This window comes from Pseudomonas sp. SWRI77 (assembly GCF_014269105.1).
Taxonomy (GTDB): domain Bacteria; phylum Pseudomonadota; class Gammaproteobacteria; order Pseudomonadales; family Pseudomonadaceae; genus Aquipseudomonas; species Aquipseudomonas capeferrum.
The window spans coordinates 57,149-114,435 of record NZ_JABWRV010000019.1 but is presented as its reverse complement, the minus strand read 5'-3'; the positions used below and the strand labels follow the sequence as shown (position 1 = coordinate 114,435).

Genomic DNA, 57,287 nt, shown 5'->3' with positions numbered 1-57,287 from the left:
CAGGTCCAGCGCCGTCAGGTGAGCGACGCCGAGGCCACTCAATAGGTCGCCCTCCCGCCGCTGAGGTCGAACACGAAGCCGGTGGTGAAACTGCACTCGGGCCCGGCGATCCAGCTCACCATGTTGGCGATTTCCTCTACCTTCAGGAACCGCCCCATGGGGATCTTGGCCTTGCTCGCGGCAATGTGCTCCGGGGTCATCTCGGCCATCAGCGGTGTTTCGACCATGGCCGGCGCCACGCAGTTGAGCAACACGCCATCCTGCGCCAGCTCCTTGGCCGCGGCCTTGGTGAAGGCGATCACCCCTGCCTTGGCTGCCGAGTAGGCCGAGATGTATTGCACGCCATCCTTGCCGGCCATCGAGGCGACATTGACGATGCGCCCGTAGCCGCGCTCACGCATGTGCGGGATGGCGGTGCGGCAGCAATAGAACACGCCGTTCAGGTCAATGGCGATGACCTTGTCCCAGGCCGCTGGCGGGTATTCCCAGGCGGGCACCACCGGGCCATTGATACCGGCGTTGTTGACCAGGATCTCGACCTGCCCGACCTGCGCCAGCACATGGGCGAAGGCCGCCTCTACCGAAGCCAGGGACGACACATCGACCGACTGACGCAGCACAGGCTCGAAACCCTGCTCGGCCGCGTCCCAGCCATCGACCGCGAGGTCCCAGATCACCACCTGGGCGCCGGCAGCGTGCAACCGCTGCGCAATGCCCAGGCCGATGCCACGCATGCCGCCGGTGACGATTGCAGTCTGCCCTTGCAGGTATTGGCTCATTGCTTTGCTCCATTATCGAGAGAGGGAACGTCTGGCAGGCGACGCAGGTCGCTCACCATGAACAGGTAACACAGCGCACCCAGGACGGTGATCGACGACACGAAGACCAGGGCCCAGACAAACGAGCCGGTCATTGACACGATGATGCCGATGGTCAATGGGGTGACGATGCCCGCCGCGTTGGCGAACAGGTTGAACAGGCCGCCACTCAAACCCAGCAGGCCTTTAGGCGCGATATCGGAGACGATCATCCAGGCCAGCGCCGACATGCCCTGGGCAAAGTAGGCGATGCAGAGAATGGCGATCACCAGCGCGTCGGATTCGACATAGTTGGCCAACACAATGACCGAGGCCGTGAGCAGGCCGGCAATCACCGGCAGCTTGCGCGCCACGTTCAGCGAGTAGCCACGGCGCAGCAAGGCGTCGGACAACCAGCCGCCGACCAGGGTCCCCAGCGACGCGGCGATGAAAGGCAGGACTGCGACCCAGCCGACCTTCAGCCACGGCATGTGCCGCTCGGTCACCAGGTACGTCGGAAACCAGGTCAGGAAGAACACGTTGGTCGAGTTGCAGGCAAACTGCCCCAGGCAGATACCCAGCATGTTGCGGTGCTTGAGCAACGCCGGGATCTGCGACCAGCGGAACACCGTGGCTTTCTGGCCACCGTCGACCACGCCGCCGCCGGCGGCGATGTAGTCGAGTTCGGCCTGGTTAGCCGTGGTGGACTGGTGCGGTTCATGGTATTTGCGCCACCAGACCAGGCCATACAGGATGCCCATCAGCCCGACCGCCATCAGCAGAAAACGCCAGCCGTAGGCATGCAGCACCCAGAACAGCAGCGGCGTTAAAAAGGCCAGCCCGGTGTACTCGGCGAAGGTGTAGATACCGGTCGCCCTGGCCCGTTCACTCTGCGGGAACCAGGTCGCCACTACGCGACTGTTGGTGGGGAAGCACGGTGCTTCGGTCACCCCCACCAGAAAACGCATGCCCAACAGCGACAGAAAGCCCTGGGCCAACCCCTGCAAGCCGGTGAACAGCGACCACAGCGTCAAGGCCAGCCAGTAGGTAAACTTGGTACCCAGCCGGTCGATGAGGATCCCGCCCGGGATCTGCGCCGCCGCGTAGGTCCAGGAAAACGCCGAAAAAATCACCCCCATCATCGCCGCATTCAGGCCCAGGTCGGCACTGATACTGGGCGCCGCTATGCCCATCACGCTGCGGTCGAGGTAGTTGATCATGGTGCCGCCAGATATCAGCGCCAGGATCATGAAGCGCGTGCGGGTGCGTTGTTGCAGGCGTGCTGGGGTGTCGAACACCCCCAAGCCGATGTTCTGCTCAGTGTTCATGACGGTTGCTCTCTTGTTATTGGAATGGCAAAGGGCGCTGCGTCAGGCGAACCCGAACAGACGTCGCGGCGTGCCCCACATGACCTTGCGGCGCAGTTGCGCGTCCGGCATCAGGCGCTCGGCCAGTTTCAGCAAGGGCCCGTAGTCCACCCGCGCGCGCTGGCGAATGAACGGCCAGTCGGAGCCCCACACACAAGCATCCGGGCCAAAGGCCTCGATCAGGGCATGGACGTAGGCACTGCTCTGCGCCAGCAGTGCATCGGCCGCGGCAAACTTCTGCATACCGGACAGCTTGACGCTGGCCCGGCCGCTGCCAGCCAACTGCAGCAAGGCCTGGAAGCCCGGCTGCTGGACGCCGGCGCATACGTCTGGACGGCCGCAGTGGTCGATCAACAGGCGTGCCGAGGTACGCTGCAGCAGCCCGCGCAACGCCAGCAACTGGTCTTCGCAGACCTGCACCTGGGCAAACAGGTCGAGTTCGGCGAGCTTGCCGAACAGCCCGTCGACCGCGTCGAGGCTCGCCACACCGTACAGCGCCGGGTTGAAAGCCACCCCGACCACCCCTTGGGCCCGCAGCGCGGCCAGCGCATCGAGGGTGATGCCAGGGTCGACCACCGCCACGCCCTTGAAACGCCCCTGCCCCACGGCCAGGGCGTGCAACAGGCAACGGTTGTCGGTGTGGTAGCCGCTGTTGGGGCCTACCAGCAAGGCATGCTGCACACCGTAGGCTTCCATCACCCGGTTGAACTGCTCGAGGGTGGCGACCTCCTGCCCGGAAGGTGCATAGGGCGCGTCGGGGTGATAGGCAAAGCGGGCGGGGTCAAACAGATGGTTATGGCAATCGATCTTGGGTTCGTCAAAGATGTTCACGCAGCACTCCCCTCAAGCGCCGCTGCGCTTGCCTGCAGATCTTGTTATGGTGCGCCGCAAAGGCGGCTCGACTCGGTTCAAGATACTGCGAGCCCAGCGGAAGCGCTCATACCCAGATGGCGAATACCATAACCAAAGGTAATGCTCATGCCCCTCGACAACGAAGGCCCGGAAACCCGCGCGCTGGTGTTCAAACTGCGGCACATGGAAGTGTTTCGTGCGGTGATGCTGACCGGGTCGATCAGCGCGGCGGCGAAAATGCTTTATGTGTCGCAGCCGGCGGTGAGCAAGTTGATCCAGTACATCGAGGGGCGCCTGGCGTACCGGTTGTTCGAGCGCATCAACAACCGCCTGGTGCCTACCCACGAGGCGCAGATTCTCTTTCGCGAAGTCGAGCGGGTGTATCAGGCGGCGCTGGAGGTCAATGAATGTGCGTTGTCACTGGCCAGTGGCGGCCATCGCAACCTGCGCATCTCGTGCAGCGCATCACTGTCGACCGTGGTCATCCCGATTGCGCTGGCCCAGCTCAAGCGCGAGTCGCCCTCGCTGAACATCGAGTGGCAAACCTCGCTGATGGGTGAAATGCCGAACCAGATCCTGTCGAAGAAGGTCGACCTGTCGATTGCCGCCTTGCCGGTGATCCACGATCACCTGCATTCACGGGCGTTCATGCGTGGCCGCATGGTGGTGGTGATGCCACCGGAGCACGCCCTGGCGCGGCAGGCATCCCTGACCCTGGAGCAACTGCAAGGCCATGACTTGCTGTTGTTCAGGCCCGACATGCCGTTTGGCAAACTGCTGGCCGAACACATCCACCAGCGCGGCCTGCAGCTGCAATCATTGTTGTCGTTCACCAATGCCAACGAAGCCGTGGCCCTGGTCAAGCAAGGCATGGGGCTTACCCTGATCGACGAGTTCGTGGCGCAGGACAGCGGCTTGGCGGTGGTGCCACTGGCCGAAGAAATCCACTTCGACATCAGCTTTGTCTATTCGCGCTTCGAACCGCCCTCGCACTCGGCGCTGCACCTGATGCAGGTGCTGCATGCGCAGGCGTTGAAGCTTGGGCGTGGGGTTGCCGGGTTCGAGCTGCCTACCGCCTGAGGCAGAGAAGCGGCCCAGCAAGGCCGCCTCTGCAGGGAATCAGGCGATGGCGGCGTCCACCAACACCTGCGCTTCCTGCACCAGGCGCTGCAGGTGCGCCTCGTCGATGAAGCTCTCGGCGTAGATCTTGTAGATGTCCTCGGTGCCCGACGGCCGCGCGGCAAACCAGCCGTTGGCGGTCATCACCTTCAACCCGCCAATCGCCTGGCCGTTGCCTGGCGCATGGCTGAGGATCTGCACGATCGGCTCACCGGCCAGTTCGGTCGACTTGACCTGTTCGGGTGCCAGCTTGCTCAGCAACGCCTTCTGCCGTACATCGGCCTTGGCCTCGACACGCGTAGCAAACGGCTTGCCCAGTGCCGCCGTCAGGTCCGCATAGGCCTGGCTCGGATTGCGCCCGGTTCGTGCGGTCATCTCTGCGGCCAGCAAGGCCGGAATCAACCCGTCCTTGTCAGTGGCCCAGACCGAGCCATCGCGGCGCAGGAACGACGCCCCCGCGCTTTCCTCGCCACCAAAACCCAACGAACCATCGAACAGGCCCTGGGCAAAGAACTTGAAGCCCACCGGCACCTCATACAGTTCGCGGCCCAGGCGCTCGGTGACGCGGTCGATCAGGCCGCTGGACACAACGGTCTTGCCCACTGCCGCGTCGCTGCGCCACTGCGGGCGGTGACGGAACAGGTAGTCGATGGCCACAGCCAGGTAGTTGTTCGGCTGCAACAGGCCATCCGGGGTGACGATGCCATGGCGGTCGTGGTCCGGGTCGCAGGCAAACGCCACGTCGAAGCGCTCGCGCAGGCCAATCAGGCCCTGCATGGCGTGGGGCGAGGATGGGTCCATGCGGATCTGGCCGTCCCAGTCGACGGTCATGAAGCGGAAGGTCGGGTCGACCTCGGTGTTGACCACTTCCAGGTTGAGCTTGTAGTGCTCGGCGATCGCCGCCCAGTAATGCACCCCGGCCCCACCCAACGGGTCAACACCCAGGCGCAGGTTGGCGCTGCGAATCACATCGAAGTCGATGACATTGCCCAGGTCTGCCACGTAGTGGCTCACGTAGTCGTGGCGATGGGTGGTGGCCGCTTGCAAGGCCTGGGCATGGTCCATGCGCTTGACGCCCGCCAGGTTCGCCGCCAGCAGTTCGTTGGCCTTGGCCTCGACCCACTTGGTCACGTCGCTGTCGGCCGGGCCTCCATTGGGCGGGTTGTACTTGAAGCCCCCGCTTTGCGGCGGGTTGTGCGACGGCGTGATGACGATGCCGTCGGCAAGGCCTTGTTCGCGGCCACGGTTGTAGCAAAGGATGGCGTGGGACACCGCCGGGGTCGGCGTGTACTCGTCGTCTTTGGACAACATCACCTGCACGCCGTTGGCCGCCAGCACTTCCAGCGCACTGGCCGAGGCCGGTGCCGACAGCGCGTGGGTGTCGGCGCCGATGAACAGCGGGCCGTCGATGCCCTTCTCCTGGCGGTACAGGCAGATGGCCTGGGTGATGGCCAGCACGTGGTACTCGTTGAAACTCAACTCGAAGGAAGTACCTCGGTGCCCCGAGGTGCCGAAGGCCACCCGCTGGGCCGCCACCGCCGCGTCGGGGCGGCCGGTGTAGTAAGCGGTGAGCAGTCGGGGAATATCGACCAGCACGCTGGCCGGAGCCAGCTTGCCTGCCAAAGGACTGAGCGTCATGCAGAAACCTCGAGTTCAACGGATGTTGGTGTTGGAGCCTGCAGTGTACTGAGAGTTGCAATGCCGCGCGATGGTCTAGAGTATTTGCCATCACTCCCCGGCAACGAGGCCCCATGGCTGTCCACCGCCTGACCCGCACTCACCCCCGCCTCACGCTCGCCGCCCTGGTCGGCATCATCGGCGCCTGGCTGGTCCCGGCAGGTGACACCGTCCAGCACATCCTCGTCGGCTGGAACCTCGGTGTCTGGCTTTACCTGCTGCTGGTGCTGTGGCTGACCTGGAACGCCAACCCGGATAAAGTCCGCAAGGTCGCCCAGATCGAGGACGAAAACGCCGGGCTGGTTCTGTTTACCGTGTGCATCGCCGCCATCGCCAGCCTGGCCGCGATCACCCTGCAACTGGTCTCCAGCCGCGGCCTGCAAGGCAATGCGCTGACCCTGCACTACCTCTACACCGGCTTGACCGTGGCCGGCTCCTGGCTGCTGATCGGCTGCATTTTCAGCCTGCACTACGCCCGGCTGTTCTATAACGGGCAAAACCACGAACCCCCACTGCGCTTCGCCGATGGTGAACGCAACCCCGATTACTGGGACTTCCATTACTTCTCGTTCACCATCAGCGTGGCGGTGCAAACGTCCGATGTCGGCGTCGCCGGGCGTGGGCTGCGGCGGGTGGTGCTGGCGCACTCCGTGGTCGGCTTCGTGTTCAACACGGCGATTCTGGGGTTCACCATCAATATTGCGGCGGGCCTGCTGGGTTAATTACCCTGACAGTTCTGCCAGTAGACGGCCCGTCAACAGGCAGAAAGAATAAGGAATTCGTTATCCGCTGCAGGTCGAAACCATGACTATTTTTGCCCAACCTCCAACGTCTACGCGATTCTTCTACGAGGCAAATCGCTTATGCAGTATCAAGGGTGCCTCATCCGAGCGTATCCTGCGGGCTCAGGGAATCGGGATCGGGCAAAAATCTGATACCACGAATGTGCAGCTTTACCAGTTAGACGACGCACGCTCCATTATAGGAAGCGCTTCAACACGCTCGGCATTTCCCTACACACCTTATGGTGGCGGGAGCTCGGATGAACCCTTGCTTTCGTCATCTTTCGTCGGCCAACGCTTCGACACTGCTTCTGGCGGTTATCCGTTGGGCAATGGACTGCGTCTCTATAAACCCGGCATTTTCCGGTTCGCCTCATCGGACGCGCTGTCTCCCTTTGGAAAAGGGGGATTTAATTCATACAGCTATTGCCAAGGCGATCCAGTCAATCGACATGATCCAAGCGGTCAGTTTTGGATAGTTCGATACCTACTCCGTGCTACCCGCGGGTTAATTCGCACTGCCACTCATGTCATTAAGGAGACTTGGGGCCATCTGGCTGACCAGCTAGCGCCAGGCTTTAGGGTACTCGGCGACGTGGCAATGGCTGCCGCGTCTGTCCCAACCGAGCAGTCGATGAGGGCCAGGACATTGATTCTACGGGAACAGCCCACCCTTCAGCCGCCATTAGAAATTGCATCTCAATTCAACCGTCCACGCGTATCAGATGCCATCGGCGGACTGCCCCATATTCAATCGAGCGTCAGAAATGGCACGCCGCACCATTCGTCTGAAATTACTACGTACTGATTGTGCAGAATAACGTTGTATCCGCGCGCTGTTGCCCAAGGAAAACGTTTGCCAAGACGTCATTAGCCCAGTGCGGTCCATGAAAAGGATGTGACCACGGTCATGCATTGGCACATTAACCCTATCTGCAGCCGGGAATTCCCCATGGCAGGTGCTATGGTTACATTCCCGGCGGCCGTGCCTGCGGCCACCCGCTCACCGCGTCCAGGTAAGGACAAGGAGGCTGGCATGAACAAGATGACGTTCCCAAACGCCTGCCAGGTGATGCGCTGGCATTTCCACCCGTTGGGCTTCGAGGCCAGCATGGATGCGCCGCGCAGCATGATCGCGCGCCTGTTCGACCGCGCCACCGGGGAAACCCTGCTGGCCATCGCCGGCATCCCTTGCGCCGCCATCATGGCCGCAGCGGATGTCGAGCGCATCATCGAAGCGGTCGAGGCCGAAATGGACGCCTTCGTACCGGTCTTCGCCTTGCGCGACGCAGGCTAAACCGGCACCTCGGGTTCCTGGCGCAGCGACTGCAAATTGCCCATGAACTGCTCTGCCGGCACCGGCTGGCCCAGCAGATAACCTTGCAGCGAATCGCACCCCAGGCGGGTGAGGAAGTCTTGCTGTTTGTCGGTCTCTACCCCTTCGGCAACGATGCGCAAACCCAGTGCCTGGCCCAGGGCAACGATTGCAGAGACAATCGCGGCGTCATCGCTGTCCTGCTCCAGGTCACGCACGAAACCGCGGTCGATCTTCAGTTCGTTAGCCGGCAGGCGCTTGAGGTACATGAGGCTGGAGTAACCAGTGCCAAAGTCATCGATTGACAAGTCCACGCCCATGTCGGACAGGCGTTGCAGCACCGTCAGGCTGGCATCGGCGTCGTGCATGGCGGTGGTTTCGGTGATTTCCAGGGTCAGGCAGTTGGCCGGCAGGCCATTCTCGCTCAAAGCCCGGGCCACGCTTTCGACCAGCCCAGCGTGGCAGAACTGGATGGCCGAAAGGTTGACCGCCATGCGCCAGCCCAGGTGCCCTTGGTCCAGCCACTGGCGCATCTGCCGGCAGGCTTCGTCGAGCACCCATTCGCCAATGGGGATGATCAGGCCGGTCTTTTCCGCCAGGCCGATGAACCGATCAGGCAGCAACAACCCCTGCTGCGGGTGCTCCCAGCGCAGCAGGGCTTCGGCACCGATCGGCTGGCAGGCCTGGGCATCGAACTTGGGCTGGTAATGCAGGCGGAACTGGCCCTGCTCCAGCGCCTGGCGCAGGTCCTGCAGCAACTGCAGTTGCTGCCGGGCGTTGCTGTTCATCGACACGTCGAAGAAGCTGTAGCCATTCTTGCCTGCGCTTTTGGCGTGGTACATCGCGGCATCGGCATTGCGCAGCAACTCGTGCTGGTCCAGGCCATTGCCGGGGTACAAGACGATGCCCAGGCTGGCCGTGAGTTGCAGATCATGCTCGGCGACACGGAACGGCCGCGACACCAGGTTGACCTGTTTGACCGCCACGTCCATGGCATCGTTTGGCTCCTGCAATTCCACCAGCAGCACGAACTCGTCGCCGCCAATGCGCGCCAAGGTGTCCTGGCTGTGCAAGTGGCCACGCAAACGTGCGGCCACGGCCTTGAGCAACAAGTCGCCGACATGATGACCAAAGGCATCGTTGACCGGTTTGAAGCCATCCAGGTCGATGAACATCAAGGCAAAGCACCCGCCCTGCTCCGCCACCTTGCCGATGGCCTGCTCGATGCGGTCGGCCAGCAGGGTACGGTTGGGCAGGTCGGTGAGCGTGTCGTGCAGGGCCAGCTGGGTCAGCTCCTGGTTGGCCAGGGTCAGCGAGCGGGCAAGTTCAGCGGTGCGCGCTTCCAGGCGCGCGTCCAGCACCGAGGTCAGCAACGCCACCGCCAATACCGCCAGGGTGGTGATCAGCACCAGGTAGACCAGCCCGTCGCCTTGCAGCCCGCCGCCCAGCGCACCACAGAAGCTACCCGTAGGGAAATTGGCCGCCGCCATGCCGGTGTAGTGCATGCCCACTATGGCAACCCCCATGATCACGGCCGCCAGGCCCCGGATCTGGCGCACGTAAGGGGTGTGCCTGCGCAAGCGAAACGCGATCCACAGCGCCGCCGCCGAGGCGCCAACGGCGATCAACAGCGAAGCGCCGAACAGCGTTGGGTCATAGTCGATGCCCGGTAGCATGCGCAGCGCGGCCATACCGGTGTAGTGCATGCAACTGATGCCTGCCCCCATGATCAACGCACCGAAGCCCAGTTGCAGCCAGGGCAGGCTTGGCTGGCTCACCAGCCACAAGGCAAAGCCTGACGACAGCACAGCGATCAACAGCGAAAACGCCGTGAGCCCTAGGTCGTAGCCCAGGTCGATGGGCAGGCTGAACGCGAGCATACCGATGAAGTGCATCGACCACACGCCGATGCCCATGGCCAGCGCGCCGCCCCCCATCCACAGGTGCACAGCCCTGCCTTTGGCCGTGGCAATACGGCCGGTCAGGTCAAGGGCGGTATAGGACGCCAGGATCGCCACGCACAGCGAAATCAACACCAACGAAGAGGAGTAGCTGCCTGTGAGCATTGGGAGTTCCAGCGACAGGCCAGGGGGCCCGGAAAAAGCTGACGATTGTACTCAAGCTTTGGCGAAACGCACGGGGTTTTTGCGAATGGGAATGGATCCAACATCCCCTTCTTAGGCCCTGCCCAGGCGCGGCCTGTGGGTGCGGGCTTGCCCCGCGAAGCACGCACCGCAGAGAATGGCACGGGCTTCGCCCGTATTCGCGGGGGCAAGCCCGCTCCTACTGGGTCATGCGTGTTTTCTGAGTTTCGAGCAAGACAGGTGCTCACACAGCCCTAGGGCTGGGCGAGTTCCTACTCGGCAAACGCCTGCTCGGCATCCCAACCGCCGCCCAGCGCGGCAATCAGTTGCACACTCGCCACCAACCGCCCTTGCAGCAGGTTCAGCACACTGCGCTCGTTACTCAACGCCGTGGTCTGCACGTTCACCACATCCAGGTAGCCGATCAGCCCCGCGCGGTACTGGTTCTCCGTCAGGCGAAGCGACTCACGCGCCGCGTCCAACGCCTCCTGGCGTACCACCGCTTCATCGCCGTATACCTTCAGCTGCACCAGGTAGTTTTCCACTTCCTTGAAGCCATCGAGCACGGTCTGGCGATACTGCGCTACGGTCTGGTCATACACCGCCACGGTACGGTCCACCTCGGCGCTGCGCTTGCCCGCATCGAACAGGGTCATGGCCAGCGAAGGCCCTACCGACCAGTACCGGTTCGGCAGTTCGATCCAATTGCTGAAGCTGCTGCTGGAATAGCCCCCACTCAGGCTCAGGCTCAGGTCGGGGAAGTAGGCAGCCCGCGATACGCCGATATTGGCGTTGGCGGCCATCACGTTGCGCTCGGCCGAGGCAATGTCCGGGCGGCGCTCGAGCAATTGCGAGGGCAATGTCACGGGGATGTCCGGCAGCGCCGGGATGCTCTTGCTGTCGGCCAATGCAAAGTTAGCCGGGGCCTTGCCCAGCAACACGGCAATGGCATTCTCGAACTGCGCACGCTGCCAGATCAGGTCGATCAGGTCCGCCTGGGTGCTTTTCAGCTGGGTCCGCGCCTGCGCCACCGCATCTGGCCCGGACACACCGGCGCGGTACTGGTTTTCGGTCATGCGCAGCGAGCGCTCGTAGGTGGCCACGGTCGCTTCCAGCAGGCGCTTCTGCTCATCGATCACACGCAACTGCAGGTAGTTCTGCACCAGCTCCGACTGCTGGCTCAGGCGGATCGAGGCAAGGTCGGCAAAGCTGGCTTCGGCACTGGCTTCGTTGGCGTTCAAGGTTTCACGCAGCTTGCCCCACAGGTCGATCTCCCAGCTCACGCCGAGCTGCGTGTTGTAGGTGTTGCGAATGCCGCTGCTGTTGTTCGACAGGCTGGAGCTGGAGCTGCCAGTGCCTTGAGCCGAACGGTTCTTGCTGGCGCTCAGGTCCAGGCTCGGGAACAGCGCGGCGCGGCTGCTGCGCACCAGCGCCTGGGCCTGGCGGTACTGGGCTTCGGACTGCGCGACGGTCTGGTTGCTGCGGTTGAGCTCTTCGACCAAGGCATTGAGCCCGGCATCGCCATAGACCTCCCACCAGGCGCCACGGGCAATCGCGTCCGACGGCTTGGCCTGGCTCCAGCCCTCGGCCTGCTTGTACTGCGCCGGGGTGCTCAGCTCGGGGCGGTGGTAGTCCGGGCTCAGGGTACAGGCACTGAGCAGCGCCACACACAAGCTGGCGCCGAGCAGGCGCGAGCCACGCCCCAGGGTCAACGACTGCAGGGTACGGTGAAGGGGTGTCTGGGCAAAGTTCATAGCGGGGTATCCAGAGCGGCGTCGGTGCGCACGCCGCGCCAATGGTTGAAACGGTGACGCAGGCGGTCGAGGTACAGATAGACCACCGGTGTCGTATAAAGGGTGAGGATCTGGCTGAAGACCAGGCCGCCGATGATGGTCAAACCCAGCGGCTGGCGCATTTCCGCGCCTTCGGCACGGCTGACCAGCAGCGGCAAGGCGCCAAGGATGGCCGCCAGGGTGGTCATCAGAATCGGCCGCAAGCGCAACAGGCAAGCGCGGCGGATGGACTCTTCCGGCGACAGGCCCTGGTGGCGCTCCAGTTGCAGCGCCAGGTCGATCATCAGGATCGCGTTCTTCTTCACCACGCCAATCAGCAGGAACAGGCCCAGCAGCGAGATGAGGCTGAACTCGCCGCCGGTGACATACAGCGCCAGCAAGGCACCGACGCCCGCCGAGGGCAGTGTCGAGAGAATGGTCAGCGGGTGAATGTAGCTTTCATAAAGAATGCCCAGCACCAGGTACACCAGCACCAGCGCGCCGAGGATCATGAAGGGCTGGCCTTCCTGGGTCTTGGCGAAAGCGTCGGCGGTGCCGCCGAGCTTGGCGATGACTTCTTCGGGCAGGCCCAGCTTGGCCACCGCCCGCTCCACTGCAGCCATGGCCTGGTCGGGGCTGTAGCCTTCGGCAACGTCGAAGGCAATGTCTTCGGAGGCAAACTGGCCCTCGTGGCTGACCCGGTCATTGGCCAGGCTGTTCTCGTAGTGGGCAATGGTCGACAACGGCACCCGGGCGCCATCATTGGTGATCACCTGCACCTGCTCCAGGGTACTCGGGTCCCAGGCGTATTTCGGGTTGATCTCCAGCACTACCTGGTACTGGTTGAGGCTGTCGTAGATGGTCGAGATCTGCCGCTGGCTGTAGGCGTTGTTGAGCACCGTGGTGACCATGTCCATGTCGATGCCCAGGCGCTTGGCCTGGTCACGATCGACCACCAGGGTTACCTGCTGGGTGCCGGCGCCGTCACGGGCGTCGATGGCGGTCAATTCGGGCAAGGCACGCACCGCCGCGACCACTTTCGGGAACCACTCGCGCAGGGCTGCCAGGTCGCCGCTCTGCAGGGTATAGAGGTACTGCGACGAAGTCTGGTCACGCCCGCCGCCACCCAGTTGCAAGTCCTGGTCGGCCATCAGGAACAGGCGCCCGCCGGGCACCTTGGGCATCTCTTTACGCAAGCGCTCGATAACCTTCTGGGCATCGATCTTGCGCTCGTTGATCGGTTTCAGGCGCACCAGCACCATGGCATTGTTGGTACCACTGTTGCCGCCGATAAAGCCCGCCACGCTCTGCACCGCAGGGTCGGCGAGCAAGGCGCGGCGGTAGATTTCCATCTTCGGCTGCATCACGCTGAACGACAGGCCATCGTCACCTCGGATAAAGCCCATCAACTGGCCGGTGTCCTGCTGCGGCATCAGTGTCTTGGGCACCACCACGTACAGGGCAATGTTGATGCCGATAGTGGCCAACAGGCTGAGCAGGGTCAGGCGCTTGTGGCGCAGCGCCCAGCCAAGGCTGCGGTCATAGCCATTGACCATGCGCTGGTGCAGCTTGTCGCTCCAGCGCTGCACGCGCGTCTGCTGCGCCTGGTGCGGCTTGAGCCAGCGCGCGCAGAGCATCGGTGTCAGGGTCAGCGAGACCACCAGCGAGACGATGATCGCCGCCGCCAACGTGATCGAAAACTCCTGGAACAGGCTGCGCACGATGCCGCCCATGAACAGGATCGAGACGAATACCGCCACCAGCGACACGTTCATCGACAACAACGTGAAGCCCACTTCCTTGGCACCCAGGAACGCCGCACGCATCGGCGGCTGGCCATCCTCGATGTGCCGGGAGATGTTCTCCAGCACCACGATGGCATCGTCCACCACCAGGCCGGTGGCCAAAATCAGCGCCATCAGCGACAGGTTGTTGAGGGAGAAACCGCACAGGTACATGACGGCAAAGGTGCCCACCAGCGACACCGGTACCGCCAGGCTCGGGATCAACGAGGCACGCAGGCTGCCAAGGAACAGGTAGACCACCAGAATCACCAGGCCTACCGCGATCAACAGGGTGTGCTCGGCCTCCTTGAGGGTCGCCTTGATCACCGGCGAGCGGTCCATGGCCACGTTCAGCTGGACGCTGGCCGGCAGTAGCGACTGCAACGCTGGCAACTGCGCCTTGATCTGGTCGACCGTTTCGATGATGTTGGCCCCGGTCTGGCGGTTGACCACCAGCAGCACCGCGCTCTGGTCGTTGAAGAAGCCGCTGTTGTAGCGGTTCTCGACGCTGTCGGTGATGGTCGCCACGTCGGACAGACGCAGAATGGTGCCGTTCTGCTGGCGGATCACCACCGGCTCGTAGTCCTTGGCCGTTTCCAGCTGGTCGTTGGCCCGCACCTCCCAGCTACGCTCGGCATCCTCGACGAAGCCCATGGGCCGGCGCTGGTTGGCGTTGGCCACGGCGGTGCGCACCTCGTCCAGCGACACGCCGTACTGGTTGAGCAACTGCGGCTCCACCGAAATGCGCACGGCCGGCAGCGAACTGCCGCCGATCTGCACCTCCCCTACCCCGGATACCTGGGCCAGGCTCTGCGACAGGATGGTGTCTGCCAAATCGTACAGCTGGCCCTTCTGCAGCACATCGGAGGTCAGCGACAGCACCATGATCGGTGCCTGCGACGGGTTGATCTTCTTGTACGTGGGCATGCTGCGCATGCCGCTGGGCAGCAGGTTGCGGGTGGCATTGATGGCCGCCTGCACCTCACGCGCCGCGCCGTCGATGTCACGGCCCATTTCAAAGCCGATGATCACCCGCGTCGAGCCCTGGTTGGAGCTGCTGGTCAGCGTGGTAACGCCGGCGATACTGCCCAGCTTGCGTTCCAGCGGCGTGGCCACGGTGGCGGCCATGACTTCAGGGCTGGCACCGGACAGGTTGGCCTGCACCACGATCACCGGGAAGTCCATCTGCGGCAGCGGCGCAACCGGCAGCAGGCCGAAGCTGACCCCACCCAGCAGCATGATCGCCAGGCTCAGCAGCATGGTCGCTACCGGGCGCCGGATGAAAGGACCGGACAGGTTCATTTGTAGCTCCAAGCTGCAAGTTGCAAGCTACAAGTGGGCGTGCGAGCAGGCTCGGAACTCCGGCTCACGCCAATCAGCTTGCAGCTTGCGGCTTGATGCTTGAGGCCGCTCATGCCGGCTCCTCCGCAACGTCCTGCCGACCAAAACGATGCGCAAGCCGATCAAAATAAAGGTAGATGACCGGCGTGGTGAACAGTGTCAGCACCTGGCTGACCAGCAGCCCGCCCACCATCACCAGGCCCAGCGGCTGGCGCAGTTCGGCACCGGAGCCGGTTGCGAGCATCAGCGGCACCGCACCGAACAACGCGGCCAGGGTGGTCATCAGGATCGGCCGGAAGCGCAGCAACGCGGCCTGGTAGATGGCGTCCTGCGGGGTCATGCCCTGATGGCGTTCGGCTTCAAGGGCAAAGTCGATCATCATGATCGCGTTCTTCTTGACGATGCCGATCAGCAGGATGATGCCGATGATGGCGATCATGCCCAGGTCGTTGCCACTGATGAGCAATGCCAGCAACGCGCCGACCGCCGCCGAGGGCAAGGTCGAAAGGATGGTGACCGGGTGGACGTAGCTCTCGTAGAGCACACCCAGCACGATGTACATGGTCACCACGGCGGCGAGAATCAGCAGCAAGGTGCTCGACAGCGAGGCCTGGAAGGCTTCTGCGGCGCCCTGGAAGCGGGTTTGCACGCCAATCGGCATGCCGATCTCCTGCTGCACCTGCTCGATGACCTTCACCGCCTCGCCCAGCGACGCGCCATGTGCCAGGTTGAACGACATCATCACCGCCGGGAACTGGCCGATGTGCGAAATCGCCAACTGCGCCTGGCGCTGCTCGATACGCGCCAGCGCCGACAACCGCACCTGGCCGCCATCGGTGGCCTTGACGTGGATCGACTCCAGCGCCTGCTGGCCGATGCTGGCGGCGGCTTGCGACTGCAGCACCACGCGGTACTGGCTGGCCTGGGTGTAGATGGTCGAGATCTGCCGCTGGCCGAAGGCGTCGTACAAGGCGTTGGTGATCTGCGCAACCGTGATGCCAAGGCGGCTGGCCATGTCGCGGTCGATCACCAGGTACACCTGCAGGCCCTTGTCCTGCAAGTCGCTGGCCACGTCGGCAAGCTCCGGGCGCTGTTGCAGCGCCTGCACCAGCTTGCCGCTCCACTGCGCCAGCAGGTCGGCGTCAGGCGAGGACAGGCTGAACTGGTACTGGGTGCGGCTGACCCGATCCTCGATGCTCAAGTCCTGCACCGGCTGCATGAACAGGCGGATGCCCACCAGCTTGTCGAGCTGCGGCTGCAGGCGGCTGATGACCTCGCCGGCGGTGACGTCACGTTCACCGTGCGGCTTGAGGTTGATCAGCAAACGCCCACTGTTGAGCGTGGCGTTGTCGCCATCCACGCCAATGTAGGACGACAGGCTCTGCACGGCCGGGTCCTGCAGGATTACCTTGCTCAGCGACTGCTGGCGCTCGCTCATGGCGGCGAACGAGGTCGATTGCGGCGCTTCGGAAATACCCTGGATCACGCCGGTGTCCTGCACCGGGAAGAAGCCCTTGGGCACCGCCATGTAGAGCACCACGGTCAGCGCAAGGCTGGCCACCGCCACCAGCAGGGTCAGCGGCTGATGCCTGAGCACCCACTGCAGGCCGCGGCCGTAGTGCTCGATGAGCCAGTCGATCCAGGCGCCACTGGCGCGGTAGAAACGGCCCTGCTCTTCTTCCTTGGGCTCGCGCTTGAGCAAGCGCGCGCACATCATCGGCGTGAGGGTCAGCGACACGACCAGGGAAATCAGGATCGCCACCGCCAGGGTGATCGCGAACTCGCGGAACAGCCGGCCGACCACATCGGCCATGAACAGCAGCGGGATCAGTACCGCGATCAGCGAGAAGGTCAGCGATATCAGGGTGAAGCCGATCTGCCGGGCGCCCTTGAGCGCGGCCTGCATGGGGGTTTCGCCCTCCTCGATGTGCCGGGAGATGTTCTCCAGCATGACGATGGCATCGTCCACCACGAAACCAGTGGCGATGGTCAGGGCCATGAGGGTCAGGTTGTTCACCGAAAAACCGGCCAGGTACATCACGCCAAAGGTGCCGATCAACGACAGCGGGACGGCAATCGACGGGATCAGGGTGGCACTGAAACGGCGCAGGAACACGAAGGTGACCATGACCACCAGGACGATGGCGATCAGCAATTCGTGCTGCACGTCCTTGACCGCGGCGCGGATGGTCTGGGTACGGTCGGTGAGCACCGACACGTCGAGGCCGGCCGGCAGGTTGTCGGTGATCGAAGGCAGCAGTTCCTTGATCCGGTCGACCACTTCGATGACGTTGGCCCCCGGCTGGCGCTGAATGTTCAGCAACACGGCCTGGTTTTCGTTGGCCCAGGCGGCGAGCCGCTCGTTTTCGGCACCGTCGACGATCTCGGCCACATCCTTCAGGCGCAGCGGCGCACCGTTGTTGTAGGCCAGGATCAGGTTGGCGTATTCCGCCGGGGAACGCAGCTGGTCGTTGGCATCGAGCATCGACACCCGGGTCGGGCCGTCGAAGTTGCCTTTGGGCTGGTTGACGTTGGAGGCGCCGATCAACGTACGCACGTCATCGAGGTTGAGGCCATTGGCTGCCAGGGCATCGACGTTGACCTTGATGCGCACCGCCTGGCGTTGGCCACCGGCGATACTGACCATGCCCACGCCACTGATCTGGGCGAGCTTTTGCGCCACCCGGGTATCGACCAGGTCGTTGAGCTTGGGCAGCGGCATGGTCTTGGAGGAAATGGCCAAGGTCAGCACCGGGGTGTCGGCCGGGTTGACCTTGTTGTACACCGGCGGTGCGGGCAAGTCGCTGGGCAGCAGGTTGCTGGCCGCATTGATCGCTGCCTGCACCTGTTGCTCCGCGACATCCATGTTCATGTCGAGGCTGAAGCGCAGGGTCAGCACCGAAGCACCGCCGGAGCTGGTCGAGGCCATCTGGGTCAGGCCCGGCATCTGCCCGAACTGGCGTTCAAGCGGCGCGGTGACCGCACTGGTCATGACTTGCGGGCTGGCGCCGGGGTACAGGGTCATGACCCGGATGGTCGGGTAATCGACCTGAGGCAGGGCCGAAACCGGCAACAACGTGTAGGCAATCAGGCCGGCCAGGACGATGGCCAGCATGCTCAGCGTGGTGGCGACCGGCCGCAGGATGAACAGGCGCGAGAGGTTCATGCGCCCGCCTTGCCTGCTTCAGCAGCCTGGGCGGCGCCCTTGGCGTCCTGGCCTTGCAGGTGCTGACCGGGGGCGGTCGGCACTTGCGAGCTGTCTTCGACCACGTCCACCTTGGTGCCCTCTCGCAGCCGGTCGGTGCCTTCCAGCACCAGGCGGTCGCCGGCAGCCAGGCCTTCGAGAATCACACTGTTTTCACCATCGCTGGCACCGACCTTGAGCTTGCGCACGTTGACGGTGTTCTCGGCGTTGATCACATAGGCGAAGGTGCCGTCGTTACCGAACTGGATGGCCGCCGCAGGGGCCATTACCACCTGTTTGAGGGTGTCGGCCAGCAGGCGCACGTTGACGAACTGGTTGGGGAACAGGGCCAGGTCCTTGTTTTCGAACCGGCCCTTGAACTTGAGGGTGCCGGTGGTGGTGTCGATCTGGTTATCGATACTGCCCAGTACACCGCTGGACTGCAGCTTGCTGTCGCTGCGGTCCCAAGCTTCGACCGGCAGGCTGGCGCCGCTGCGATAACGTTCCAGTACGGTGCTCAGCTCGGTTTCCGGCAGGGTGAACACGACGTTGATCGGCTCGGTCTGGGTGATGACGACCAGCGCCGTGGTGTCGTTGGCGGCTACCAGGTTGCCCAGGTCGAGCTGACGCAGCCCTACACGGCCATTGATCGGCGCACGGATCTGGGTGAAATCGAGGTTCAGGCGCGCGTCGTTGACCTGCGCCTGGTTGGTCTTGACCAGGCCCTGGAACTGCGCGACCTGGGCTTCGGCGGTGTCGAGGGTCTGTTTGGCGATGCTGTCTTCGGCATACAGGCCTCGGTAGCGCGCGACGTCTACCTGGGCGTTCTTCAACTGAGCCTGGTTCTGCGCCAGGGTGCCTTCGGCCTGCTGCAAGGCGATGCGGTAGCTGCGCGGGTCGATCTCGGCGAGCAGGTCGCCGGCCTTGACCTGCTGGCCTTCCTTGAAGTGGATCTTGACCAGCTCACCGCCCACCCGGCTGCGCACGTTGACGGTGTTGGTCGCGGTGACCGTGCCCAAGGCTTTGTAATAGAGCGGGAAGTCGCCAACCCGTGCCGGCTCGACGCGTACCGGCACCGGGTCGCTGGATGCGCCGAACCCTGGGCGCCCGCCCTTGCCCATGCGCCCGCTGCCGGCCTCTGTGTGGGCCGGCGTTGCGGGCCACAGCCACCAGGCCAGCAAGGCCACCAGCAGCAGGATCAGCAGGCCGACGAGCCAGCGACGGGAGGAACGGGATTTGGACGCTTGCATGGGTTGAACGAACCTTGTTCGGAATAACGATGTGGGGAGGGTGAACGATAAGCACTGGCATCGTTTTAGCAAAGGCCCTTTACCAGAGGTTTACCTTTGGCTGACGTTGCCAAAACGCTGAACTTTAAACGAAAACGGCCCGGAAATCGTTCCGGGCCGTTACAGGGTGTTGCTTGGAGCGGTGGGCGTGGCAGGAGTTCCGTTACCGGTACCGGCCCCGCCAGAAGCCCTTACTTCAGGACAGCCAGCGCTGCCTCGTAGTTAGGCTCTTCAGCGATTTCAGCTACCAGCTCGCTGTGCAGCACCTTGTCGTTCTCGTCCAGTACCACTACCGCACGCGCAGCCAGGCCGGCCAGCGGGCCGTCAGCAATCGCCACACCGTAGTTCTCGAGGAACTCGGCGCCGCGCAGGGTCGACAGGTTTTTCACGTTCTCCAGGCCTTCGGCACCGCAGAAGCGCGCCTGGGCGAACGGCAGGTCGGCGGAAATGCACAGCACCACGGTGTTGGCCACGTCATTGGCCTGGGCATTGAACTTGCGCACAGAGGTGGCGCAGGTTGGGGTATCGACGCTCGGGAAGATGTTCAGCACCTTGCGCTTGCCGGCGTAGTTCTGCAGCGACTGGTCGGCCAGGCCTTCACCCACCAGCGAGAAGGCTGGGGCCTGAGCACCGGCCTGCGGCAGGTTGCCCTTGACCTGAACCGGGTTGCCTTTGAGAGTCACTTGAGCCATGAACGAAATCCTTATGCGGGGTTTGAAAAGGACACTGAGTTAAGCATGAAGGCGGCCGGGTGCCTATGGGTGAAGTTAAAATTGTTCTATTGCCAGACAATTATTGTGGACAAAAAAATGCCCAGATCGCGACAAGCGACCTGGGCACTGCTTGCAGCGGTGGTGAATCAGCTCAGCAAGCCGTAAACCACCGAAGTCAGCGCAACCACGCCGATTGTCACGACGAACACATTGGACATCGCGCCGCTGTACTTGCGCATCGACGGTACACGGCGAATGGCGTACATCGGCATCAGGAACAGCAACACCGCGATGATCGGGCCGCCCAGCGATTCGATCATGCCCAGAATGCTCGGGTTGAGGGTGGCGACAATCCAGCAGACCACCAGCATCAGCGCAGCGACCACGCGGTCCAGGGTTTTTGCACCCGGGCGCGCACCGGCCTTGACGATGATGCCCTTGAGGCCTTCGCTGGCGCCGATGTAGTGGCCCAGGAACGACTTGGCGATGGCAATGAAGGCGATCAGTGGTGCGGCAAAGGCGATGGTCGGGTTGCTGAAGTGGTTGGCCAGGTACGACAGGATCGACAGGTTCTGCGCCTTGGCCTCAGCCAGTTGGGCACTGCTGAGGGTCAGCACGCAACTGAAGACGAAGAACAGCACCATGGCCACCATCAGCAGGTGGGCGCGGGCGAGGATCTGGCCGCTGCGCTCATCGGCATGCTCGCCGTAGCGGCGCTTCTGGTCGACGGCGAAGGCCGAGATGATCGGTGAGTGGTTGAACGAGAACACCATCACCGGAATCGCCAGCCACACGGTGTGCAGGAAGGCGGAGCCCGAGGGCAGTTGCGTGGCGCTGTCGAGGATACCCCCGGTCCAGTGCGGGACCAGGTACAGGCCCAGCAACGCCAAGGCAACGATGAACGGGTAGACCAGCAGGCTCATGACCTTGACCGTAGCCTGCTCACCGCAACGCACAATGGCCAGCAGGCCGAGGATCAGCACGAACGACAGCAGCGCCCGTGGCGGCGGCGTCATGTGCAACTGGTGCTCCATGAAGCTGGTAACGGTGTTGGTCAGCGCCACGCTATAGATAAGCAGGATCGGGAAGATGGCGAAGAAGTACAGCACGGTGATCAGCGCACCGGCCTTGATGCCGAAATGTTCCTCGACCACTTGCGTGATATCGCCGCCCGTGCGCCCGGAAAGGACAAAACGGGTCAGCCCGCGGTGGGCGAAGTAGGTCATCGGGAAGGCCAGTACGGCCAGGATCAGCAACGGCCAGAAGCCGCCCAAGCCGGCGTTGATGGGCAGGAACAAGGTGCCTGCACCGATGGCGGTGCCAAACAGGCCCAGCATCCAGGTGGTGTCTTGACGTGCCCAGCTGCCCAAGGCTGCCGGGGTCGATTCTTCATAGCGCCGTTCGACGCTTGGGGCCTGCTCATTCATTCCGGGTGTAGCTCCACTCGCAAGACTGCAACAGGCTGAGAGTGGCGAAACAGACGTATCGCCCCCCTCAACCGAAAAAGAGGGCGCGATTGTGCACTGAAAGGTTGCACTTGCGAAGCCCCGTCCGAGGGACGGTTGCACTTGTCATGACAACAAGGTGAAACCAAGGGGGCCGCTTTGCGGCCCCCCTGTCACATTACTGCTGAACGGCGGCGAACGCCTCGGCCACCCGTTGCAGGTTGGCCGGTCGCAGGCCAGACATGCACACCCGGCCACTGTCGATCAGGTACACGCCGAACTCGTCACGCAGGCGACGCACCTGCTCGACGCTGAAACCGGTGTAGCTGAACATGCCGCGCTGGCGCAGGAAGAACTGGAAGTCCTGCCCCGGCAGCAGCGTGCCCAGGGCATCGACCAGTGCCTGACGCATGTCGAGGATACGCTTGCGCATCACTTCGACCTCCGCCGCCCACTGGGCATTGAGCGCAGCATCGCCGAGCACACCGGCAACCAGCTGAGCACCGAAGTTGGGTGGGCTGGAGTAGTTGCGGCGCACGGTAGCCTTCAACTGGCCGAGTACGCTCTGGGCAGTGGCGTCGTCGTCGCAGACCACCGACAGGCCCCCTACTCGCTCGCCGTACAGCGAGAAGATTTTCGAGAACGAGTTGCTGACCAGGCACGGCACGCCGGCACGGGCCATTTCGCGGATGGCGAAGGCATCTTCGACCAGCCCCTCACCGAAGCCCTGGTAGGCGATATCGAGGAACGGGATCAGCTGACGCGCCTTGACCACTTCCACCACTTGCTGCCACTGGTTCTGGTCCAGGTCGGCACCAGTCGGGTTGTGGCAGCACGGGTGCAGCAGCACGACGCTGTTGGCCGGCAAGGTCTGCAGCGCTTGCAGCATGCCAGCGAAGTCGACGCCACGGCTGGTCTGGTCGAAGTACGGGTAGCTATTCACCTTGAAACCGGCGCCTTCGAAGATGGCGCGGTGGTTATCCCAGGTCGGGTTGCTGACCCAGACTTCGGACTGCGGGAAATAACGCTTGAGGAAGTCGGCACCGACTTTCAGTGCGCCAGAACCGCCCACGGTCTGCACGGTGGCCACTCGGCCGCCGGTCACCGCCGGGTGATCGGCACCGAACAGCAGGGCCTGAATGGCCTGGCGGTAGCTGGCCAGGCCTTCCATCGGCAGGTAGAGCGAGGCTTCGTGAGCCTGGCCGGCGATGCGTTTCTCGACCGCATCCACCGCTGCCAACTGCGGCACCACGCCGGCTTCATCGTAGTACAGGCCGATACTCAGGTTGACCTTGTCGGCACGGGGATCGGCCTTGAAGGTTTCCATCAGCGAGAGGATCGGGTCGCCGGCATAGGCATCGACATGTTTGAACACAGCGTGCAGCTCCTTGGATCAGGACAGTTCGGAAAGGCTGCCCTGAGGATACCCGGAGTCGCTGCTGAGTAACATCACCTATTGTGCAGGTTGTCTATGCAAGATTGCACAGCCGCCGATCTGCGCCGACAGCCTGGCTCAGCCCAGCAGCGCCTTGAGGCCATGCAGCTCCTGCTCGGTCAGCGCCACGCCCTCCTCCTCGGCCACTTCACGCTCGCGGTAGCGGCGCTCGCCCGGCATGCGCGTCAACCCCACCGCCTGCATCTGCTCCACCAGTTCGCGGCTGCGCTGGGCAAAACGCTCGCCTTCGGCCTTGCTCGGGTCGATGACGATGATCAACTGCCCGGTCCATGGCGTTTTCGCCCCTGGGTGCCCGGACCAGTCGAACTCCCAGGAAAAGTGCCCGCCGGTCAGCGCTGCGGCCAACAACTCGACCATCATCGACAGCGCCGAACCCTTGTGCTCGCCAAACGGCAACAAGGCGCCGCCTTCGAGAATGGCCTTGGGGTCGGTGGTCGGCTGGCCATTGGCGTCCACGCCCATGCCCTCGGGCAACTGCTGGCCAGCCCTGGCGGCGATCTGCACATCACCGTGGGCCATGGCGCTGGTGGCCATGTCGAAGACGATCGGGTCGTGTTCGGCACAGGGCGCGGCAAAAGCGATGGGGTTGGTGCCGAACAGCGGCTTGCGGGCGCCATGCGGCACCACGCAGGTCATGCTGTTGACCACGCTGAGCGCCACCAGGCCCTCGTCGGCGAACGGCTCGACATCCGGCCACAGTGCGGCGAAATGGTGCGAGTTGTGGATGGCCAGCACGGCGATACCGGCGCTGCGGGCCTTTTCCAGTAACAGCGCACGGGCCGCTGCCAGTGCCGGCTGGGCGAAGCCGCCGGCGGCATCGACACGCACATAACCGGAGGCCACGTCGGTCACCTTCGGGGTGGCACGGCCATTGACCCAGCCGCTGGCCAGGGTCGAAACATAGCCCGGAATACGGAACACCCCGTGGCTGTGGGCGCCATCGCGCTGGGCGCTGGCGCAGTTGTGGGCAAGCACCTGGGCCACTGTCTCGCTGCAGCCATGACGCTGAAAAATCGCCTGCAAGAGGGTCTGCAGCTCGGTAAAAGGCACGCGTACGACAGTGCCGGTGGAAGGTGCGGACATCTGAAGCTCCTTGTTGGAATTGGAATGGCTACAGCGTTGCAACGACAAAAACTTTCCTGCATGTGACAGCTATCTGTCAAATGTTGACTTGATGACAGAAAACATTCATTTTCTATCGCAAGCCTCACCCCGGAGATGCAGCATGAGCCAACCGATCAAGCAACGCCTGGAAAACAGCCTGCAAGGGGCCGCCGCCTCAGGCCGCACGATCGCCAGCTACATGCTCGCCAACCTGCACGAACTGCCGTTCCAGACCTCGGCAAGCATTGCTGCCAAGCTCGGCGTCAGCGAATCCAGTGTCGGCCGTTTCTGCCGCTCGTTAGGTTATGCCCACCTCAAGGCGCTCAAGCAAGACCTGCAGAACGACCTGGGCGATGGCCCATGGCTGGTGGGTGACCGCCTGCAAGACTACCGCCAGAACCACGATGCCAGCGACACCGCCGGCAGCCTGGAGCTGGAAATCGCCGCCCTGGTCCGAGTGCACGAGTACCGCCAGAGCGAGCCCTGGCACCGCGCCGCGCAACGTCTGGCGAGCAAGCAGCGGGTATTCGTCGCGGGCTTTCAGACCGAGCGCGGCGTCGCCATGTGCATGAGCCACCTGCTGCAGTACCTGCGCGATGGCGTGCAACTGGTCGACCTCAGCGCCGGGCATTTCGGCGACGTGCTGCTGGGCCGCGCCGAAGACAGCGCACTGGTGGTGTTCGAGGCCCGCCGCTATTCACGTCACGCCCTGCAGCTGTGCCAGAAGGCGCGCGCAGCCGGCATTGCGGTCACCCTGGTGACCGACACCTTCTGTGACTGGGCCGATGCCAACGCCGACGAGGTGTTCCGCATCCCCACCGAGTTCAATCTGTTCTGGGAATCCACCGCGACCATGCTGTCGTGGGTGCACCTGATGGTCAACGAGGTCTGCAAGAAGCTCGGGCCGGATGTTGAAAAACGCTTGGAAGCGACTGCCGCTCTACATAACGAATTCGTCGGCTACACCTCGTGGCCGTCGGCAAAACAACAATAGCAAGAGTGCAAGAGGTGCGAGATGAACAAGACCATGGCTATGGTGGGTGCGTGTGCCCTGCTGCTGACGGGCGCCGCCAGTGCCGAAACCCTGCGCTTCGCCACCGAGGGCGCGTACCCGCCCTTCAACTATGTCGACGCCGATAACCAACTGCACGGCTTCGACATCGACATCACCCACGCCCTGTGCGAACAGATGAAAGTCGAGTGCACGCTGGTGGCCCAGGATTGGGAAGGCATCATCCCGGCCCTGATGGCACGTAAGTACGACGCCGTGGTCGCGTCGATGATCGACACCGAAGAGCGCCGCAAGAAAATCGCCTTCACCGATCATTACTACCGCACCCCGCTGACCGTGGCCGTGGCCAAGGACAGCGAGATCAGCGACGCTCAGAACAAATTTGTCGGCTACACCGTCGGCGCGCAATCCTCTTCGACCCAGGCCATCTATGCCGAAGACGTCTATGGCAAGGCCGGTGCCGATGTGAAGCTGTACCCGACCATGGACGAAGCCAACGCCGACCTGGCCGCGGGCCGCCTGGACGGGGTGATCGCCGACAAGTTCCCCCTGCACGAGTGGATGAACAAGAACGGCCAGGACTGCTGCAAGATCCTCGGCGACGTAGCCGACACCAAGGCCGACGCCGCCATTGCCGTGCGCAAGGATGACGAGGCGCTGCGCCAGCGCCTGAACACCGCGCTGCAACAGATCGTGGCCAACGGCACCTACCAGAAGATCGCCAGCAAGTACTTCGCTTTCGATATCTACAACTGATCTGTAGGAGCGGCCTTGCGTCGCGAAAGGGCTGCGTAGCGGCCCCGGGATTTATGCAACGGCACAGATTGCCGGGGCCGCTACGCGGCCCTTTCGCGACGCAAGGCCGCTCCTACAGCGACCGCATTACCCGTCCAAGGGGTTTGTCATGCTCGATCAATTGTCCTTGCTGTCTTTCGCCAGCGGAGGCTGGGGCCAGGCGTTGCTGGCCGGTGCCCTGGTAACCGTCTCGCTGGCCCTCGCCTGCCTGCCCATCGGCCTGCCCCTGGGGCTGGCCGTGGCCCTCGCGGCGCGCTCGCGCAAGCGCCTGCCCCGGGCCTGGGCCACGACCTTCTCGACCGTGTTCCGCGGCCTGCCCGAACTGCTGACCTTGCTGATCATCTATTACGGCTGCCAGATCGCAGCGCAAAAGCTGCTGGCCGCCATGGGCTACCAGGGCGAGTTCCAAATCAACACCTTCCTGGCCGCGATGATCGCGTTCAGCCTGGTGTTTGCCGCGTTCTCCAGCGAGATCTGGCTGGCCGCCTTCAAGACCCTGCCCAAAGGGCAGCTTGAGGCCTGCTCGGCATTGGGCCTGAGCAAACGCACAGGCTTCTTCAAGGTGGTGCTGCCGCAACTGACACGCATCGCCCTGCCCGGCCTGTCCAACAACTGGCTGTCGTTGCTCAAGGACACCTCGCTGGTGTCGACCATCTCGCTGGTCGACCTGATGCGCCAGACCAACCTGGCGGTGAGCGTGACCAAGGAACCGATGTTCTTCTATGGCGTTGCCTGCCTGGGCTACCTGCTGTTTTCGGCAGTCTCGGGCCGGGTCTTTGCCTTCATCGAGCGGCGTAGCAGCCGCCACCTGCAAGGAGCCCGGGCATGAACGTCGAACAATGGCTGGCGGTAGTCCTCGACCCCGACCTGCTAGAACGCTACGGCCCCCGCTTCGTCGATGGCCTGCTGGTAACGGCCAAGCTGGTGGCGATTTCGTTCACCCTGGGTGCTGTGCTCGGCCTGTTGCTGGCACTGGCACGCCTGTCGCGCAGCCAACTGCTGCAACGCATGGCCGCCGGTTACGTGTACTTCTTCCGCGGCTCGCCGCTGCTGGCTCAGTTGTTCCTGCTTTATTACGGCCTCGGTTCGCTCAAGGGGTTCTGGCAAGACGTCGGCCTGTGGTGGTTCTTCCGCGAGGCCTGGTTCTGCACCTTGCTGGCGTTCACCCTGAACACCGCCGCCTACCAGGCCGAAATCTTCCGCGGCAGCCTGATGGCCGTCGCCCCTGGGCAGTACGAAGCTGCGCGGGCGCTGAACCTGAAACGCTCGACCACCTTCTTCAAGGTGATCCTGCCGCAGTCGTTGCTGGTGGCCATCGGCCCACTGGGCAATGAATTGATACTGATGATCAAGGCCAGCGCCATTGCCTCGCTGGTAACCATCTACGACCTGATGGGCGTGACCAAACTGGCGTTCTCGCGCAGCTTCGACTTCCAGATCTACCTGTGGGCTGCTGTGCTCTACCTGGTGATCGTCGAGCTGGTGCGGCGCCTCCTGAAACACCTGGAAGCCCGCCTGGGCCGCCACCTGAACTGACCGAAGGATACCTACCATGCATTGCCAGACCCTCGTCCTCGGCGCCGGCATTGTCGGCGTCAGCACCGCGCTGCACCTGCAGGCGCGTGGGCGCCAGGTGATTCTGATCGACCGTGACGAACCCGGCAGCGGTACCAGCCATGGCAACGCCGGGCTGATCGAGCGCTCCAGCGTCATCCCGTATGCCTTCCCGCGCCAAGCCGGTGCGCTGCTGCGCTACGGCCTGAACCGCCAGCCTGACGTGCGCTACAGCCTCCTGCACTTGCCCAAGGCCGCGCCCTGGCTGTGGCGCTACTGGCGCCAATCGGCGCCGGGGCGCCTGGCGGGCGCCGCTGCCGACATGCTGCCGCTGGTGCAACGCTGCGTCGAGGAGCATGACGCCCTGATCAAAGCCGCCGGCCTTGAAGGGCTGGTACAGGCCAAAGGCTGGATCGAAGTGTTCCGTGACCCGGCCCTGTTCGAGCAGGCCAAGGCCGAGGTCAAAGGCCTGAGCCGCTACGGCCTGCAGTATGAAATCCTCGAATGCGGGCAGCTCCAGGCCCGCGAGCACCAACTGGACAGCACCGTGGTCGGTGGCATTCACTGGCTCGACCCGAAGACGGTGAACAATCCCGGTGGCCTCACCCGGGGCTATGCCGCGTTGTTCGTGCAGCGTGGTGGGCAGTTCCTGCATGGTGATGCGCGCAGCCTGCGCCAAGTGGAAGGGCAATGGCAGGTCGACAGCCGTCGTGGCCCTGTCACCGCAAACGAAGTGGTGGTCTGCCTCGGTCCACAGTCGGCAGACTTGTACGAAGGCCTGGGCTACAAGATCCCGTTGGCGATCAAACGCGGTTACCACATGCACTACAGCACCCGCGACGGTGCGCAACTCGAACACTCGGTCTGCGATACCCAAGGCGGCTACGTGCTGGCGCCCATGGCCCGGGGCGTGCGCCTGACCACCGGCATCGAGTTTGCTGCCAGTAATGCGCCCGGCAACGAGATCCAACTGCGCCGCTGCGAGGCCTTGGCCAGGCGCTTGTTCCCGGCGCTCGGCGAGCGCCTCGACGACACCCCTTGGCTGGGCCGTCGCCCGTGCCTGCCAGACATGCGCCCGGTAATTGGCCCTGCCCCTCGGCACCAAGGCCTGTGGTTCAACTTCGGCCATGCCCACCATGGCCTCACCCTTGGCCCGGTCAGTGGCCGGCTGCTGGCAGAGCTTCTGACCGGCGAGCGCCCCTTTACCGACCCTGCGCCCTACAGCGCGACGCGTTTCGACTGAACCTTGCGGAGAACAACAATATGACCGCCCCTCTGAGCCTTGCCAGCCTTGCCCCAGAACCCGACCCGCGCCCGGTACTCATCCGCATCGAGGGCCTGAACAAGCACTATGGCGCGTACCATGTGCTGCGCGACATCAACCTGCAGGTACGCGAAGGCGAACGCATCGTCCTCTGTGGCCCGTCCGGTTCGGGCAAGTCGACCCTGATCCGCTGCATCAACCGCCTGGAAGTGGCCCAACAGGGCAGCATCCAGGTTGATGGCACCGACCTGGCTGCCACCACACGCCAGGCGGCGCAGATCCGCAGCGAAATCGGCATGGTGTTCCAGCACTTCAACCTGTTCCCGCACATGACTGTGCTCGACAATTGCCTGCTGGCCCCTACCAGCGTGCGCGGGCTGTCGCGCAAGGACGCCGAAGAACGGGCACGGATGTACCTGTGCAAGGTCGGCATCGAGTCCCAGGCGCACAAATACCCCAGCCAGCTTTCCGGCGGCCAGCAGCAACGCGTGGCCATTGCCCGCGCCTTGTGCATGAAACCCCGGATCATGCTGTTCGATGAGCCGACCTCGGCACTGGACCCGGAAATGGTCGCCGAAGTGCTGGATGTCCTGGTGCAACTGGCCGGCACGGGCATGACCATGCTCTGCGTTACCCATGAGATGGGCTTTGCCCGGCAGGTGGCCGAACGGGTGCTGTTCCTTGAGGGCGGGCAGATCATCGAGGACAGCCCGCCACAGGTGTTCTTCAACCAGCCCAAGACAGAACGGGCCAAGGGTTTCCTGGCGCAGATTCTGCACTGAGCCCGTTCCTCCCTGTACCGGCTTCCTTTGTCAGCGGGCTTGCCCACTAAGAAGCCGGTACAGGCCCCCTTCATTGCAGCGGTGCAATGAACCAACTGCGTCGTTAAATATAATTGACCTAACCCCCTGCCAAACCCTTGCCGCTACAGGGCTGCAACGGTTTAACCCCCCTGAATTCGGCGTACCCCCCCCGCTAAAGCCTCTACCAGTCGTTTGACATATCGAACGGCTCTGGCAAGCTATCAACAAGTCCCGACCGGAATCGTCGCCTCTGACGAGCCGGCAGTGCTCGGGGCTTCAGGTCGCACACAAGGCCCCGGCCGTGCGCCTGCACAACAACGACAGGTCGAACCTGTCCCAAGGTGACATATGTCCAACAGCAACATTGGCAACAAGCAACCTTCCCTGCGCAAACCCGTCGTCCTGATGACCATGGGCAGCCAAGAGCGCAAAGGCCATGACTATCAGGTCATGACCCATAAATACATCACGCCGCTGGTCGACTTCGCCGATTGCGTCCCGGTCCTGGTACCCACTTGCTGTGGCACCGAAGACCTCGAGACCTATCTGAACATGGCCGACGGCGTCTACCTGACCGGTGCCGGCAGCAACATCGACCCGGCCCTGTACGGCCAGGACAACGAAACCCCGGGCAAGGGCCAGGACAAGGCACGCGACCTGTTCGACATCCCGCTGGTCAAGGCAGCCATCAAGCGTGGCCTGCCGATTTTCGGCATCTGCCGCGGCATGCAGGAAATCAACGTGGCCCTGGGTGGCGACATCTATCAGAAGGTGTATGCCGAGCCAGGCTTCAACGACCACCGTGAAAACCCCGAAGACCCGGTCGAAGTACAGTACGCCCAGGTCCACAGTGTGAAGGTCAAGCCAGGCAGCTGGCTGCGCGACATCCTGGGCTGCGACGAGATCCGCGTGAACTCGCTGCATGGCCAAGGCCTGCGCAACCTGGGTAAAGGCATCGAGCCAATTGCCCTGGCCGAAGACGGCCTGGTCGAGGCCATCCATGCCCCAAGCATTTCGCCCTTCCTGTTCGCGGTGCAGTGGCACCCCGAGTGGCAAGCCGCGAAGAACCCTGATTCGATCAAGATCTTCCAGGCGTTCGGCGATGCGTGCCGTGCCCAGGTCCGCAAGTCCCAGGTCAAGCACCATCAGGCTGCCTGACACAAAGCTTCGTTAGCTTTGATCGCGGGGCGGCGCAAGGCCGCCCCCGCTTCCCCGGTCACCCTCTGCTGGTCCCAGAACACTTCCCGTGGAAGCGGGCGGCGGGCTTGTGCCTGTCTCCGCGATCGTTTTTTAGCCATCCCCCGCTTAAGAGATACGATGACTGTTCAGGTGGTTGTCGTGGGATTTTCTGTGCCTAGAAGATCGATCGCCCCCCCCAACACCCCAGCCAAGCACCCAACTCATAAAAATTTCTCCCAAGGCACTAGCCATTCCCCTAGTTGTACGATAACTTACCTCTATCGCAGCACATCACTCCCTTCACCCCAAGCGCCTCAGGATGCCAACAACAATGAATCCACAAGAACTGAAATCCATCCTCTCCCACGGCCTGCTGTCTTTCCCGGTCACCGACTTCAATGCCCAAGGCGACTTCAACCAGGCTGGCTACATCAAGCGCCTGGAATGGCTCGCCCCCTACGGCGCCAGCGCCCTGTTCGCGGCCGGTGGTACCGGTGAGTTCTTCTCCCTGGCGGCCAGCGAGTACAGCCAGGTGGTGAAGACCGCCGTCGATACCTGCGCCACCTCGGTACCGATCCTTGCCGGCGTCGGCGGCTCGACCCGCCAGGCCATCGAATACGCGCAAGAAGCCGAGCGCCTGGGTGCCAAGGGCCTGCTGCTGCTGCCCCACTACCTGACCGAAGCCAGCCAGGATGGCGTCGCCGCCCACGTCGAAGCCGTGTGCAAATCGGTGAAGATCGGGGTGGTGGTCTACAACCGCAATGTCTGCCGTTTGAATGCCGACCTGCTGGAAAAGCTCGCCGAGCGCTGCCCGAACCTGATCGGCTACAAGGACGGCCTGGGTGACATCGAGTTGATGGTGTCGATCCGTCGCCGCCTGGGCGATCGCTTCAGCTACCTGGGTGGCCTGCCGACCGCCGAGGTGTATGCTGCGGCCTACAAGGCGCTGGGCGTGCCGGTGTACTCCTCGGCCGTGTTCAACTTCGTGCCGAAGACCGCGATGGACTTCTACCACGCCATCGCCCGCGAAGACCACGCCACCGTCGGCAAGCTGATCGATGACTTCTTCCTGCCGTACCTGGACATCCGTAACCGCAAGGCCGGCTACGCCGTGAGCATCGTCAAGGCGGGCGCGAAGATTGCCGGTTACGACGCAGGCCCGGTACGCACGCCGCTGACCGACCTGACCGGCGAAGAATACGAAATGCTCGCAGCGCTGATGGACAAGATGGGTCCGCAATAAGCGAACCCCTGCGGCCTGAACTGCCGCCGCCGGAGTGGGAGCCCCCCACCCCGGCTACAACTCGTGAGCCCGCACAAAAATAACTAGTGGGAGTATTACCAGCATGCAAGCGACTAAAAAGACGCATGTGCGCTACCTGATCCTGTTCATGCTGTTTCTGGTGACCACGATCAACTATGCCGACCGCGCCACCATTGCAATCGCAGGCTCCAGCCTGCAGAAAGACCTCGGCATTGACGCCGTTACCCTCGGTTATATCTTCTCCGCCTTTGGATGGGCTTACGTGGCTGGCCAGATTCCTGGTGGCTGGCTGCTCGACCGTTTCGGCTCCAAGAACGTCTACGCGTTCAGCATCTTCACCTGGTCGCTGTTCACCCTGCTGCAAGGGTTTGTCGGTGGCATGCCGGTGGCCTGGGCGGTGGTAACCTTGTTCACCCTGCGCTTTCTGGTCGGTTTCGCCGAAGCCCCGTCGTTCCCGGGCAACGCCCGCATCGTCGCGGCCTGGTTCCCCACCGCAGAACGCGGTACGGCGTCGGCCATCTTCAACTCGGCGCAGTATTTTGCCACCGCACTGTTTGCCCCGATCATGGGCTGGATCGTGTTCAGCTTCGGTTGGGAACACGTATTCGTGGTGATGGGCGTGCTCGGTATCCTGTTCTCGTTCGTGTGGCTGAGAACCATCTACAACCCCAAGCAACACCCGCGCATCAGCCAAAGCGAGCTCGAACACATCGAGCAGAACGGCGGCCTGGTAGACATGGACCAGAAACGCGGCAACGACGGCCCGAAATGGGGCTACATCAAGCAGCTGCTGACCAGCCGCATGCTGCTGGGGGTGTACCTGGGCCAGTACTGCATCAACGCCATCACCTACTTCTTCCTGACCTGGTTCCCGGTGTACCTGGTGCAGGAGCGCGGCATGACCATCCTCAAGGCGGGTGTCATCGCCTCGCTGCCCGCCATCTGTGGTTTCATCGGTGGCGTGCTGGGCGGTGTGCTGTCGGACTGGCTGCTGCGCCGCGGCAACTCGCTGACCTTCTCGCGCAAGCTGCCCATCGTCTGCGGCCTGTTACTGTCGACCACCATGGTCTTCTGCAACTACGTCGATGCTGAGTGGATGGTGGTCGGTTTCATGACCTTGGCCTTCTTCGGCAAGGGCATTGGCGCACTGGGCTGGGCGGTGGTCGCCGACACTTCGCCGAAGCAGATCGCTGGCCTGTCGGGCGGGTTGTTCAACACCTTCGGCAACATCGCCTCGATCACCACGCCCATCGTCATCGGCTACATCATCAGCGCCACCGGCTCGTTCAAGTGGGCCCTGGTATATGTGGGCGCCAACGCGCTGGTCGCGGTGTTCAGCTACCTGGTGATCGTCGGCCCGATCAAGCGCATCGAGCTGCGTGAAACCCCAAAGGCTGAAGCCGAGCCCGGCGCCAATGGCGAACTGGCAAGCTCTCGTCACTGAGTGAACACGCCCGCCGCCGGCACCTGCCGGCGGCGGGCGGATGTATAAAGCCTGAGCAATCACTAGAAGGGCCCGAACATGCAGTTGATCGAACATTCCGACTCGCCCCGCTACGTCCGCCTGCACGATGACGACAATGTCGTGGTAGTGGTCAACGACGGTGGCCTGGGTGAAGGCGCCCGCTTCCCCGACGGCCTGACCCTGGTCGAAGGCGTGCCACAGAGCCACAAGGTGGCCACCGTGCTGATCGCCAAGGGCGAGCCGGTGCGCCGCTATGGGCAGGTCATCGGCTACGCCCTGGAAGACTTGCGCCAGGGCACCTGGGTGCAGGAAAGCCAGCTGGCCATGCCAGAGGCGCCGGCGCTGGACAGCCTGCCGCGTTGCGATGCCGTGCCCGAGGCCCTGCCGCCGCTCGAAGGCTTCACCTTCGAGGGCTACCGCAATGCCGACGGCACCGTGGGCACCCGCAACATCCTTGGCATCACCACCACCGTGCAATGCGTGACCGGCGTGCTGGAGCATGCGGTCAAGCGCATTCGCCAAGAACTGCTGCCCAAGTACCCCCACGTCGATGACGTGGTCGCCATCACCCACAGCTACGGCTGCGGCGTGGCGATCAATGCCCGCGATGCCTACATCCCGATCCGCACCGTGCGCAACCTGGCACGCAACCCCAACCTTGGTGGCGAAGCGCTGGTCATCAGCCTGGGCTGCGAAAAACTGCAGGCCGGCCAGGTCATGCATGACAACGATCCGTCGGTAGACCTCAGCGACCCGTGGCTGTACCGCCTGCAGGATGCCAGCCTGGGCTTCGGCGAAATGATCGAACAGATCATGGCGCTGGCTGAAACCCGCCTGAAAAAGCTCGACCAGCGCCGCCGCGAAACGGTGCCCGCCAGCGAGCTGATCCTGGGCATGCAGTGTGGCGGCAGCGATGCGTTCTCCGGCATCACCGCCAACCCGGCACTGGGCTACGCCTCGGACCTGCTGGTACGTGCGGGTGCGACCGTGCTGTTTTCGGAAGTGACCGAAGTGCGCGACGCCATCTACATGCTGACCTCCCGCGCCGAGAACCAGGACGTGGCCGAGGCGCTGGTGCGTGAGATGGACTGGTACGACCGCTACCTGCAACAAGGCGCGGCCGACCGCAGCGCCAACACCACGCCGGGCAACAAGAAGGGTGGGTTGTCCAACATCGTCGAAAAGTCCCTGGGCTCGATTGTGAAGTCCGGCAGCGGCGCCATTCAGGGCGTGCTTGGCCCTGGCGAGCGGGTGGCGCGCAAAGGCCTGATCTTCTGCGCCACCCCGGCCAGCGACTTCGTCTGCGGCACCTTGCAACTGGCGGCCGGGATGAACCTGCATGTGTTCACCACGGGCCGCGGCACACCGTACGGCCTGGCCATGGCCCCGGTGGTCAAGGTCTGCACCCGCACTGAACTGGCCGAACGCTGGCCCGACTTGATCGACATCGACGCAGGGCGCATCGCCACAGGCCGCTCGAGCATCGAGGAACTGGGTTGGGAGCTGTTCCACTACTACCTGGACGTGGCCAGCGGCCGCAAGCAGACCTGGGCCGAGCAGCACAGGCTGCATAACGACATCACCCTGTTCAACCCGGCGCCGATTACCTGAGGGCCTTGGGGCTGCTTTGCAGCCCTTCTTGAGCGCCTAACCCCTACATTCACCTACAGGAGTGCCAAAATGCCTGAGATCCTAGGCCACAACTTCATCGCCGGTCAGCGCAGTGCCGCTGGCGCGCAACGCCTGCAGAGCCTGGACGCCACCACCGGCGAGGCCCTGCCTTACAGCTTCGTGCAAGCCACTGAAAGCGAAGTCGACCAAGCCGCCCAGGCCGCCGCTGCCGCCTTTGCCGAGTTCCGCCAACTGACCCCGGCGCGCCGCGCCGAGTTCCTCGATGCCATCGCCGCCGAGCTGGATGAACTGGACGACGCCTTCGTCGCCATCGTCTGCCGCGAAACCGCCCTGCCTGCAGCGCGGATCCAGGGCGAGCGCGGCCGTACCAGTGGCCAGATGCGCCTGTTCGCGCACGTGCTGCGGCGCGGTGACTACCTCGGTGCACGCATCGACCTGGCCCTGCCCGAGCGCCAACCACTGCCTCGCGTCGACCTGCGCCAGATGCGCATCGGCGTAGGCCCGGTCGCCGTGTTCGGTGCCAGCAACTTCCCGCTGGCCTTCTCGACGGCCGGAGGCGACACGGCTGCCGCCCTCGCCGCTGGCTGCCCGGTGGTGTTCAAGGCACACAGCGGCCACATGGCCACAGCAGACCTGGTCGGCTGTGCAATCCAGCGCGCCGCCGAGCGCACCGGCATGCCCAAGGGCGTGTTCAACATGGTCTTCGGCGGCGGTGTCGGCGAATGGCTGGTCAAGCACCCGGCCATCCAGGCGGTCGGTTTCACCGGCTCGCTCAAGGGTGGTGACGCCTTGTGCCGCATGGCCGCCGAGCGCCCACAGCCAATCCCGGTATTCGCCGAGATGTCCAGCATCAACCCGGTGATCATCCTGCCTGGTGCCCTGGCCAAGCGCGGCGAAGCCATCGCCCGCGAACTGGCGGGCTCGGTGTGCCTGGGTGCCGGCCAGTTCTGCACCAACCCGGGCCTGGTGATCGGCCTGCAATCGCCGCAATACAGCCAACTGCTCGCCGAGCTCGGTCAGCACCTCGAGCAACAGGCCGGCCAGACCCTGCTCAACGCTGGCGGCCTGCGCAGCTATGTGGGCGGCCTGGAACACCTGCACGCCCATGCGGGCATCGAACACTTGGCTGGCCAACCGCAAGCAGGCAGCCAGGCGCGGGCCCAGCTGTTCAAGGCACAGGCGCGCCTGCTGGTCGACGCCGACCCCTTGCTGCAAGAAGAAGTGTTTGGCCCGACCACCGTGGCCGTCGAAGCCCAGGACAACGCACAGCTGCGCGCCGCCCTGCTTGGCCTGCGTGGCCAGTTGACCGCGACCCTGATCGGCGAGCCTGAAGATTTCGAAGCCTTCGCCTGGCTGGTGCCGCTGCTGGAAGAAAAGGTCGGTCGGATTCTGGTCAATGGCTACCCCACCGGCGTCGAAGTGTGCGATGCCATGGTCCACGGCGGGCCGTACCCGGCTACGTCGGATGCGCGCGGCACCTCGGTCGGCACCTTGGCCATCGACCGCTTCCTGCGCCCGGTGTGCTACCAGAACTACCCGCAGGCGTTGCTGCCTGAGGCACTTCGCGATGAGAACCCGCTGGGGTTGCGCCGGTTGGTGAATGGGCAGTGGAGTGACGGGGGGATCTGATCGCCCTGAAATGTAAAAGCCCCGCACACGTCGGGGCTTTTTCTTTTGTCGGTACCGGCCTCTTCGCGGGTGAGAGAGGTCTCAGGCCCCTTGCGCCTCAGCTTCCTCATGCGCCTGGCGCAGGCGCTCGCGGCTGTTGCTCAGGTGCATGCGCATGGCCATCTTCGCCCCTTCGCTGTCTTGCCGGGCAATGGCTTCGTAGATCGCCTCGTGTTCATGCATGAGCCGGCTCATGTAGTGCGCCTGGTCGTCATGGGCCAGGCGCGCCGAGTTGAGCCGGGTACGCGGGATGATACTGGTACCCAGGTGGTTGATGATGTCGGCGAAGTAGTGGTTGCCACTGGCCTGGGCAATGCGCAGGTGGAACTGGAAATCCGCCGATACGGCATCGTTGGCATGGGCCGCGCCTTCGTTGAGCTCATCCAGCGCCGCGCGCATGCCGACCAGCTGTTCATCGCTGCGCCGCTGCGCCGCCAGGCCCGCCGACTCGATCTCCAGGGCAATGCGCAACTCCAGCACCGCCAGCACTTCACGCAGGGTCACCACGGTCGCCGGGTCGATACGGAAACCGCCCGTGGACGGTGCATCCAGCACAAACGTACCGATGCCGTGCCGGGTCTCCACCTGCCCTGCGGCCTGCAGCCGCGAGATGGCCTCGCGCACCACCGTGCGGCTGACGCCCTCTTCGGCCATGATCTGCGATTCGGTCGGCAGCTTGTCGCCGCGCTTGAGCTGGCCGCTGCGAATCCGCTCGGTCAGCACTGTGACCAGTTCCTGGGCCAGACTGCGCGGCTTGCGCCGGGTCCTTGCCTGTACCTGCTGCTCTGTCATGCCCTGTATTTCACCTTGAAAGACAATGCCCATGATAGCGCAAGCAGTTGTACGATCACATACACCGTATGCGCTATTTCTGTATGGGTCTGCGCCACGCACTACGCAAAGAATCTGCTTCACGCGCTGGTCTATCCCCGCTGCAAGGCTGTACTGTGCGCCTTCGCGCTCACTCATCCATGGAAGGAAACGACAGCATGAAACCCCTCGACCGTCTTCTGCTCGCCACTGGCCTGCTGATCCCCCTCTGGCTGCTGGCCGGCGTCTGGCTGACCGCCCAGGCTTACCCAGGTTACGACCACCTGCAACAGGCCATGAGCCAACTCGGCGCCGAGGGTTCACCCACCCAGCTCTGGTCGCCACGGGTCAGCAACTTCCCCCTGGCCGTGCTGTTCGCCCTGTTCGCCTGGGGCCTGGCCCGTCGCTGGCAGGGGTCGACCCTGGCACGGGTCAGCGCCGTTCTGGTGCTGCTGCATGGCCTGGGCAGCCTGGGCACTGGCTGGTTCCCCTGCGACCAGGGCTGCGCACCGGCGCAGCCCTCGCTGTCACAGCAACTGCACAACCTCTCGGGCCTGCTGATGTTTCTTTCATTGACCCTGGCCAGTGCCCTGTGGGCATGGCTGGGCAAGCGGCTTGCCGGTTCGCGAACGTTGGCGCTGTTCTCCCTGGCGTGCGTGGTGCTGGCGATCGCCACCGTCGTGCTGATGGGGCAGGCGGCGCAGAGCGGCCATCTGTTCGGCCTGTACCAGCGCCTGAACTACGGCATATCGGTGATCTGGGTGGCTGGCCTGGCCTGGGCCAGCTTGCGTCCGCCAGCCAACGCGCTGCGCATGGCCGCAATCTGACGGCAAATTGCTGGCCCCCAGTGGCTTGAAGCGAAGGCAAACTCCCTTCTCCTTCAGATGCTTAGGACAGCAACATGCGAGTACTTCTAGCAACGATGGCCGGCTGCCTGCTGGCCACGGCCGCCTTCGGCGCCCAGGCCAAGGCGCTGAGCCAGAATGATCGCCACACCTGTGGCTGGGGCGCGCAGATTGCCGCAGAAGCTCAGCAGGCCAAGTTAGCGGGGGTAACCCTGTATGCCACGCGCAAGAAGCTGCAGGTACGCAGGTTCGCCAAACCGTGGATGCGCATGACCGCCTTCGGCATTACCGAGCAGACCTACAACAGCCGATCGCGGTTGAAGCCGGCGGCGATCAAGCAGACCTACTACGAGCAATGCGTGCAGCATGCTGTGGCAAGAAGATAAAATATTATTTTTCATAAACTTAGAGTAGATACCTTAAGTAAAACATTGATACGGATCCTGTCCGAACTATCAAGCCGCGCCGTCGGCCGCAGCCGCTAGACGCTGTGACCGGCGTCCAGCGCCTGGACATCTGTTAGGCTGATCAAACCCCTCTCGGCCAGCCTCGACTATTCGCCCCATGGATGAACTGCGCAAGATCGACCTCAACCTGCTCCTGGCCTTGCATGCGCTGCTGACCGAGAAGCACGTGACCCGCGCCGCCCTTCGTCTGCATCGCAGCCAGCCGGCAGTGAGTCATGCATTGGCACAACTACGCAGGCATTTCGACGACCCGTTGCTAATCCGCCAGAACGGCCACATGGCGCTGACCGCACGTGCGCAGTCGCTGGCCAAGCCGCTGCAAGACGCCTTGGGCAACCTCAATGCACTGCTGGCCGCCCCCCTGTTCGACACGGCCCAGGCCCAGCGCCGCTTCCGCTTGTCACTGTCCGACTATTCGTCGCGCATCATCCTGCCCGCGCTGGTTCGCCACGTGCGCCGGGTCGCCCCAGGCGTAGACCTGGCGATCAGCCAGGCAAGCCGTGAAACCATGTTGGCTCAGCTGCTCGATGGCGAACTCGACCTGGCCTTGGGCATATTCCCCGACCTGCCGCAGGACATCACCGCACAGCCACTGTTCGAGGAAAGCTTCACCAGCGTCGCTGACTGCCAGGTGTTGCCCGCCAGCGGGGGCCTGACGTTGGCCGAGTGGCTTGCGCGGCCCCATGTGTTGATAGCTATGCGCCCGGATGCCCACGATGAAATCGAACGCGCGCTGGCCGCCCGAGGCCTGCAACGGCGCATTGCCCTGGCGCTGCCGCACTGGAGCGCGGCGCTGGAGGTACTTGCCGGCACCGACCTGATTCTCACAGTGGCCAGCCGTGCGGTCGGTTCATTGCGCCAGCACACAGCGTTGCGCCGGTTTGAACCGCCACTGGCCATTCCCTCATTTGCCTATCAACAGGCCTGGCATCAGCGCAAAGACAGCGACCCCGGGCACCGCTGGCTGCGCGAAGCCGTGTGGGCTTGCAGTCAGCCGCTTGATCAGCCTTCTGACTGATTGAGCGCTGGCGGCTTGGCCGCAGCGCTTGTCGCCCAGTTGCCCTGCACCATGAATACCCCGCACAAAATCAGCACCACCCCGGCCAGCCTGACCAGGCTGATCGGCTTGCCACCCAACCCCATCACCCCGAAATGGTCAGCGATTACCGCCATCAGGATCTGCCCTGCCACCACCAGCGCAAGAAAACCCGCTGCGCCCAGTTTCGGCGTAAGTGCGGCCGCGCCGGCCACGTAAATGGCACCCAGCACGCCGCCGATCCATAACCACCAGGGCCCTTGCAGGGCCTTGCTTACGTCTGGTGCGGGTACCCGGAGGATCAGCAGCGCTGCGATCACCACCAGCGAACTCACCGCAAGTGAGGTGAATGCCCCCCACAACCAATGCCCCAAGGCCCGGCCAACCGCCGCGTTGCCAGCCGCCTGAAACGGCAGCAGCGCACCCGCGAGAAAGGCCATGGCAACCGGGACAACGATGAAAAGCAGGGTTTTGCTGTACATGACGCCCTCAATATCGGTAGTTAGAGGGTCATGATCCGGACATTTGCCAGGACCATGGAAATCGAAAATATGCACGCGAATTATTCGCGCGATGGATGGCGGGAGACCGGACCGTGATACAGGGCAGCCCCAGAACCAACCCGTTGAGCTAGGATGCTGGCCTTGCGCGCCTACACGCTGTGGGCCGCAGGTGTATTTCCCCTTTTGTGATGGAACACATTCGATGAGCGATGAACGCAAGACGCAACTGGACCACGGCCTGATACCGACCCGCAACCTTGCAGAATGCCTGGCAGTCGACCAACTTGCCCTGGCAACGGCCGTCGCACAGCAACTGCCGCCTGCCGTAGGTGAATGCCTGGTTCAGGCAACCAAGGAAAAACAGCCCTTGGGGCTGTCGAAAAAAATCGCGGGCATCGGCCTGGCCCTTGGCCAATGGTTGCAACAAGCCCCCGTTGCGATTAGCCAGCAGGTGTTCGAACACTGCGGTGCCCACCCTTCGGATACGGTGCGCAGCTGGGCGGCCTTCGCGCAGGCGCACCTCACCGTCAGCCTTGACCTGCAGGCGGCCCTGGCGGCCCAACTGCGCTTCGCCAGAGACCCGCACTTCGGTGTGCGCGAATGGGCCTGGATCGCCTTGCGACCGCGCCTCAGCGAGGACCTCCCTGCGGCCCTCGCATTGCTCGGCAGGCAGGCCAGTAGCGAAGACCCGCTGGAGCGTCGGTTCTGCATCGAAGTGCTGCGCCCCCGCGGCGTCTGGTGCGAACACATAACGGCCCTCAAGCAGGCGCCGGAGGCCGCCGAAGCGCTGCTGGTGCCGCACCTGGCGGAAAGCGAGAAATACCCCCAGGACTCGGTAGCCAACTGGCTCAATGACGCCAGCAAAACCCGACCAGACTGGGTACTCGACCTGTTCGAGCGCCATCCACCGGCCTGCAAGGCCTCGCGACGCATCCAGCAACGGGCCACACGCAGCCTGACGCGCTGAATCCCCCCTAAGCGGCCGCCATCAACGCGACGTCTCGACCCTCAGCACTTCGGTGTAGATGGCATCGACCGTCTGGCCCACCTTGAGGTTTTTCATCCGCGCCTGCAGGTCGGGGTTCTCGACCTTGACCACCTGCAGCTTGCCCTCTGGCGGCAGCAGGCTCACTTCATGCTGCTTGAGGTCGATCTTCTTGATCTGCGAGGTGACCCTGACCTGGCGGAACGCCTCGCCGCCCGGGTTCGGGTTGTTTTCGGTGGCGCGAATGGTGCCGGACTCATCACTGACCTTCGGCGCACCGCCCACATCGGTGTTGAGCACATAGGCCACCGCGCGGGTCACGTAGATGTCGACCGTGTCACCGACTTTGAGGTTGGGCAGCGCCTTGGCCTTTTCCGTCAACTGGAAGGTCACAGGCTTGTCGTTGGCCCCCTGCACCGTGACCAGGCGCTTCTCCAGGTCGATGGCCTGGACCTGGGTGGTGACATGGTTTTCAAGCGCTTCACTGCCAATCGGCACGTCGGCGGCCTGGGCTGTGAAGCTGCCAGCGAAGACCAGCGAGGCGATTGCCACAGCGCGAGCGAGTGAACTGATAGGTTTCATAGGCATGCTTCCCTGTAATCGTTTCCGGGTTGGTGCGTGAAATACTCACGCGCCAACAAGCATAGACACTGTCGGGCGCCCGTGCGGCGATGCAAGGGCGCCCGTTGCGCTTAGCGGTTGCGAGTCACCCGCCAGACGGTGTTGGCCAGGTCGTCGGCGATGATCAAGGCGCCACGCGGGTCGACCGTGACCCCCACTGGCCGCCCACGAGTCTTGCCATCCTCACCGCGAAAGCCTGTGGCGAAGTCGACCGGCTCGCCTGCCGGCTTGCCATTGCTGAACGGCACGAACACCACCTTGTAGCCCACCGGGTTCGGCCGGTTCCAGCTGCCGTGCTGCCCCACGAACACACCGTCGGCGAAGCGCTCGCCCATGGCCGGAATAGAGAAGTCGACACCTAAGGCGGCCACATGCGAACCCAGGCTGTAATCCGGCTTGATCGCCGCCGCTACCTTGTCCGGGTTCTGCGGCCTGACCCGCTCATCGACGTTCTGCCCCCAGTAGCTGTAGGGCCAGCCATAGAAGCCGCCTTCGCGCACTGACGTGAGGTAGTCCGGCACCAGGTCGGGGCCGAGTTCGTCGCGCTCGTTGACCACCGCCCACACCTGCCCGGTCTGTGGCTGGACAGCCAAGGCCGTCGGGTTGCGCAGGCCGGTCGCGTAGGGCCGGTGCGCGCCGGTCTGGGCATCGACCTGCCAGACCATGGCCCGATCGATCTCCACTTCAAGGCCGCGCTCGGTGATGTTGCTGTTCGAACCAATGCCGACATACAGGAAACGACCATCAGGGCTTGCGGTCAGCGCCTTGGTCCAGTGGTGGTTGATCTCGGCCGGCAGGTCGGTGACCTTGGTCGGCGCAGCACTGGCCTTGGTCTGGCCGTCCTGGTAGTCGAAACGCACCAGCGCATCCTGGTTGGCCACGTACAGCTTGCCGTCGGCAAACGCCAGGCCATAGGGTGCATTGAGGTTTTCCGCGAACACCGTCTGCAGCTCGTAGGTGCCATCGCCGTCGGCGTCCCGCAGCAGGGTCAGGCGATTGCCGCCTTTGACCTGGGTATTGCCCTTGGCCTTGATCTGGCTGGCGATCACATCCTTGGGCTTGAGTTTCGCTGCGCTGCCACCGCGGCCCTCGGCCACGAGGATATCGCCATTGGGCAGCACCAGGCTCTGGCGGGGGATCTTCAGGCCGGTGGCGATCGCCGTGACGCTGAAGCCTTCGGGCACGGTGGGTTTCTGTTCACCCCAGGCCACCGGCTCGGCGATTTTCATGCTCGGCAGCAGCCCGCGCTGTGGCTCCGGCAACTTCGGGTCGGGGCCATGGGCCTGGGTAGGCTCCCCTTCCCCGCCACACGCGCTCAGCAATACCGCCACGCTCAACAGGCTCAATGCATGCAAAGGCTTCATGCCACACCTCCCGAACGCAGGTTGCTCAGCCCGGTCCACGCGGCCACAGCTGCAAGCGCGGTCACGATCACCGACAACACCAAGCCCGAGGGCATTACCGCCCAGGCGTCCTTGGCATGTTCGAAGGCATTGACCAGCCCCAGCACCCAGGTGGCCAGCAACAGTACGAAGTACAGGGTTGCACGCCCACCCTTGTGCTCGGCGCGGACCAGGTTGACCAACGCGAACAGCAGCGCCAGCCCACAGCACAGCAGGCCACCGGCGATCAGCCAGGCAGCGAAGTTGCTCCACTGGATCTGGAAGCTGTTGAAGTAGGCGATATCGCTCAGCAGCGCGCCAAGAAACAACGGAACACTGCCGGCCAGCAGCATGGCGTGCAACGGGCCTGGCGTGCAGCGGTAGAGGGTTTGCTCTGATGCGGTCACGGCGCCTCCTTATCGTTCAGTGACCCTTGGCTGATGGCTGAAGCCATCAGGCGTGCGCGGGGTGCGCTTAGCAAAGGAGCGTCTCTACAGCGCGATAGTTCACCGTTTCGCTTGGATGAAATATCCTGACAAGAACCGCCACGGTGTTTCTGTGCGGCATTTTTCAACGAGGAGATCGGCATGAGCAACAACTGGGGGCGCACGGGTGCGCTCTGGGCACTGAACACGCTGCTCATCCTCGGCCTGGGCCTGGCCTCGGGCTGCTCCAGCAAAAACAGCAAGGCCCGCTACGCAGCCACCACCGTCGGCTCCAACTGCTTCGCCAAGGCCGTGCCCAGCACCGGCGAAGGCGGCCTGGCCTGGGGCAATACCTTGAGTATTGCCCGGCAGAAGTCGCTGAATAACTGCGTTCGCTACGCGGGGCGATCGGGGGGCACACCCAGGACTTGCCAGGTGGTGATGGCGAAGTGCAAGAACTGAGGCGTGTGGTTTGAGGCTTGCGGCGCCTGGTAGATCGAGCGCCGCCCGCGCGGCGCTCGATCTACCAGGCGCTGAAACACTCAAGAGCTAAACCGCCTCAGGCAAACTTCGCCCGAGCGGCATGCAGCTTCTTGTAGCTCTCGATCAAACGCAAATGCCGATCCAGGCCTTCCAGCTTCATGCTGGTCGGCGTCAGGCCATGGAACCGCACGCTACCGTCTACCGAGCCCAGCACCGCGTCCATTCGCGGGTTGCCGAACATGCGGCGGAAGTTGGTTTCGTAGTCTTCCATCTCCAGTTCATCGTCCAGCACCACTTCCAGCACCACATTCAAGGCCTGGTAGAACAGGCCGCGCTCGACGGTGTTGTCGTTGAACTGCAGGAACGCCTCGACCAGCTCCTTGGCCTCTTCAAAGCGCTGCACAGCCAGGCAGATCAGCAGCTTCAGCTCAAGAATGGTCAACTGGCCCCACACCGTGTTGTCGTCGAACTCGACACCGATCAGCGTGGTGATGGTCGTGTAGTCATCCACATCGCAGTTGTCCAGGCGCTTGAGCAGCAATTTGAGCGAGCGGTTGTCCAGGCTGTGCAGGTTGAGGATGTCGGCGCGGAACGACAAAGCCCGGTTGGTGTTGTCCCAGATCAGGTCCTCTACCGGGTAGATCTCCGAGTAGCCCGGCACCAGGATGCGGCACGCAGTGGCACCCAGGTTGTCGTACACCGCCATGTACGCCTCTTTGCCCAGGTCTTCAAGAATGCCGAACAGGGTCGCGGCTTCCTGCACGTTGGAGTCTTCGCCGTGGCCGGAGAAGTCCCACTCGACGAACTCGAAATCGGCCTTGGCACTGAAGAAACGCCATGACACCACGCCGCTTGAGTCGATGAAGTGTTCGACGAAGTTGTTCGGCTCGGTCAGCGCGTGGCTTTCGAAGGTTGGCTGCGGCAGGTCGTTCAGGCCCTCGAAGCTGCGGCCCTGGAGCAACTCGGTGAGGCTGCGTTCCAGCGCCACTTCAAGGCTCGGGTGCGCGCCGAACGAGGCGAACACGCCACCGGTACGCGGGTTCATCAAGGTCACGCACATCACCGGGAACTCACCGCCCAGCGACGCATCCTTGACCAGCACCGGGAAGCCTTGCTCTTCCAGCCCCTGGATGCCGGCAACGATGCCCGGGTACTTGGCCAGCACCTCCTGCGGTACATCCGGCAGGCACAGCTCGCCTTCGAGGATTTCGCGCTTCACTGCCCGCTCGAAGATTTCCGACAGGCACTGCACTTGCGCTTCGGCCAGGGTATTGCCAGCGCTCATGCCATTGCTGAGGAACAGGTTCTCGATCAGGTTGGACGGGAAATACACCACCTCTTGGTCCGACTGGCGCACGAACGGCAACGAGCAGATGCCCCGCGCGGTATTGCCCGAGTTGGTGTCGTACAGGTGCGAGCCGCGCAGTTCGCCGTCGGGGTTGTAGATGTCCAGGCAGTTCGCGTCGAGGATCTCGCTGGGCAGCGCATCCTTTGGCCCAGGCTTGAACCACTGCTCGTTCGGGTAGTGCACGAACGCAGCGTTGGCGATCTCTTCGCCCCAGAATTGGTCATTGTAGAAGAAGTTGCAGTTCAAACGCTCGATGAACTCACCCAGCGCCGAGGCCAGCGCGGCCTCCTTGGTCGAGCCCTTGCCATTGGTGAAGCACATCGGCGACTGCGCATCGCGCACATGCAGCGACCATACGTTGGGCACGATATTGCGCCACGAAGCGATCTCGATCTTCATCCCCAACCCGGCCAGGATCGCCGACATGTTGGCGATGGTCTGCTCCAGCGGCAGGTCCTTGCCCGGGATGTAGGTGGTGGTGTCCGACACCGGCATCAACAGCCCTTGGGCATCAGCATCCAGGTTGTCGACCACTTCGATGACGAATTCAGGCCCGGTCTGCACCACCTTCTTCACCGTGCAACGGTCGATGGAGCGCAGGATGCCCTGGCGGTCCTTCTCGGAGATGTCTTCGGGCAACTCGACCTGGATCTTGAAGATCTGGTTGTAGCGGTTTTCCGGGTCGACGATGTTGTTCTGCGACAGGCGAATGTTTTCGGTGGGGATATCGCGGGTCTGGCAGTACAGCTTCACGAAGTAAGCCGCGCACAACGCCGAAGACGCCAGGAAATAGTCGAACGGCCCTGGGGCCGAACCGTCGCCTTTGTAACGGATCGGTTGGTCGGCGATCACCGTGAAGTCGTCGAATTTGGCTTCGAGGCGGAGATTGTCGAGAAAATTGACCTTGATTTCCATGCGGGATTACCGTGATTTAAGCGTGCAAAACGAAATTGGCCGGCATTATCCGGGTTTTTCGCCTGGAAGTCCTGTTTGCCTGGCGCACCGCCGGCCTTGCGCATTTCGCCGGATTACTTGCCTGATCCTCCTGACCTCCCGGCAGCGCCGGCTCACCGGCCGCCGCGCTGTGCTAGCGTTTCTGCACTGGGGGCAACGTACCCCCCGCTCAAGACAACGACGCGACAGCAAACCGATGACGGGCAGGTGAACCATGGAACTACGCATCAACCAGAAGACCTATGAGGTCGAAGCCGACGCTGACACGCCGCTGCTGTGGGTGATCCGTGACGACCTCGGGCTGACCGGCACCAAGTATGGCTGCGGCCTGGCCCAGTGCGGCGCCTGTTCGGTGCTGGTGGACGGCAGCGTGGTGCGCGCCTGCGTGACCCCGGTGGCAGGCGTGGTCGGGCGTGAGGTGACCACCATCGAGGCGATCGAGGCCGACAGCGTCGGCAAGCGCGTGGTCGCAGCCTGGGTCGAACACCAGGTGGCGCAGTGCGGCTACTGCCAGTCGGGCCAGGTGATGGCGGCCACCGCGCTGCTCAAGCACACGCCCAACCCCAGCGACGCGCAGATCGATGCGGCCATGGTCAACCTGTGCCGCTGTGGCACCTACAACGCCATCCATGCGGCCGTGCACGACCTTGCCGCGCAGCAGGAGGGTGCCTGATGAACACGCCTGTCGATAGCCCGCTTGGGCCCTTGGGCGCGCCGGTCAACCTGTCGCGCCGCCGCTTCCTGCTGGCTTCGGCCGGTGCCGCCGCCGGTGCCCTGGTGCTCGGCTTTGGCCTGCCGCTGGGTTCGGCCAGGGCCCAGGCCGCCACCGCTGCTGCCCAGGAGCGCGGCACCCAGGTCCCGGCTTTCCTCGAAATCCGCCCGGACAGCACCGTACGCCTGCTCTGCCCGTTCATGGAAGGCGGCCAGGGCACCTACACCGCCATGGCGCAGATCGTTGGCGAAGAGCTGGATGCCGACCCTGCCACCTTCCTGGTCGACAGCGCGCCGCCCGGCGAGGCCTATGTGGTGATGGAAAACGGCATGCGCATCACCGGCGGCAGCATGTCGGTGCGCATGAGCTACCCGACCATGCGCCGCCTCGGCGCGCTGGCCCGGGCCATGTTGCTGCAGGCCGCTGCCGAACAACTGGGGGTGCCGCTCGGCGAACTGTCCACCGAGCCTGGCAAGGTGGTGCACGCCGCATCTGGCCGTTCACTGCCCTACGGTGAACTGGCCGAGCGCGCCCTCGACCTGCCCGTGCCAGACCCGGCCAGCGTACAGCTGCGCGACCCCAGCCAGTTTCGCTGGATCGGCAAGCCGGTACGCCGGGTCGACGCCTATGACAAATCCACCGGCAAAGCCTTGTACACCATCGACATCAAGCTCGACGGCATGCTGCACGCCGCCGTGCAGCATGCCCCCCGCCTGGGCATGACGGTGGGCAGCCTGCGCAACGAAGCGCAGGTAAAGGCCATGAAAGGCGTACACTCGGTGCATCAATTGCCGGGCGCGGTGGCGGTGGTCGCCGAGCGCTGGTGGCATGCCAAGCGCGCGGTCGAGGCCATCCAGGTGGACTGGCAAGAACCCGGCAGTGATTCTCCGCTACGGCCGATGCCGGCGGATTTTTCCAGCGACGCCTACCGGGAGCGCTTGGCCAGCGAGCAAGGCCCGGCCCGCGACGAAGAGAACGAAGGCGATGTGGCTGGGGTGCTGGCCAACGCCAAAACAAAGGTCGAGGCCACCTACCACAACCAGTACCTCAACCACGCCCAGCTTGAACCACCTTCGGCCCTGGCCCGCTTCAACCCCGACGGCTCGCTGGAGGTCTGGCTACCCAACCAGGCTCCGGACATGTTCCGCGACGACATCGCCAAGCGCACCGGCCTGGACGCTGCGCGCATCACCCTGCACTCGCCCTTGCTCGGCGGCTTTTTTGGCCGGCACTTTCTCTACGACTCGGCAAACCCTTACCCTCAGGCCATCGCCCTGGCCAAAGCGGTCGGCCGCCCGGTCAAGCTGATCTGGAGCCGTGAGGAAGAGTTTCTGCGCGACGTGTTGCGCCCACTGGCGGTGGTCAAGTTCCGCGCCGCGCTGGACGCCGATGGGCTGCCCGTGGCCATAGAAGCGGTGAGCGCCACCGAAGGCCCGACCGAGGCACTGGCCGGCAAGCAAGGGGACAAGATAGACCCCACCGCCCTCGAAGGGCTGTCGGGTAAAGCGTACGCCATCGCCAACAAACGCATCGCCCAGATCTACGTCAAAGGCCCGGTCATGCTCGGCTACTGGCGCTCGGTGGGCAATTCGCTGAACGACTTCTTCTACGAAGCGTTCCTCGACGAGCTGGCCGACAAGGGTGGCAAGGACCCCTATGAGCTGCGCCTGCACCTGCTGCGTGACAATCAGCGCCTGACCAACCTGCTGCACGCGGTAGGTGAACTGTCTGGCGGCTGGAAGCGCGGGCCGTTCACTGCCGAGGACGGCAGCAAGCGGGCGCGCGGCGTGGCGATGGCCTCGCCGTTCGGCTCGGAAGCGGCGGTGATCGCCGAAGTCTCGATCGAAAATGGCCAGGTCAAGGTGCACGACATCTGGCAGGCGATCGACCCGGGCAGCATCGTCAACCCGGCGATCATCGAGGCCCAGGTCAACGGCGCCGTGGCCTTGGGCCTGTCGCAGACGCTGCTGGAAGAGGCGGTGTACATCGACGGCCAGCCCCGCGGGCGCAACTACGACCTGTACCCCATCCTGCCGCCTTCGCGCATGGCACGGGTGCATGTGCGCATCGTCGAAAGCGGCGCGAAGATGGGCGGCATCGGCGAACCGCCGCTACCTGCCGTTGCGCCAGCGGTGGCCAACGCGGTGGCGCGGCTTACCGGCCAGCGCATCCGCAGCATTCCGCTAAGCCGCTACACCTTCACCTGACAGCACAAGGAACGCCCATGACCCACAGCCGATTCGCAAGAACCGCCGGCTGGCTGGCGCTGCCGTGCCTGGTCGCGGCAGGCCTGCTGGCCTGGTACGTCACCCGTGACCCCGCGTCACCTTTCGAGGCCGAGCAGGCTGCCCGTTTCGACCCTGCACTGGTCAGCCGCGGCGAGTATGTGGCCCGGCTGAGTGACTGCGTGGCCTGCCACAGCCTGCCCGGCGGCAAACCGTTCGCCGGCGGGTTGGAGATGGCCACGCCACTGGGGGCGATACACGCCACCAACGTCACCCCCGACCGCGACACCGGCATCGGTCACTACAGCCTTGCCGACTTCGACCGCGCCGTACGCCACGGCGTGGCCCCCGGTGGCCGGCGGCTGTACCCGGCGATGCCGTACCCTTCCTACGCCAAGCTCAGCGATGACGATGTGCGGGCCCTGTACGCGTTCTTCATGAAGGGCGTGCAACCTGCCCAGCAGGCGAACCTCGCCAGTGACATTCCCTGGCCGCTGAACATGCGCTGGCCCATCGCCCTGTGGAATGGGCTGTTCGCCGCCAACACACCGTATGCCGCCAAGCCTGATCAGGACGCCCTGTGGAACCGCGGCGCCTACATCGTTCAAGGCCCAGGGCACTGTGGCAGCTGCCATACCCCACGTGGCCTGGCCTTCAACGAGAAAGCCCTGGATGAAAGTGGCAAACCCTTCCTGGCCGGTGCGCTGCTCGATGGCTGGTACGCACCAAGCCTGCGCGCCGACCACAACACCGGCCTTGGCCGCTGGAGCGAAGCGGAAATCGTGCAGTTCCTCAAGACCGGGCGCAACCGGCATGCCGTGGTCTATGGCTCGATGACCGAGGCGTTCAACAACTCCACGCAATTCATGAGTGACGATGACCTGGCGGCGATCGGCCGCTATCTGAAATCGCTGCCCGGCGATCCACAGCGTGACGGCACGCCGTGGCAGTACCAGGCTGAATCGGTAGCCGCGAAGCTCGATAACCCTGGGGCGCATACTTACGTGACCCGTTGCGCGTCGTGCCACGGCCTGGACGGCAAGGGCCAGGCCGAGTGGATGCCGCCGTTGGCTGGGGCCACGTCGGCCTTGGCCAAGGAAAGCGCGTCGGCGATCAACATCACCCTCAATGGCTCGCAGCGCATCGTCGCTGCCGGGCTGCCCGATGCCTACCGCATGCCGGCCTTCCGTGAACAGCTGAGCGACCGGGAAATTGCCGAAGTATTGAGTTTCGTGCGCGGCGCCTGGGGTAACCACGGTGGTGCAGTGGGTGTGCAGGCCGTGGGCACGTTGCGCGGGCACACAGACCCGGCCAGCAGCAGCCCGATTGTGTTGCACATGCGATGAAACCGGCACAAGCATTACGCTTTGGAGAAAGATGATGGAAAGCATCGACCTGCTGGTCCTGCGCACCGCCCGCGACTGGCTTGCCAGCGGCGAGCGCGTCTTGCTGGCCACTGTGGCCCGCACCTGGGGCTCGTCCCCTCGCCCGGTCGGTTCGATGATGGCGCTGCGCAGCGACGGTCGCGTGGTCGGTAGCGTGTCCGGTGGCTGCATCGAGGATGACCTCATCCACCGCTACACCACTGCCTACGGTGGCCCAGGTATGCAGACCGGGCTGCCCGAGGTGGTGCGCTACGGTGTCAGCGCCGAGGACGCTCACCGGTTCGGCTTGCCCTGTGGCGGCACCCTGCAACTGGTCCTCGAGTTCGAACCTTCGGCAGAACACCTCGAACAACTGCTGGCCTGCCTCGACAGCGGCAGCCTGGTGCGCCGTGAACTGGACTTGCACAGCGGCGAAGCCGCGCTCATGGCCTGCAACACGCCCGAGCAGTTCAGCTTCGATGGCCAGCGCATGCTCAGCACCCTCGGCCCTGGCTACCGCGTGCTGCTGATCGGCGCCGGCGCGCTGGCCGAGTACCTGGCGACCATGGCGCTGTTCAATGGCTTCAACGTTTCGGTGTGCGACCCCCGGCCTGAATACATGGCCGGCTGGGGCGTCGCGGGCGTCTCGAAACTGGCCGGCATGCCGGACGATGTGGTGCGTGCCTTCGCCCCCGACCTGCGTAGCGCCATCGTTGCCGTCAGCCACGACCCCAAACTGGACGACCTGGCCTTGCTTGAGGCGCTGCACAGCCCGGCGTTCTACATCGGCGCGATCGGGTCCAGGCGCAACAGCCAGTTGCGACGCGAGCGCCTGATCGAACACTTTGGCGAAACCGAAGCCACCCTCAAGCGCCTGCACGGCCCTATCGGCATCTACATCGGCAGCAAGACCCCGGCCGAAATCGCCGTCAGCGTCATGGCCGAGATGCTCGCGGCCAAGAATGACGTGAGCCTGCCTGGGGCAGTCAACGTGACCAAGGCCAAGCTTGCCCGGGAGGCCGAGGCGTGCCAGCACAACCTGTGATCTGCACCGCGCTGGTGCTGGCGGCCGGGCGTGCGCAGCGCTTTGGCAGCGACAAACGCCTGGCACGCCTGCCCTCCGGGCACACCCTGCTGGCGACGGCATTGGCGCGCGCATTCGATCATTTCGCAGAAGTGCACGTCGTGCTACGGCCGGGTGACGATGCGCAGCACCTGGGTATCGACCCGCGGGCCCATATCGTGCGGGCCGAGCAGGCAGCGCTTGGCATGGGCGCCAGCCTCGCGGCCGGGGTGACGGCGCTGCTGCAGACACAGGCCCAGGCGGTGGCGGTGCTGTTGGCGGATATGCCATGGATCGCACCTGGCAGCTTGCAAACACTTTGGCGGCAAGCAAGCGCAGCACACATCGTGTTGCCGCAGTACCAGGGTCAGCGCGGGCATCCGGTGATTTTCGGCCGTGCGTTCTGGCCGGCGCTGGCGCAACTGCAAGGTGACCAGGGCGGCCGGCAGGTCATTCTGGACAACCCGCACGCCTGTATCACGGTTGCCGTTGACGATGCCGGGGTGGTACTGGACGTGGATGTCCCTCAGGCCCTCGGTTTACCGATGGGTCATTGAACAATGGCTGCTGTGTGCTGTTGATGCCAGCGCTCCAGGTTCTGGCGCAACAACTGTTCTGGCAATGCGCCGGAAACGATCGCTTTCATCTCCCGTGCCAGGTCTTCGCGCAACTGCGGCTGGTTGCACGGTGATTGATGCGACAGCGCCAGGTACAAGCCTTCGCTGGACACCGGCGGGTCCAGCACCTGCAGGCTGTCTTGCATGCCCAGCGTCTGCGCCAACGCCATGCCTGGATAGTGCTCGAACACCACGTAGTCACTGCGCTTGAGCAGCAGCTTCTCGAAAGCCTGCTTGGCACTGGGCACCGCTTCGAGCGTGAGGTTGGCCGTGGCATAGTCATCGAACTGCTGGCCGTGGCTGTTATTGACCAGGGTCCCGCCTTTGCGGCCTTGCAGGTCAGCCCATTGATGGTAGGCAAAGGCCCCTTGCTGGCGTACCCAGACCACGCTGGGCGTGTGCAGGAAGGCCGGGCTTATGAAGTCCATCAGCTGCTGCCGTGCCTGGGTCAGAAAATACCCGGCAAGCAGGTCGATACGGCCGGTGCGCACTTGCTCCTGGGCACGAGACCACGGCCCCCCGTAAACCACTTCGATCTCCAGCCCAAGTTGCTTGCCCAAGTATTTGAGCAGGTCGGCATTGGCACCGATCAACTGGTGAGGATCATGGGGGTCGCGCCACAAATAAGGGGGGTATTCGGGGTTACCGGTGGCCGTCAGGCGCTGGCAGGCCTCCTGCGCGCCTGTAACCGCGGGCAGCAGCGCGCACAGCAACGACAGCAAGGCGTGGCGAAAGCAACGCTCGATCATCTACAACCCTCGGCACATGGGGCATCTGGCTTCGCGTGGTGTAGACAGTCTGGCCCATCGGTAGCCAGCCGCCAGGGTTTTCATCGACCGGGGCGTTGCCAGGGCCGCTGCGCGTCGTCAGGCGGCCCGAAGACCTACGCCGACTGTCGACGGATTGTGAGAATCGCCGCACCAAAGCCGATGAAGGTCGTGCCCACGACCCGGCTCACCCAGCGCGAAAGCGCCGGCCGGGTCAACACGCCCTTGGCTCGCGAGGCCAGCGCGGCGTACAGGGTCAGTGAAATGAGCGACAAGGCGACGAAGATCCCGGTAAGGATCAGGAACTGCGGCAGCAACGCGGCGCCCTGGTCGATGAACTGCGGGAACAACGCGGTGAAGAACATGGTCGCCTTGGGGTTGGTCACCGCCGTCAGGAATGCTGACTTGTACAGCTTGAGCGGTGTCGGCCGCTCCTTGGCCACCCCGGCGGTGGCGCCCTCCTCCAGCATCGGGCTCTTCTTCAACAACTGCCGTGCGCCGAGGTAGAACAGGTAACCCGCGCCGATGATCTTGACGGCGTTGAACAGCACTTCGGAGCTTGCCAGCAACGCCCCCAACCCGAGCATGGCCGCTGCCGACAGGCAGAACAGGCCCGAGCCATTGCCCAGTGAAGACCAGACCGCGCTGCGTTGCCCATGGGCCAGGCTGTTGTTGATCGCCATCAAGGTCGCAGGGCCAGGGCTGGCGATGGCGATCGCGGCAACCAGGGTAAAGGCAAGAAGCGAGTGAGAATCCATTTTCCAGGCTCGATAAAGGTTCAGGGGACGCGGTTATAACAGCATGCGAAGGTCAGTCGGCATTCTGCCGCTTCGCGCTCTTCTTGACGATGGCTTTCATCCGCGTGGCCGCCCGCTGCACGGTGGCCATCTTCTCCGGGCGCTTCATGCCACGCCACTTGCGGATTTCTTCACGGCTGCGGCCACAGCTGACGCACAGCTCGCTGTTGAGCTGGCATAGCGAAACGCAGGGGTTGTCTATGTCCTTAGCCATTGCACCCTTCAGGCCGGCATTTCAGCGCGCACACGCTCGGCGGCATTTTCAAACACGTTGCACAGCTCTTCGGACTTCACCTTGGTGATCGACTTGGCGGCCAACAGGTCATGCACGACGCGGATGCCCTGCTCCATGGCCGTGGCCAGCTGCTCACGGTCGGAGGCGTCGGCGATATCACCCAGATAAGGAGCAACGAGGTACACGTAACGGTCCTGCAGCTTGAGCGCTTCCAGCGCGTCGAGGGCTGTCTGGAACCGATCGGCAGCAGCCGGGCTCATGCTCAATTTATCGAAATGAATCAGGCTCACACGGTCAGTGGCCATTGACGAATCTCCGTTTCCTGGTAAGGCCAGGCCCGCAGGCAACGCCGCTTCTACGGTGCTCGGGAATGCAGGCCAGGTTAATGCCCATCAGGGTACCAGAACGCGGCGCAGAAAGGGCCATCGCCCCCGGAACTAAAAGTATTAAACAGGTCGTTCAGTGGACGCCCCAGGGCGCTATCGGGACAGGAGCTGCTGTTTGCCAAGCAGGATAATTCGGCCAGCTGCACTTCCCGCCGAGACCGTCACCGACCCCGGCAGCCCACAACAACAAGCCTGCATACGCAGGTAAGCCACAAAGGGGCATCACTATTCATGGCAAAGGAACACATCACCGAAACGCTCGACCTTGGCGTTACGGACCCCTCGAAAACCGCCGAGGCACGCCAGGACAGGCACTTGGAGGGCAAGATCGACTGGATCGTCTTCGGCATCACCAGCATTCTGGCCATTGCCTTCGTCATCTGGGGCTTCGTCAGCCAGGCCAGCCTTGCCGCCAGCGCGTCGTCGGCACAGTCCTGGGTCATTCTCAACTTTGGCTGGTTCTTCGTACTCACCTCGACCGTGTTCGTCATCTTCGTGCTGTGGCTAGCCGCCAGCCGCTATGGCAGGATCCCGCTGGGGCGTGATGGCGAAGCGCCAGAATTCCGTACCGTCTCCTGGGTGGCCATGATGTTCAGCGCCGGCATGGGCATCGGCCTGATGTTCTTCGGCGTTGCCGAGCCCTTGTCGCACTATGTGACGCCACCTCCCGGGACGACGACCGGGCAATCGAGCGAGGCGATGCAGGTGGCCATGGCCACCACGCTGTTCCACTGGACCCTGCACCCCTGGGCCATGTACGCCATCGTCGGCCTGGTGATTGCTTACGGCACGTTCCGCCGCGGGCGTTCGCAATTGATTTCCACGGCCTTTCGGCCGCTGATCGGCAAGCACGCCAACGGCCCCGTCGGCCGCGTGATCGACATGATGGCGATTTTCGCCACGCTGTTCGGCTCTGCCGCCTCGCTCGGCCTGGGCGCCCTGCAAATCGCCGGCGGCCTGGAATACAACGGCTGGATCGAGAGCCCCGGCAAGCTGTTCTACATCTCGATCATCACCTTGCTGACCATTGCCTTCGTCACCTCCGCAGTGTCCGGCATTGGCAAGGGTATCCAGTGGTTGTCCAACACCAACATGGTGCTGGCACTGGTGCTGGCGGCCTTCGTCTTCCTGGTCGGCCCGACGCTGTTGATGCTCAACCTGCTGCCCACCTCGATCGGCATCTACATCAAGCTGCTGCCAGAAATGATGGCACGCACCAACGCCAGCGGCGGTGAGCAGATGGACAGCTGGCTGGCCGGCTGGACCGTGTTCTATTGGGCCTGGTGGATTTCCTGGACGCCTTTCGTCGGCATGTTCATTGCCCGCATCAGCCGCGGCCGCACCATTCGCCAGTTCGTCACCGGGGTGCTGCTGGTACCGAGCCTGGTCAGCCTGGTGTGGTTCACCATTTTCGGCGGTGCGGCGATCGATGCCCTGCGCGAGGGCAGCTTCGCGCTGGTCAATGGCGCCGTCAACAGCAACCACGCGCTCTATCAGTTGCTGGACAGCTACCCGCTGGCCTCGTTGACCTCGGTGCTGGTGATGATCCTGGTGGGCATCTTCTTCGTCTCCGGCGCCGATGCCGCCTCACTGGTCATGGGCACCCTGTCGGAACACGGCACCACCGCGCCGTCGCGGCGCACCGTGATCTTCTGGGGGGCGCTGACCGGCACGGTGGCGGCGGTCATGTTGGCGATCGGCGACCCCAGCAACCCCGGCGAGGCACTGACGGGGTTGCAGAACCTGACGATCGTGGTGGCGCTGCCGTTTGTCGTAGTGATGGTGCTGTTGTGCCTGGCGCTGTACCGCGACCTGCGCAAGGACCCGATGATGCTGCGGCATCTGCGGGGTACCGAGCTGATCGAAAAGGCCGTGCTGTATGGCGCGGTGAAACATGGCGAGGAGTTCTACATCGTGGTGCAGGAGAAGAAGTCTGCGACCAAGCAGACACAACCCCAGGCCGACGTGGAGTTGAACGACTAAGCAGCAACCCAGGGGCCGCCTGTCGGCCCCTGGGTTGCTCGCCGTCAGCCCTTCAAGGCCGCCTCGATCCCGGCGACATCGATCTTGCCCATTTCCATCATGGCCTCGAAGGCCCGCTTGGCCGCCGCCCGGTCAGGGTTGCCGAGGGCCTCGATCAGGATGCGCGGGCAGATCTGCCACGATACCCCCCATCGGTCCTTGCACCAGCCGCAGACGCTCTCTTCGCCGCCATTGCTGACGATGGCGTTCCACAGGCGGTCAGTCTCGGCCTGGTCTTCGGTGCTGACCTGGAACGAGAACGCTTCGCTGTGCTTGAACGCCGTGCCGCCGTTAAGCCCTACGCAGGGCACGCCCATCACGGTGAAGTCGACGGTGATCACATCACCCGCCTTGCCCGACGGGTAATCACTGGGGGCTTGGTGAACCGCCACCACGCGGCTGTCGGGGAAGGTCGCGGCGTAGAAGTTCGCCGCCTCCTCGGCATCATTGTTGTACCAGAGGCAAACCGTATTCTTGGCAGTCATGGTGTAGCTCCATGAACAGGTGTGAACCCTTCAGTCTA

Annotated in this window: 51 protein-coding genes (1 of these 51 cut by a window edge); 26 read left to right on the top strand and 25 right to left on the bottom strand. The window is 63.7% G+C overall.

Features of this window, described 5'->3' with window-relative positions; all coding sequences use genetic code 11:
• The 4 genes in view from HU766_RS18415 to HU766_RS18400 are tightly spaced (at most 42 nt apart) and all read right to left on the bottom strand, a layout consistent with a single transcriptional unit that may run on beyond the window.
• On the bottom strand, positions 1-42 hold the beginning of the coding sequence (locus HU766_RS18415; RefSeq protein WP_186659566.1) for a sugar phosphate isomerase/epimerase. Its footprint begins 765 nt before the window's first position; only the first 42 of its 807 coding nucleotides appear in the window; its start codon is at positions 40-42; the stop codon falls past the left edge of the window.
• Positions 39-779 (bottom strand): SDR family NAD(P)-dependent oxidoreductase, encoded by a 741-nt coding sequence (locus HU766_RS18410; protein WP_033697414.1) that lies wholly within the window; start codon positions 777-779, stop codon positions 39-41. The genes HU766_RS18415 and HU766_RS18410 overlap by 4 nt, the downstream gene beginning before the upstream one ends.
• Positions 776-2,125, bottom strand: a complete 1,350-nt coding sequence (locus HU766_RS18405; RefSeq protein WP_050506041.1) for an MFS transporter — start codon at positions 2,123-2,125, stop codon at positions 776-778. Before HU766_RS18405 ends, HU766_RS18410 begins: the two co-directional genes overlap by 4 nt.
• A gap of 42 nt (positions 2,126-2,167) precedes the next feature.
• Entirely contained in the window at positions 2,168-2,995 is an 828-nt protein-coding gene (locus tag HU766_RS18400) for an amidohydrolase family protein (RefSeq protein ID WP_186659563.1), read from the bottom strand.
• A 147-nt stretch (positions 2,996-3,142) separates the two neighbouring features.
• Here HU766_RS18400 and HU766_RS18395 point away from each other — a divergent pair, with 147 nt between their 5' ends.
• Complete coding sequence (locus HU766_RS18395) at positions 3,143-4,096, top strand: LysR family transcriptional regulator (RefSeq protein WP_186659560.1); 954 nt, start codon at positions 3,143-3,145, stop codon at positions 4,094-4,096.
• Positions 4,097-4,135: 39 nt separating this feature from the next.
• Here the strand turns inward: HU766_RS18395 and pgm are convergent, their stop codons facing one another.
• Positions 4,136-5,773: a phosphoglucomutase (alpha-D-glucose-1,6-bisphosphate-dependent) gene (gene pgm / locus HU766_RS18390; protein WP_186659558.1), complete on the bottom strand. Its 1,638-nt coding sequence runs from the start codon at positions 5,771-5,773 to the stop codon at positions 4,136-4,138.
• A 113-nt stretch (positions 5,774-5,886) separates the two neighbouring features.
• Between pgm and HU766_RS18385 the strand changes: the two genes are divergently transcribed.
• The 3 genes from HU766_RS18385 (at position 5,887) to HU766_RS18375 (ending at position 7,891) form a co-directional block, all read left to right on the top strand.
• Positions 5,887-6,534 carry a DUF1345 domain-containing protein gene (locus HU766_RS18385; RefSeq protein ID WP_186659556.1) on the top strand — a complete coding sequence of 216 codons (648 nt, stop codon included), beginning with the start codon at positions 5,887-5,889 and terminating at the stop codon, positions 6,532-6,534.
• Positions 6,535-6,616: 82 nt separating this feature from the next.
• Complete coding sequence (locus HU766_RS18380; protein WP_186659554.1) at positions 6,617-7,402, top strand: RHS repeat-associated core domain-containing protein; 786 nt, start codon at positions 6,617-6,619, stop codon at positions 7,400-7,402.
• Positions 7,403-7,630: 228 nt separating this feature from the next.
• A complete protein-coding gene (locus tag HU766_RS18375) occupies positions 7,631-7,891 on the top strand; it encodes a DUF1652 domain-containing protein (RefSeq protein WP_027593589.1) in 261 nt (86 codons plus the stop codon).
• On the opposite strand, the gene HU766_RS18370 is transcribed toward HU766_RS18375, so the two are convergent.
• The 9 genes from HU766_RS18370 to HU766_RS18330 form a co-directional block, all read right to left on the bottom strand.
• Positions 7,888-9,975, bottom strand: coding sequence for an EAL domain-containing protein (locus tag HU766_RS18370; RefSeq protein ID WP_186659552.1), 2,088 nt, complete (start codon positions 9,973-9,975; stop codon positions 7,888-7,890). The genes HU766_RS18375 and HU766_RS18370 overlap by 4 nt on opposite strands.
• 290 nt (positions 9,976-10,265) lie before the next feature.
• On the bottom strand, positions 10,266-11,747 hold the full coding sequence (locus HU766_RS18365) for an efflux transporter outer membrane subunit (protein WP_186659550.1): 1,482 nt from the start codon (positions 11,745-11,747) through the stop codon (positions 10,266-10,268).
• The gene (locus HU766_RS18360) at positions 11,744-14,851 is read right to left on the bottom strand and encodes an efflux RND transporter permease subunit (RefSeq protein WP_033697405.1); all 3,108 of its coding nucleotides are present in this window, start codon (positions 14,849-14,851) and stop codon (positions 11,744-11,746) included. The genes HU766_RS18365 and HU766_RS18360 overlap by 4 nt, the downstream gene beginning before the upstream one ends.
• A gap of 109 nt (positions 14,852-14,960) precedes the next feature.
• A complete protein-coding gene (locus HU766_RS18355; RefSeq protein ID WP_186659548.1) occupies positions 14,961-18,056 on the bottom strand; it encodes an MdtB/MuxB family multidrug efflux RND transporter permease subunit in 3,096 nt (1,031 codons plus the stop codon).
• The gene (locus tag HU766_RS18350) at positions 18,053-19,324 is read right to left on the bottom strand and encodes an MdtA/MuxA family multidrug efflux RND transporter periplasmic adaptor subunit (RefSeq protein ID WP_095065104.1); all 1,272 of its coding nucleotides are present in this window, start codon (positions 19,322-19,324) and stop codon (positions 18,053-18,055) included. Before HU766_RS18350 ends, HU766_RS18355 begins: the two co-directional genes overlap by 4 nt.
• Positions 19,325-19,554: 230 nt before the next feature.
• On the bottom strand, positions 19,555-20,055 hold the full coding sequence (gene tpx / locus HU766_RS18345; protein ID WP_033697401.1) for a thiol peroxidase: 501 nt from the start codon (positions 20,053-20,055) through the stop codon (positions 19,555-19,557).
• A 167-nt stretch (positions 20,056-20,222) separates the two neighbouring features.
• Positions 20,223-21,503 (bottom strand): serine/threonine transporter, encoded by a 1,281-nt coding sequence (locus HU766_RS18340; protein WP_047583738.1) that lies wholly within the window; start codon positions 21,501-21,503, stop codon positions 20,223-20,225.
• Positions 21,504-21,699: 196 nt separating this feature from the next.
• The gene (locus HU766_RS18335; protein WP_033697399.1) at positions 21,700-22,896 is read right to left on the bottom strand and encodes an amino acid aminotransferase; all 1,197 of its coding nucleotides are present in this window, start codon (positions 22,894-22,896) and stop codon (positions 21,700-21,702) included.
• 138 nt (positions 22,897-23,034) lie between these two features.
• Positions 23,035-24,060 (bottom strand): Ldh family oxidoreductase, encoded by a 1,026-nt coding sequence (locus HU766_RS18330; protein ID WP_033697397.1) that lies wholly within the window; start codon positions 24,058-24,060, stop codon positions 23,035-23,037.
• A gap of 142 nt (positions 24,061-24,202) precedes the next feature.
• On the opposite strand from HU766_RS18330, the gene HU766_RS18325 reads away from it, so the two are divergent.
• From HU766_RS18325 to HU766_RS18275, 11 genes are all read left to right on the top strand, one after another.
• Positions 24,203-25,075 carry a MurR/RpiR family transcriptional regulator gene (locus HU766_RS18325; RefSeq protein WP_033697396.1) on the top strand — a complete coding sequence of 291 codons (873 nt, stop codon included), beginning with the start codon at positions 24,203-24,205 and terminating at the stop codon, positions 25,073-25,075.
• 21 nt (positions 25,076-25,096) lie between these two features.
• Positions 25,097-25,849: a transporter substrate-binding domain-containing protein gene (locus tag HU766_RS18320; protein WP_186659545.1), complete on the top strand. Its 753-nt coding sequence runs from the start codon at positions 25,097-25,099 to the stop codon at positions 25,847-25,849.
• A gap of 148 nt (positions 25,850-25,997) precedes the next feature.
• Positions 25,998-26,717, top strand: coding sequence for an ABC transporter permease subunit (locus HU766_RS18315; RefSeq protein WP_186659543.1), 720 nt, complete (start codon positions 25,998-26,000; stop codon positions 26,715-26,717).
• Positions 26,714-27,424 (top strand): ABC transporter permease subunit, encoded by a 711-nt coding sequence (locus HU766_RS18310; RefSeq protein WP_033697392.1) that lies wholly within the window; start codon positions 26,714-26,716, stop codon positions 27,422-27,424. Before HU766_RS18315 ends, HU766_RS18310 begins: the two co-directional genes overlap by 4 nt.
• A gap of 16 nt (positions 27,425-27,440) precedes the next feature.
• Complete coding sequence (locus HU766_RS18305) at positions 27,441-28,685, top strand: FAD-binding oxidoreductase (protein ID WP_033697391.1); 1,245 nt, start codon at positions 27,441-27,443, stop codon at positions 28,683-28,685.
• Positions 28,686-28,705: 20 nt separating this feature from the next.
• Positions 28,706-29,488, top strand: a complete 783-nt coding sequence (locus tag HU766_RS18300) for an amino acid ABC transporter ATP-binding protein (RefSeq protein ID WP_186659542.1) — start codon at positions 28,706-28,708, stop codon at positions 29,486-29,488.
• 369 nt (positions 29,489-29,857) lie between these two features.
• A complete protein-coding gene (locus tag HU766_RS18295) occupies positions 29,858-30,667 on the top strand; it encodes a type 1 glutamine amidotransferase (protein ID WP_186659540.1) in 810 nt (269 codons plus the stop codon).
• Between the two features lie 352 nt (positions 30,668-31,019).
• Positions 31,020-31,931 carry a 5-dehydro-4-deoxyglucarate dehydratase gene (gene kdgD / locus HU766_RS18290; protein WP_033697388.1) on the top strand — a complete coding sequence of 304 codons (912 nt, stop codon included), beginning with the start codon at positions 31,020-31,022 and terminating at the stop codon, positions 31,929-31,931.
• Between the two features lie 103 nt (positions 31,932-32,034).
• Positions 32,035-33,396, top strand: coding sequence for an MFS transporter (locus HU766_RS18285; protein ID WP_033697387.1), 1,362 nt, complete (start codon positions 32,035-32,037; stop codon positions 33,394-33,396).
• A 78-nt stretch (positions 33,397-33,474) separates the two neighbouring features.
• Positions 33,475-35,028, top strand: a complete 1,554-nt coding sequence (gene garD, locus HU766_RS18280; RefSeq protein ID WP_186659538.1) for a galactarate dehydratase — start codon at positions 33,475-33,477, stop codon at positions 35,026-35,028.
• Between the two features lie 69 nt (positions 35,029-35,097).
• The gene (locus HU766_RS18275; protein ID WP_186659536.1) at positions 35,098-36,678 is read left to right on the top strand and encodes an aldehyde dehydrogenase (NADP(+)); all 1,581 of its coding nucleotides are present in this window, start codon (positions 35,098-35,100) and stop codon (positions 36,676-36,678) included.
• 81 nt (positions 36,679-36,759) lie between these two features.
• On the opposite strand, the gene HU766_RS18270 is transcribed toward HU766_RS18275, so the two are convergent.
• On the bottom strand, positions 36,760-37,509 hold the full coding sequence (locus tag HU766_RS18270; RefSeq protein WP_033697384.1) for a FadR/GntR family transcriptional regulator: 750 nt from the start codon (positions 37,507-37,509) through the stop codon (positions 36,760-36,762).
• 197 nt (positions 37,510-37,706) lie between these two features.
• On the opposite strand from HU766_RS18270, the gene HU766_RS18265 reads away from it, so the two are divergent.
• From HU766_RS18265 to HU766_RS18255, 3 genes are all read left to right on the top strand, one after another.
• On the top strand, positions 37,707-38,354 hold the full coding sequence (locus HU766_RS18265; protein ID WP_186659534.1) for a DUF998 domain-containing protein: 648 nt from the start codon (positions 37,707-37,709) through the stop codon (positions 38,352-38,354).
• A 74-nt stretch (positions 38,355-38,428) separates the two neighbouring features.
• Positions 38,429-38,758, top strand: a complete 330-nt coding sequence (locus tag HU766_RS18260; protein ID WP_186659532.1) for a hypothetical protein — start codon at positions 38,429-38,431, stop codon at positions 38,756-38,758.
• A gap of 178 nt (positions 38,759-38,936) precedes the next feature.
• Positions 38,937-39,857, top strand: coding sequence for a LysR family transcriptional regulator (locus HU766_RS18255; RefSeq protein WP_186659529.1), 921 nt, complete (start codon positions 38,937-38,939; stop codon positions 39,855-39,857).
• On the opposite strand, the gene HU766_RS18250 is transcribed toward HU766_RS18255, so the two are convergent.
• Positions 39,842-40,357 (bottom strand): DMT family transporter, encoded by a 516-nt coding sequence (locus HU766_RS18250; protein ID WP_186659527.1) that lies wholly within the window; start codon positions 40,355-40,357, stop codon positions 39,842-39,844. The genes HU766_RS18255 and HU766_RS18250 overlap by 16 nt on opposite strands.
• Before the next feature lie 223 nt (positions 40,358-40,580).
• On the opposite strand from HU766_RS18250, the gene HU766_RS18245 reads away from it, so the two are divergent.
• Positions 40,581-41,345 carry a DNA alkylation repair protein gene (locus HU766_RS18245; RefSeq protein WP_186659525.1) on the top strand — a complete coding sequence of 255 codons (765 nt, stop codon included), beginning with the start codon at positions 40,581-40,583 and terminating at the stop codon, positions 41,343-41,345.
• 21 nt (positions 41,346-41,366) lie between these two features.
• Here the strand turns inward: HU766_RS18245 and HU766_RS18240 are convergent, their stop codons facing one another.
• From HU766_RS18240 to HU766_RS18230, 3 genes are all read right to left on the bottom strand, one after another.
• Positions 41,367-41,945, bottom strand: coding sequence for a hypothetical protein (locus HU766_RS18240; protein WP_186659523.1), 579 nt, complete (start codon positions 41,943-41,945; stop codon positions 41,367-41,369).
• Positions 41,946-42,055: 110 nt separating this feature from the next.
• Positions 42,056-43,348 carry a sorbosone dehydrogenase family protein gene (locus HU766_RS18235; protein WP_186659521.1) on the bottom strand — a complete coding sequence of 431 codons (1,293 nt, stop codon included), beginning with the start codon at positions 43,346-43,348 and terminating at the stop codon, positions 42,056-42,058.
• On the bottom strand, positions 43,345-43,719 hold the full coding sequence (locus HU766_RS18230; protein ID WP_186659599.1) for a DUF2231 domain-containing protein: 375 nt from the start codon (positions 43,717-43,719) through the stop codon (positions 43,345-43,347). The genes HU766_RS18235 and HU766_RS18230 overlap by 4 nt, the downstream gene beginning before the upstream one ends.
• Before the next feature lie 234 nt (positions 43,720-43,953).
• Here HU766_RS18230 and HU766_RS18225 point away from each other — a divergent pair, with 234 nt between their 5' ends.
• Entirely contained in the window at positions 43,954-44,253 is a 300-nt protein-coding gene (locus tag HU766_RS18225; protein WP_186659518.1) for a hypothetical protein, read from the top strand.
• Between the two features lie 97 nt (positions 44,254-44,350).
• Here HU766_RS18225 and HU766_RS18220 read toward each other — a convergent pair whose 3' ends face one another.
• A complete protein-coding gene (locus HU766_RS18220) occupies positions 44,351-46,537 on the bottom strand; it encodes an OsmC domain/YcaO domain-containing protein (RefSeq protein WP_033697372.1) in 2,187 nt (728 codons plus the stop codon).
• A gap of 253 nt (positions 46,538-46,790) precedes the next feature.
• Here HU766_RS18220 and HU766_RS18215 point away from each other — a divergent pair, with 253 nt between their 5' ends.
• Genes HU766_RS18215 through HU766_RS18195 form a run of 5 tightly spaced genes read left to right on the top strand, consistent with a single transcriptional unit; the run spans position 46,791 to position 52,497 of the window.
• Positions 46,791-47,249, top strand: coding sequence for a (2Fe-2S)-binding protein (locus tag HU766_RS18215; RefSeq protein ID WP_033697370.1), 459 nt, complete (start codon positions 46,791-46,793; stop codon positions 47,247-47,249).
• The gene (locus HU766_RS18210; RefSeq protein WP_186659516.1) at positions 47,249-49,495 is read left to right on the top strand and encodes a xanthine dehydrogenase family protein molybdopterin-binding subunit; all 2,247 of its coding nucleotides are present in this window, start codon (positions 47,249-47,251) and stop codon (positions 49,493-49,495) included. Before HU766_RS18215 ends, HU766_RS18210 begins: the two co-directional genes overlap by 1 nt.
• 17 nt (positions 49,496-49,512) lie before the next feature.
• Positions 49,513-50,859, top strand: coding sequence for a cytochrome c (locus HU766_RS18205; protein ID WP_186659513.1), 1,347 nt, complete (start codon positions 49,513-49,515; stop codon positions 50,857-50,859).
• Positions 50,860-50,893: 34 nt separating this feature from the next.
• Positions 50,894-51,922: an XdhC family protein gene (locus HU766_RS18200; protein WP_186659512.1), complete on the top strand. Its 1,029-nt coding sequence runs from the start codon at positions 50,894-50,896 to the stop codon at positions 51,920-51,922.
• Positions 51,904-52,497: a nucleotidyltransferase family protein gene (locus HU766_RS18195; protein WP_346656692.1), complete on the top strand. Its 594-nt coding sequence runs from the start codon at positions 51,904-51,906 to the stop codon at positions 52,495-52,497. The genes HU766_RS18200 and HU766_RS18195 overlap by 19 nt, the downstream gene beginning before the upstream one ends.
• Here HU766_RS18195 and HU766_RS18190 read toward each other — a convergent pair.
• The 4 genes from HU766_RS18190 to HU766_RS18175 form a co-directional block, all read right to left on the bottom strand.
• Positions 52,491-53,306 (bottom strand): transporter substrate-binding domain-containing protein, encoded by an 816-nt coding sequence (locus HU766_RS18190; protein ID WP_186659510.1) that lies wholly within the window; start codon positions 53,304-53,306, stop codon positions 52,491-52,493. The two genes, HU766_RS18195 and HU766_RS18190, sit on opposite strands and share 7 nt — an antisense overlap.
• A 134-nt stretch (positions 53,307-53,440) precedes the next feature.
• On the bottom strand, positions 53,441-54,082 hold the full coding sequence (locus tag HU766_RS18185) for a LysE family translocator (protein WP_033697360.1): 642 nt from the start codon (positions 54,080-54,082) through the stop codon (positions 53,441-53,443).
• Positions 54,083-54,134: 52 nt separating this feature from the next.
• The gene (locus HU766_RS18180; protein WP_186659508.1) at positions 54,135-54,335 is read right to left on the bottom strand and encodes a DUF1289 domain-containing protein; all 201 of its coding nucleotides are present in this window, start codon (positions 54,333-54,335) and stop codon (positions 54,135-54,137) included.
• An 8-nt stretch (positions 54,336-54,343) separates the two neighbouring features.
• A complete protein-coding gene (locus tag HU766_RS18175) occupies positions 54,344-54,661 on the bottom strand; it encodes a hypothetical protein (protein ID WP_033697356.1) in 318 nt (105 codons plus the stop codon).
• Between the two features lie 312 nt (positions 54,662-54,973).
• Between HU766_RS18175 and HU766_RS18170 the strand changes: the two genes are divergently transcribed.
• A complete protein-coding gene (locus HU766_RS18170; RefSeq protein WP_095065095.1) occupies positions 54,974-56,725 on the top strand; it encodes a BCCT family transporter in 1,752 nt (583 codons plus the stop codon).
• A 44-nt stretch (positions 56,726-56,769) separates the two neighbouring features.
• Here the strand turns inward: HU766_RS18170 and HU766_RS18165 are convergent, their stop codons facing one another.
• Entirely contained in the window at positions 56,770-57,249 is a 480-nt protein-coding gene (locus HU766_RS18165; RefSeq protein ID WP_156311067.1) for a VOC family protein, read from the bottom strand.
• Positions 57,250-57,287 lie beyond the last annotated feature (38 nt).

Coding starts and splice junctions, on each gene's coding strand:
- HU766_RS18410 (WP_033697414.1), bottom strand. CDS start 779: ATGAGCCAATACCTGCAAGGGCAGACTGCAATCGTCACCGGCGGCATG.
- HU766_RS18405 (WP_050506041.1), bottom strand. CDS start 2,125: ATGAACACTGAGCAGAACATCGGCTTGGGGGTGTTCGACACCCCAGCA.
- HU766_RS18395 (WP_186659560.1), top strand. CDS start 3,143: ATGCCCCTCGACAACGAAGGCCCGGAAACCCGCGCGCTGGTGTTCAAA.
- pgm (WP_186659558.1), bottom strand. CDS start 5,773: ATGACGCTCAGTCCTTTGGCAGGCAAGCTGGCTCCGGCCAGCGTGCTG.
- HU766_RS18385 (WP_186659556.1), top strand. CDS start 5,887: ATGGCTGTCCACCGCCTGACCCGCACTCACCCCCGCCTCACGCTCGCC.
- HU766_RS18380 (WP_186659554.1), top strand. CDS start 6,617: ATGACTATTTTTGCCCAACCTCCAACGTCTACGCGATTCTTCTACGAG.
- HU766_RS18375 (WP_027593589.1), top strand. CDS start 7,631: ATGAACAAGATGACGTTCCCAAACGCCTGCCAGGTGATGCGCTGGCAT.
- HU766_RS18370 (WP_186659552.1), bottom strand. CDS start 9,975: ATGCTCACAGGCAGCTACTCCTCTTCGTTGGTGTTGATTTCGCTGTGC.
- HU766_RS18365 (WP_186659550.1), bottom strand. CDS start 11,747: ATGAACTTTGCCCAGACACCCCTTCACCGTACCCTGCAGTCGTTGACC.
- HU766_RS18360 (WP_033697405.1), bottom strand. CDS start 14,851: ATGAACCTGTCCGGTCCTTTCATCCGGCGCCCGGTAGCGACCATGCTG.
- HU766_RS18355 (WP_186659548.1), bottom strand. CDS start 18,056: ATGAACCTCTCGCGCCTGTTCATCCTGCGGCCGGTCGCCACCACGCTG.
- HU766_RS18350 (WP_095065104.1), bottom strand. CDS start 19,324: ATGCAAGCGTCCAAATCCCGTTCCTCCCGTCGCTGGCTCGTCGGCCTG.
- tpx (WP_033697401.1), bottom strand. CDS start 20,055: ATGGCTCAAGTGACTCTCAAAGGCAACCCGGTTCAGGTCAAGGGCAAC.
- HU766_RS18340 (WP_047583738.1), bottom strand. CDS start 21,503: ATGAATGAGCAGGCCCCAAGCGTCGAACGGCGCTATGAAGAATCGACC.
- HU766_RS18330 (WP_033697397.1), bottom strand. CDS start 24,060: ATGTCCGCACCTTCCACCGGCACTGTCGTACGCGTGCCTTTTACCGAG.
- HU766_RS18325 (WP_033697396.1), top strand. CDS start 24,203: ATGAGCCAACCGATCAAGCAACGCCTGGAAAACAGCCTGCAAGGGGCC.
- HU766_RS18320 (WP_186659545.1), top strand. CDS start 25,097: ATGAACAAGACCATGGCTATGGTGGGTGCGTGTGCCCTGCTGCTGACG.
- HU766_RS18315 (WP_186659543.1), top strand. CDS start 25,998: ATGCTCGATCAATTGTCCTTGCTGTCTTTCGCCAGCGGAGGCTGGGGC.
- HU766_RS18310 (WP_033697392.1), top strand. CDS start 26,714: ATGAACGTCGAACAATGGCTGGCGGTAGTCCTCGACCCCGACCTGCTA.
- HU766_RS18305 (WP_033697391.1), top strand. CDS start 27,441: ATGCATTGCCAGACCCTCGTCCTCGGCGCCGGCATTGTCGGCGTCAGC.
- HU766_RS18300 (WP_186659542.1), top strand. CDS start 28,706: ATGACCGCCCCTCTGAGCCTTGCCAGCCTTGCCCCAGAACCCGACCCG.
- HU766_RS18295 (WP_186659540.1), top strand. CDS start 29,858: ATGTCCAACAGCAACATTGGCAACAAGCAACCTTCCCTGCGCAAACCC.
- kdgD (WP_033697388.1), top strand. CDS start 31,020: ATGAATCCACAAGAACTGAAATCCATCCTCTCCCACGGCCTGCTGTCT.
- HU766_RS18285 (WP_033697387.1), top strand. CDS start 32,035: ATGCAAGCGACTAAAAAGACGCATGTGCGCTACCTGATCCTGTTCATG.
- garD (WP_186659538.1), top strand. CDS start 33,475: ATGCAGTTGATCGAACATTCCGACTCGCCCCGCTACGTCCGCCTGCAC.
- HU766_RS18275 (WP_186659536.1), top strand. CDS start 35,098: ATGCCTGAGATCCTAGGCCACAACTTCATCGCCGGTCAGCGCAGTGCC.
- HU766_RS18270 (WP_033697384.1), bottom strand. CDS start 37,509: ATGACAGAGCAGCAGGTACAGGCAAGGACCCGGCGCAAGCCGCGCAGT.
- HU766_RS18265 (WP_186659534.1), top strand. CDS start 37,707: ATGAAACCCCTCGACCGTCTTCTGCTCGCCACTGGCCTGCTGATCCCC.
- HU766_RS18260 (WP_186659532.1), top strand. CDS start 38,429: ATGCGAGTACTTCTAGCAACGATGGCCGGCTGCCTGCTGGCCACGGCC.
- HU766_RS18255 (WP_186659529.1), top strand. CDS start 38,937: ATGGATGAACTGCGCAAGATCGACCTCAACCTGCTCCTGGCCTTGCAT.
- HU766_RS18250 (WP_186659527.1), bottom strand. CDS start 40,357: ATGTACAGCAAAACCCTGCTTTTCATCGTTGTCCCGGTTGCCATGGCC.
- HU766_RS18245 (WP_186659525.1), top strand. CDS start 40,581: ATGAGCGATGAACGCAAGACGCAACTGGACCACGGCCTGATACCGACC.
- HU766_RS18240 (WP_186659523.1), bottom strand. CDS start 41,945: ATGAAACCTATCAGTTCACTCGCTCGCGCTGTGGCAATCGCCTCGCTG.
- HU766_RS18235 (WP_186659521.1), bottom strand. CDS start 43,348: ATGAAGCCTTTGCATGCATTGAGCCTGTTGAGCGTGGCGGTATTGCTG.
- HU766_RS18230 (WP_186659599.1), bottom strand. CDS start 43,719: ATGCTGCTGGCCGGCAGTGTTCCGTTGTTTCTTGGCGCGCTGCTGAGC.
- HU766_RS18225 (WP_186659518.1), top strand. CDS start 43,954: ATGAGCAACAACTGGGGGCGCACGGGTGCGCTCTGGGCACTGAACACG.
- HU766_RS18220 (WP_033697372.1), bottom strand. CDS start 46,537: ATGGAAATCAAGGTCAATTTTCTCGACAATCTCCGCCTCGAAGCCAAA.
- HU766_RS18215 (WP_033697370.1), top strand. CDS start 46,791: ATGGAACTACGCATCAACCAGAAGACCTATGAGGTCGAAGCCGACGCT.
- HU766_RS18210 (WP_186659516.1), top strand. CDS start 47,249: ATGAACACGCCTGTCGATAGCCCGCTTGGGCCCTTGGGCGCGCCGGTC.
- HU766_RS18205 (WP_186659513.1), top strand. CDS start 49,513: ATGACCCACAGCCGATTCGCAAGAACCGCCGGCTGGCTGGCGCTGCCG.
- HU766_RS18200 (WP_186659512.1), top strand. CDS start 50,894: ATGGAAAGCATCGACCTGCTGGTCCTGCGCACCGCCCGCGACTGGCTT.
- HU766_RS18190 (WP_186659510.1), bottom strand. CDS start 53,306: ATGATCGAGCGTTGCTTTCGCCACGCCTTGCTGTCGTTGCTGTGCGCG.
- HU766_RS18185 (WP_033697360.1), bottom strand. CDS start 54,082: ATGGATTCTCACTCGCTTCTTGCCTTTACCCTGGTTGCCGCGATCGCC.
- HU766_RS18180 (WP_186659508.1), bottom strand. CDS start 54,335: ATGGCTAAGGACATAGACAACCCCTGCGTTTCGCTATGCCAGCTCAAC.
- HU766_RS18175 (WP_033697356.1), bottom strand. CDS start 54,661: ATGGCCACTGACCGTGTGAGCCTGATTCATTTCGATAAATTGAGCATG.
- HU766_RS18170 (WP_095065095.1), top strand. CDS start 54,974: ATGGCAAAGGAACACATCACCGAAACGCTCGACCTTGGCGTTACGGAC.
- HU766_RS18165 (WP_156311067.1), bottom strand. CDS start 57,249: ATGACTGCCAAGAATACGGTTTGCCTCTGGTACAACAATGATGCCGAG.